This window comes from Kitasatospora sp. NPDC022856 (genome assembly GCF_055561235.1).
In genome coordinates, this window is sequence record NZ_JBVHHE010000008.1 from 57,672 (window position 1) to 111,689 (window position 54,018).

Below are 54,018 nucleotides of genomic sequence, written 5' to 3' on the forward strand. Positions count from 1 at the left end.
CCTGCCCCTGGTCGTGGTCGAGGTGAAGTCCCCCACCGCGAAGTCCGGGTGGATCGATGCCGCGCACGAGATCAACGACGTGTACGCCACCGAGTACCCATGGTTCTTCACCTCCAACGTCTTCTCCGTTGCATCCGACGGGCTGAAGCTGCGGTTCGGTGCCGCCGGCGCGCCCACGAACCTGTGGCAGCCGTTCCGGTCTACTGCCGACGACGAGAACCTGTCCGGGCAGGCGGACGTGCAGCGGTCCGTTGAACTGCTGATGAACCCCGCCACCATCCTGGACATGCTCGCCAACTTCGTCCTCTTCGCCACCTCCGGGGGCGGGGTGGACAAGAAGTTCCTGCCTCGCTACCCGCAGATGGAGGCCGCGCACCTGATCCACGAGCGAGTCCTGGCCGGCGGATCCAAGGGCCTGATCTGGCATCACCAGGGTTCCGGCAAGACACTGCTGATGGTCTTCGCCGCCGCCCTGCTGTTGGCCGACGCCCGCACCGAGTCGCCCACGATCATCCTGCTCTCGGACCGGACCCAGCTCGTCCGCCAGACCGCCAAGGCCTACACCGCCGCGATGGGTGACTCCTACTTCCACCGGCCCGCCACAGGCCAAGCGTTGCGCGCCCTGTTGGCCGACGATGTGCGCGGGGTCATCTCCACGACCGTCCACAAGTTCGCCGATGCCGGCAAGGACCTGTCGACCCGGGACAACATCGTCGTGCTGGTCGACGAGGCGCACCGCACCCAGTCCACCAAAGAGAAGTCCCTGGCCTGGCAGATGCGGGCGGCGCTGCCGAACGCCAAGTTCTTCGGCATGACGGGCACCCCGATCAGGAACCTGGCCACCGACACCTTCGCCCTCTTCGGCGAAGAGACCGACCCGGACATGGTGCTGCACCGGTACTCGGTGTCCCGCTCCCTGTTGGACGAGGCGACCGTCCCGGTCATGCTGGACCCGTACCCGGTCTCCTTCGAGATGAACGACCAGGCGCTGCAAGACGAGTTCGACGAGTTCGCGGACACCTTCGACCTCGACGACCCCGACCGTGAAGCGCTGTCCCGCAAGTTCGGCCGCCTCACCTCGGTCTTTGCCAACCCCGAACGCATCCACACGGTCTGTCAGCACATCGTGGACCACTATCTGGCCAGCGCCTACCGCAACGGCCTCAAGGCCCAGGTCGTCGCCTACAACCGCGAGCTGGCCGTGGCTTACAGGGACAAGATCAACGAGCTGCTGGCCGGCTTCGAGGCGTCCCAGGTGCTTGCCGAGGTCGGGAAGCACACGCGGATCACTGCCGAGGTGAACATCTCCGTCTCGGACGCCAAGGACGAAGACCCCGCCATGCGGCCGTTCCAGCTCTCGGAGGCTCAGGAGGAGGAGCAGAAGCGGAAGTTCCTCACCCCGGACGACCCGCTGTGCTTCCTGGTGGTGACCGCGAAGCTGATGACCGGGTTCGACGCCCCCAACGAGGGAGTCCTCTACCTGGACAAGCCGCTGAAGGCGCACAGCCTGTTCCAGACGATCACCCGTCCGAACCGCACCTGGGTGTCCCCGACCGGGTTCGTGAAGACCTCCGGCGTGGTCGTGGACTACATCAGCCTGGCCGAGGAGGTCCAGCGGGCCGTCGCCGACCCCACGGCTAAGGGCCCAGTCAAGGGCGGCGGGTTCGTCACCGACCTGTCCGACCTGGTCAAGGAGTTCCGTAAGGTCTTTGCCCGGATCGAAGACCTCCTCGCACACGTGGACGGTTTGGACCTCGCGGAGCACGGATACGCGTCCGTGAGGGCGGCCAACAGCTTCCTGGACGCCAGGCCCGATGTTGCTGAGGTGTTCGCCAAGGACTACCGGCTTCTGGCCCGCCTGTACCCGCTCATCATCGCTGACAAGCGGGTCGCCAAGTACCGGGACGGCTTCGCCCTGTTCGGGTCCGTGTACACGACCTTGTTCAAGAAGTCCTCCGACGACGAGCGGAAGGAGCGACTGGCCGAGCTGGGGCCGATGGTCCTGGAGATCATCAACGCCCACGTCCACTCCTTCTCCGTGGTCCGCTCCCAAGAGGAGGCCCTCGTCCTGGACGCCCAGGGCATCGCCATCCTCAAGGAACTGCTCGCTCTCGTCCGCCCCAACCCCGGCAACGACGACAGGGAAGAGGAGAAGCCGCCGTCCGCAGCGGAGATCCTTGACCGCATTAAGGCCGCCCTCGACAAGGGCGTCGAACCGGACTCCGCGAAGTACACCGCCCTTGCTGAGCGGATAAGGCAGCTGCGGGACCGGATCATCCAGAACGCCCAGGACGCGCTGGACTTCCTGGCCGAAGCACTCCGAGTCGCCCGCGCTGTCGTGGACGCGGAGAAGCACCCTAACGAAGCCGTCATCGTGTTGGACGACGACCGCGTGGGTGTGCTGTCGCGGATCATCCACGACCACGCCCCGGCCGGTGTCACGATCACGGAGCGAAACCTGGCCGAGGAGATCGACCAGGTGGTCACCCACACCCTTTCCCGTTCGTGGGACAACGCTGACGCCCGCAACCGAGGCGCCCGCCGCGCCACCGCTGCGGTCTTCCGCCGGTACACGCTGAAGCCGGTGGGGGAGCCATATGACTCCACCGTCGCCTACATCGAAGCCCACTACCTCGTCGACTGACGATTGCACGGAGGCCGGCAACCCAAGACGGTTGCCGGGCCTCGTCGCGCTGCGCGGGCCTGATCCATCCCCTGAGTTGCCCCTTGACGCTCCGCCAGTGTGCCGGGGTTCACGAGTTGGTCCAGCCATGGCCGGAGCACTGACCGAAGATCACATCCCGAGCGACGAGTAGCCCCTTCCTGAAAGCCGAGTTGCCGCTGGCCAGGGCGCCGCGCACCGCCGGAAGTAGAATCAGTCATCGCGAAAAGCAGGGGGGACTTTGTCTAGCAGCAACGATCATGAAGGCCCTTCCGGGCTCGGCCCAGATCAGCCCTTGTCCTTCGATTCAGTCATTGGCGAGGTCATCCAGGGTTGGAGTCCGACTAGGAATGGCCCGGGGCCCTGCTCGGCCACTGCCCCGGACGCCGTACGCCTGATCTGGCTCAAACACATTGGGCGAGACGGGTCAATCGCTGAGCGGGATGAGGATTCCGACTGGCGAAGCGACGTACCGGACCGACCGCGCCTTCAGGTCGGCGACATTCTGCTGTCCCAAATCGTTTCCGGTCGCCCGAAGGCGGCAGCTGTCCGAGAAGCGGACCTTCCTGCAGCTGCTGCGCGTGGCATCATCGTCCTGCGCCCGGCAAGCCCACTGGCACCGGAGCACGAACGTCTGATCCTCGCGTTCCTCCGCTCCGACAAGGTCGGGGCGTTGGCCTACGGCGTGACCCTCCAGCGGATTCAGCTCAAAGACCTGAAGGCATTGGGACTGCCAGCGAACGATGAGGCGCTATCCGCCGCACTGGGTGAGCTGGCAGCTGCCGGCCAGCGGCTGGGAGCGTGGAGTGTCGATGCAGTGGCACTGACCGACACAGTCTTCGACAGAGGTACTGACCTGGTGGAAGCCAGGCGGTCCATCCTCGCCGCCGGCCAGGTCACCCGGCTCAGGGCCGAGGCAGCAGCAGAACTGGACGCCCCGGATTACATTGCCCGCACCCGGCTGCCGTATCCCGTCGCCCTTCGCTGGCGGGAGGCAGAAGTGCGCAAGAGCGCTGGAGACCCGAGGACCGCGTACGGCGCGACTCTCGACGCAGCAGAAGCTCTGCTGGCCTACGCCGCACTTGTCTCGGCCGCGCTCGCCCGAGAAGCCAACATCGACCTTGCCTCCGTCGCGGATGTCCAGCGCAAGCTGGCGAATGCCCCCGGCGGGCCGGGATTCGGCGATTGGGCCAGCATCCTGACGGAGGCTGGAGGAAAGAAGCGCCGCGACCTACGGCCTGACCACCCGCTCCACGAGCTGGGGGCGTTCCTCAAGCACGAAGCCGCGGACAAGGCGCGAGTCCGCCTCGCCGAACGGCGAAACGACAACTCCCACCAACGGCCACCAACTGACCTTGAGCTCCCTGCTGCACTGGATGAAGCGTACGAGGACCTGTCGTTGCTACTCACCCACGCCCGCTTCCTCGCTGACCTCCCCCTGATCCATGTGACGAGCGTGGTCTGGGACGAGATCCGCAACGAGGAGACGGTCAGCTTCCGGCGACTCATGGGTGACCACCCAGTGGTCCCGACCTCCACCGTCCAGTACAAGGGCGGCAACAGGGTGGGGACCGGAAGCCTGTACTTGGCTGACCGGGATCACCGGCTCTACCCGCTGCGGCCATTCCTGACCTGCGAACTGTGCGAAAAATGCCACACCTGGTCGATCTTTCACGCCGACAAGGTCAAGGCATTGGGGCTAGTGCAGAAGAGCCTCGAAAACGGTCACTACTATCCCTACCGCGGCGACGCTCAAGCCCTGAAGGCCGCTGGCCTGCTGTAGTGGAGTGTTCGCCTCCCGGCTTCCCTGGCTGTCGACATCCCGGCGTAGCTGGCGGCTCGCCGTGTTGGAGCCGATCAAAGCGTGAGCTGCGTGAGCAATGCGTGAGCGGATGGGGCAGCACGTGGCGGTTGGAGCCGGATCGTGGATCACGGCGCAGCGCTCTGACCTGCGGGTTCATCGCCAAGTGATCAATGCTGGCAGCAGTCAGCATGATCACTCTCGGGCTCGTAATGCGTAGGTCATGGGTTCGAATCCCATAGGCGGCTCTGTAGAAGCCCCAGGACTCACTCGCCGTGACCTGGGGCTTTTGCGTAGGCGGATGCCCTCGCGTCGGCGGATGCCCGCGATCGGGTGTGCTGTGGTCCGGGGTCGGCGGTGTCGGATGGCGCCCGCCGGGCGTGGGTTCGGATGGCCACGGGTGAACGTTGCGGTGGGGCCCGGTCGCTTGGGGCGACCGGGCCCTTCGCGTTGTCCCGGGGTGGCGGTAGGGGGTGGGTAGGGGTGGGGTGGGGGTGCGAGAGGGGGGACGGGCATCTGGTCGTGGTGGGGCGGCGGGGCTTGAATGGCAGCCAGGGTGGGCCGTCGTGGGTGGCCCCGGGGAGGGGGAGGGGATGGGAATGCCACGGTACGCAGCAGCGCCGGAGCGGAGCAGTCTCTGGATCCGGCGGTTCCAGCCGGCGCCCGCCGCGCCGGCGCAGTTGGTCTGCTTTCCGCACGCCGGGGGGTCGGCGGGGTACTTCCTGCCGGTGGCGCGGGCGATGCCCACCTCGGTGGACGTGCTCGCGGTGCAGTACCCGGGGCGGCAGGACCGGGCCGGGGAGGCCTGTGTCGAGGACGTGCACGCGCTCGCGGACCACGTGGTGCGGGAGTTGCTGGTGTGGGCGGACCGGCCGTTCACGCTGTTCGGGCACAGCCTCGGGGCGTCGGTGGCGTTCGAGGTGGCGGTCCGGATGGAGCGGGCCGGGATGGCGTTGCAGGGGGTGGTGGTCTCCGGGCGGCGGGCGCCGTCGCGGCCGCGGGACACGGCGCAGGACGTGCACCGGTCGGACGACCGGGCGCTGATCCGGTCCCTGGAGCGGTTGAGCGGTACGGATCCGTTGATGCTGCGGGACCCGGAGTTCCTGGAGATGGTGCTGCCGTCGGTCCGCAGCGACTACAAGGCCGCCGAGACGTACCGCAGCCGGCCCGGCCGGGACCGCATCGGGCAGCCCGTCCTGGTGCTGACCGGGGACGCGGATCCGCAGGTCACCGCGGCGGAGGCGGAGGCGTGGGCCGAGCACACCACGGCGGGCTGCTCGGTGCGGACCTTCTCGGGCGGGCACTTCTTCCTCGACGACCACGCGCTGTCGGTGATCTCGGCGATCAGCGGATTCGCCGCCGGTCGGCACCTTCCGGCCCGGCTCGGTTGACCGGGGCCGTGGGCCACTGATCGTCCGCCCGCCCGTCCCTCTCCGGAGGGGCGGGCGGTTCGCATTTCCGGGATCTTTATGACGGGCGGAAGAATCGTTGGGCCATCTATTATCTGACAAACTTCGGCGCTTGTGATTCTTTCCAAAAATGCCTCGCATCACCTTCCGTGCACCGTTAGTATCGGAACGAATGCTTTCGGTGATCGTTCGAGCCGGCTCGCGAAGGGGGTAGCCATGGGTGAGCGGTTGCGCTCCGCGCTGCGTCACGTCGCCTACCCGTTCCTGCTGGTCACGCTAGTGTCGATAGCGGTCGCGGCCCTGCGCTGGCGCTGGGACCTCGGGCGGGTGAGCCAGTTCTTCCTGCTCGGCACGATCGGCTATCTGACGGTTCTGGAATGGCTGATCCCCTACGAACCGGAATGGCGGCCGAGTGTCGGCGAGTGGGGCTGGTACGGCGCCTACTTCGTGCTGACGATGATCGGTGGGGCACTGTCGCAGGTGCCGGTGTCGGCCATGGTCGGGTGGGCGGCGCCGCCGCATCCGGTGCTGCCGCTCTGGGTGGAGATCCCGGCGGCGCTGCTGCTCGGCTCGCTGGCCAACTACCTGATGCACCGCTGGAGCCACACCAATCGCTGGCTCTGGCGCCTGCACGGGGTGCACCACGTGCCCGACAAGGTCAATGTCGCCAACAACGGGGTCAACCACATCGTCGACGTGGTGCTCACCCAGGGCGCCGTGCAGCTCTCGCTCGCGTTGGCGGGGTTCTCGGCCGAATCGGTGTTCGTGGTGGGCCTGTTCGTGGTCGCCCAGGGCTATTTCGTGCACGCGAACGTCGATGTCCGGATCGGTGCGCTCAACCACGTCTTCGCCGGCCCGGAGCAACACCGGCTGCACCACAGCGTCGATCTGGCGGAGGCCGGGCACTACGGGTCCGACCTCTCGATCTGGGACCACGCCTTCGGGAGTTTCACCTGGCAACCGGGCCGCCGGCCGGCCGCGGTGGGGCTGCTGCGCCCGTCCGACTTCCCCCGGACGCGCGAGGTGCTCGCCAGTCATCTCCAGCCCTGGCGAAGGCCGGTGCAGGCCGACGACTTCCCGGCCTGACGCCCCGTCGGCCCGGCCGGTCCGCCCGCCCGGCGCCCCTGTCCGTCCGTTCCGACTTCTCGCCGACCGCTGCCTCCTCTTGTCCGCTGCGATCACGAACCCGTTCCGGTGGCGTTGCCCCGCGACCCCGTAGTCCCTTGCTTCGCGCCCACCGCCCGCCGCCCATTCCCCGCTCGCACTCCTCGCCGGCCTCGGCCTGTCCCCTTCGGCCGGTCCGGTCTCCGGCCTGCCTGGAACCGGTCCGCAGCCGCCGTCCCCACGCCCGTGCGGTGCTCCCACGCCCGTGCCGCGCGCGCGAACGCAGCGACACAAGGACTCGACCATGACGGATTCGTACCTCGCCGCAGTTCCCGATCCCTCTGATTCCCCGACCGCCTCCGACACCCGCTACGCCACCGCCGCCGCTACCGCCGCCTCCGTGCCCGCCGCCGCTTCGGCCACGACCGCCGTCGTGCCCGCTCCCGCCGGGCCCGCCGACGGACCGGAGCGGATCGACGGACCGGAGCGGATCGCGATCATCGGGATCGGCTGCCGGTTCCCGGGCGGTGCCAGTGACCACCGGTCGTTCTGGCAGAACCTGGTCGACGGCAAGGACTGCATCACGCCGACGCCGCGCAGCCGGTACGACGTGGCCACCCTCGGCAGCCGGGACAAGGCCAAGCCGGGGCGGCTGGTCGGCGGCCGGGGAGGCTACATCGACGGCTTCGACGAGTTCGACCCGGCGTTCTTCGGGATCAGCGGCCGGGAGGCCGACCACATGGACCCGCAGCAGCGGAAGCTGCTGGAGGTGGCCTGGGAGGCGCTGGAGGACGGCGGGCAGAAGCCGGGTGAGCTGGCGGGGCGTGACGTCGGGGTCTACGTCGGCGCGTTCACCCTGGACTACAAGATCGTCCAGTTCTCGGACCTCTCCTTCGAGACCCTGGCCGCGCACACCGCCACCGGCACCATGATGACGATGGTGTCGAACCGGATCTCGCACTGCTTCGACTTCCGGGGGCCCAGCGTCTCGCTGGACACCGCCTGCAGTTCCTCGCTGGTCGCCGTCCACCTCGCCGCCCAGAGCCTGCTGCGCGGCGAGACCGACCTCGCGCTGGCCGGCGGCACCCTGCTGCACATCGCGCCGCAGTACACCATCGCCGAGACCAAGGGCGGCTTCCTCTCGCCGGAGGGCCGCTCGCGCACCTTCGACGCCTCGGCGGACGGCTACGTCCGGGCCGAGGGGGTCGCGGTCGTCGCGCTCAAGCGGCTCTCCGACGCCGTGCGCGACGGCGACCCGATCCACGCCGTGATCATCGGCAGCGGGGTCAACCAGGACGGCCGCACCAACGGGATCACGGTGCCCAACCCGGACGCCCAGGTGAGCCTGATCGAGCGGGTCTGCGCCGAAGCCGGCATCACGCCCGGCAGCCTCCAGTACGTCGAGGCGCACGGCACCTCCACCCCTGTCGGCGACCCGATCGAGGCGAACGCCCTGGCGCGGGCGCTGGCGGTCGGCCGCCGCCCCGGCGACAGGTGCTACGTGGGCTCGGTCAAGACCAACATCGGGCACACCGAGTCCGCCTCGGGCCTGGCCGGGCTGATCAAGACGGCGCTGGCGCTGAAGCACCGCCTGATCCCGCCGCACATCAACCTGGAGCGGCTCAACCCGGCGATCGACCCTGCCACCCTGCCGTTCGAGATCCCGTCCGAGCCGACCCCCTGGCCGGACCACCGGGGCCCGGCCAGGGCCGGGGTCAACTCCTTCGGCTTCGGCGGCACCAACGCCCACGTCCTGCTGGAGGCCGCTCCCGAGCCGGCACCGGCCGAGGAGCCGTCCGAGCCGCCGGAGGGCCCGGCCGTCCTCCCGCTCACCGTCCTGCCGCTCACCGCCCGCGACGCCGCCGCACTGCCCGAGCTGGCCGCCGGTATCCAGGGCGAGCTGGCCGGTGCGCGCGGCGGCGCCCCCGCCCGACCGGCCGACCTCGGGCACACCCTGGCCCACCGCCGCCAGCACCTCGACTCCCGGCTCTCCGTGCTCTACGACTCGCGCGAATCGCTGGACGAGGCGCTCACCGCGTACCTGCGGGGCGAACCGCACCCCCGGGTGCTGACCGGCCAGCGGCGCGAGGCTCGGCACCGCCGGCTGGCCTGGGTCTTCACCGGCATGGGTCCGCAGTGGTGGGGGATGGGCCGCCGGCTCTTCGCGACCGAGCCGGTCTACCGCGAGGCCGTCGAGCGCTGCGCCGAGCACCTCGCCGAGCTCACCGGCTGGTCGCTGACCGACGAGCTGGCCGCCGACGAGGCGCACTCCCGGATGGCCGAGACCTGGCTCGCCCAGCCCGCCAACTTCGCCGTCCAGATCGGCCTCGCCGCGCTCTGGCGCAGCCGCGGGGTGCGTCCGGACGCCGTGGTCGGCCACAGCACCGGGGAGGTGGCCGCCTTCCACGAGGCCGGGGTCTACGACCTGGCCGACGCGGTCAGGGTGGTGGTGCACCGCAGCCGGCTCCAGCAGCGGCTGGCCGGTACCGGCGGCATGCTGGCGGTCTCCCTCACCGAGGCCGAGGCGGTCCGCCGGATCCGCCCGTACGGTGACGCGGTGTCGGTGGCCGCGATCAACAGTCCGACCTCGCTCACCCTCGCCGGGGACGAGACGGTGCTCGCCGAGCTGGCCGCCGCGCTCACCGCGGAGCAGGTCTTCGCCCGCCCGCTGACCGTCGAAGTGCCGTACCACAGTGCCCGGATGGAGTTGATCAAGGACGAGCTGCTGGAGTCGCTCGCCGACCTCAAGGCCCGCCCCGCCCAGGTGCCGCTCTACCTCACCGGCCGGGAGGGCACCGCGCACGGCACCGAGCTGGACGCCGGCTACTGGTGGCACAACGTCCGCGACAGTGTCCGCTTCCAGCAGGCCGTGCAGCGGCTCGGGGACGACGGGTACAGCCTCTTCCTGGAGGTCGGACCGCACCCGGTGCTGGGCCGCTCGATCCAGGAGACGCTGGAGGCCCGGCCCGGCGGCGCCGACCACCCCGACGTCCGGACGCTGCCCTCGATCCGCCGCCAGGAGGACGAGCGGACCACGTTCACCGCCTCGCTGGCCGCCCTGCACAACCTCGGGGTCGAGGTCGACTGGTCGGTGCTGCAGCCGACCGGGCGCCCGGTCCCGCTGCCGCGCTACCCGTTCAAGCGGGACCGGCACTGGGTCGAGCCCCGGGCGGTGGAGCAGGTCCGCCGGGGCCGGCAGGACCACCCGCTGCTCGGCCGCCGCCTCGCGGGGGGCGAGCCCGCCTGGGAGGCCCGGCTGGACGCCGAGGTGCTGCCGTACCTGGAGGACCACCGGATCCAGGGCCGGGTGCTCTTCCCTGCCGCGGGGTACCTGGAGATGGCCGTCCAGGCGGTCCGCGCGCTGACCGGCGGGGCGGACGCGGCGCTGGCCGGGATCGAGCTGCGCAAGGCGCTCTTCCTGCCCGACGAGGAGAGCCGCGCCGTCCAGCTCACCCTCTCCGCCGAGAACGGCTCGTTCACGATCACCACCGGCTCGGCCGTCACCACCGGCTCGGCCGTCACCACCGGCTCGGCCGTCACCACCGGCACGGCCGTCACCACCGGCACGGCCGGGACGGACGGCGACGCCGACGGCCCCGGCGGGGCCGGGCCGGACCGCACCGTCCACGCCGTCGGCACCGTCCGCCCCGGCCAGCGCCGGCGGCCCGGCCGCCGGCTGGACGCCGAGCCGATCCGTGAGCGCGCCGCCCGCCACCTGGCCGGCCCCGACTGCTACCGCGAGCTGGCCGGTCTCGGCTACCACTACGGGCCGGCGTTCCAGGCCATCGACGAGGTCTGGATCGGCCCCGGCGAGGCGCTGGCCGTCGTCCGGCCGACGGCGGCGATCGCAGGGCAGGGCGCCGGCCACCAGGTGCACCCGGTGCTGATGGACGCCTTCTTCCAGACCCTGCTGACCCCCCAGCTCCTGGTGGCGGCCGGTCCTACCGGCACCGGCATCAAGCTGCCGCTCGCCATCGACGAGGTCCGGCTGGACCCGGTCGGGGAGCAGCCGCTCTGGGTACACGCCACGGTGACCCGGGACGGCGGCGACGAGCTCGTCGGGGACATCGCCGTCTACGACGGGAGCGGCACCCCGCTCGGCGGGATCACCGGGTTCCGGGCCGCCGACGTGGAGAAGGCCTCCACCGCGGTCGGCCTCGCCACCATCGACGGCTGGCTGGTGGAGCCCTCCTGGTCAGAGCTGCCGGGCGCCTCGGACGCCCCCGACCTGCTGGCCGAGCACCCGGACCACTGGCTGCTGTTCGCCGATGCCGGCGGCGTCGCCGAGGAGCTGGCCGACCGGATCACCGGGCGCGGTGGCAGCTGCCACCTCGTCCGCCCGGGCAGCTGCTACCGGACCGCCGCGGACGGGCGGGAGTCCACCGTGGATCCCGGCTCCGCCGCGGACCTCGGCCGGCTGCTGGCCGACCGGCGGGCCGCCGGGGCCGCCGATCCGGCCGCCGTCGTCCACCTGTGGAACCTCGACCGGCCCGCGCTGGCGGGCGCCGACCACGCCACGGTGGCGGGTCACACCGGCGCCGGCGCCTACAGCCTGGTCACGCTGGCCGCCCTGCTCTCCGCCGAACTGCCCGACTGCAGACTGCACATCGTCACCCGGGCCGCCCAGGCCACCGCCCCCGACGAGCCGGTCGAGCCGCTCGGCGCGCCCGCCTGGGGGATCGGCCGGGTGCTGCGCCACCAGGAGCTGCCCGGCCACCCCGGCAAGCTGATCGACCTCGGTCCGGCCGGCCCGGCCGGAGCGGAGGCGGCCGCGCTGCTGCGCGAGTTCGCGCTGGCCGACGAGGACGAGATCGCGCTGCGCGGCGGGCGCCGGCTGACCAACCGGCTGCGTCCCGCCGAAGGGCTGACCGGTCCGCTGCCGCCCAGCCTGCGCGCGGACGGCAGCTACCTGGTGACCGGAGCGTTCGGCGCCCTCGGCCGGCTGCTCTGCCGCACCCTGGTCCGTCGGGGCGCCCGCCGGCTGATCCTGGTCGGCCGCAGCCCGCTGCCCCCGCGCGAGCGGTGGCGCGGCCTCGACCCGGAGAGCCGGGCCGGTCGCGGTGTCGCCTTCCTGCGCGAGCTGGAGTCGCTCGGCGCCCAGCCCGTTCCGGTGTCGCTGGACATCACCGACGAACGCGCCCTCGCGGACTGGCTCGCGGAGTACCGGGCGCTGGAGTCGCCACCCGTCCGGGGCGTCTTCCACCTGGCCGGACAGGTCCGCGACACCCTGGTGGCGGAGCTGGACCGCGAGGTGTTCGACGCCGTCCACGGCCCCAAGGTGCTGGGCGCCTTCGCCCTGCACCGGCAGCTGGCCGGCGAGCGGCTCGACCACTTCGTGCTGTTCGCCTCGATCGCCTCGTTGCTGACCACCGCCGGCCAGACCAACTACGCGGCCGGGAACGCCTTCCTGGACGCGCTGGCGCACCACCGCCGCGCCCTCGGCCTGCCCGCCCTCAGCCTGGACTGGGGCCCCTGGGCGACCGGCATGATCGAGGAGCTCGGCCTGGTCGAGCACTACCGCAACAGCCGCGGCATGAGCTCCCTCGCGCCCGAGAGCGGGATGGCCGTGCTGGAGCGGGTACTGGGCCAGGACCGCGCCCAGTTGCTGGTCGCCACCGTGATCGACTGGCCGCTCTTCCTGTCCTGGTACCCGGCCCCGCCGCCGCTGGTCGCCGGTCTGGCCGCCGCCGCCCGGGAGAACGCGCCGGCGCCGCGGCGGAGCAGCCTGCTGGAGGTGCTGCGGGCGGCCGGCGAGGAGGAGCGCCGGGGGCTGCTCACCGAGCGCTTCGTCGCGCTCGCCGCGACCGTGCTCCGGGTGCCGGCGGAGCAGATCGAGCCCGGTACCGGCCTGAGCGGGCTCGGACTGGACTCGCTGCTCGCGATGGAGCTGCGGGCCCGGCTCAACACCGAGCTGGGCACCGCCCTCCCGGTGGTGGCGCTGCTCTCCAACGCCCCGGTGACCGAGCTGGTCGCCCAGCTGTACACCGGTCTGGCCGAGCTGATCGAGGACGACGGCACCGGCGCCGGCACGGCCGAGGTCGAGCGGTACGAGGACGAGTCGCAGCACCCGCTGACGCAGAACCAGAAGGCGCTCTGGTTCCTCAAACAGCTCAACCCGGACGGCTTCGCCTACAACATCGGCGGCGCGGTCGAGGTCCGGGTGGAGCTGGAGCCGGAGCTGATGGCCGCCGCCTTCCGGACGATGGTCGGGCGCCACCCCAGCCTGCGGGCCAACTTCGTGCTGGACGGCGGCCACGCCGTGCAGCGGGTCCGCGCCGAGGTCGAGCCGGACTTCGGGGTCCTCGACGTCCAGGGGCGGGAGTGGGCGGAGGTCCACGACCTGATCGTCCGCGAGTACCGCAAGCCGTACGACCTGGAGCGCGATCCGCTCGTGCGGTTCCGGCTGTTCAAGCGCGGGCCGGAGCAGTGGGTGATCATGAAGGCCGTCCACCACATCATCTCGGACGCGATCTCCACCTTCACCTTCATCGAGGAACTGCTCGCCGTCTACGAGGGGCTGCGGCAGGGCCGGGCGCCGGAACTGCCCCCGGTCACCGCCCGCTACCTGGACTTCCTCAACCGGCAGAACGAGTTCCTGGCCGGCCGCGAGGCGCCGCGGATGCTCGACTACTGGCGCTCGCACCTGCCCGCCGAGGTGCCGATCCTCAGCCTGCCCACCGACAAGCCACGCCCGGCGGTGCAGACGCACAACGGCGCCTCCGAGTTCTTCGTGCTGGACGAGCGGCTCAGCGCCCGGGTGCACGCGCTGGCCCGGGAGCACAACGTCACCGTCTTCATGGTGCTGCTCAGCGCCTACTACCTGCTGCTGCACGCCTATTCGGGCCAGGACGACATCATCGTCGGCAGCCCGGTGACCGGCCGCACCGACGAGGAGTTCGGCTCGGTCTACGGCTACTTCGTCAATCCGCTGCCGTTGCACGTCTCGCTGGCCGGGGCGCCGACCGTGGCGGAGCTGCTGGCCCAGGTGCGCACCACCGTGCTGGGCGGGCTGGACAACCAGGAGTACCCGTTCGTGCTGCTGGTGGAGAAGCTCGGACTGCAGCACGACCCGAGCCGCTCGGCCGTCTTCCAGGCGATGTTCATCCTGCTGCACCACAAGGTGGCCACCGAGAAGTACGGCTATCACCTGGAGTACATCGAACTCCCGGAGGAGGAAGGGCAGTTCGACCTCACGCTGTCCGCCTACGAGGACGAGGCGGAACGTCGCTTCCACTGCGTCTTCAAGTACAACACCGACCTCTTCCTGCCGGAGACGATGGCCCGCCTCGCCGGGCACTACACCAACCTGCTGGAGGGGCTGACCAGGGCCGGCGCCGAGCAGCCGGCCACCGGGCTGGAGCTGCTCGGTCCGGTGGAGCGGGCCCGGGTGATCCAGCGGTGGAGCGGTGCCGAGCGGCGGGTGGCCCACGAGGAGCCGGTGCACGAGCTGATCCTCCGGGCGGCCGCCGCCGATCCGGACGCCCCGGCGGTGGCCGCTCCGGCGGAGTCCGGCCCGACCGCCCGGCTGAACTACGGCGAGCTGGCGCGCCGCTCCCGGAGCGCGGCGGCCCGGCTGAGGGCCCTCGGCGCCGGGCCGGGCTCGGTGGTGGCGCTCTGCCTGGACAAGTCGCCGGAGCTGGTCGTCGCCCTGCTGGCGGTGCTCCGCACCGGGGCGGCCTACCTCCCGCTGGATCCGGGGCACCCGGCCGACCGGCTGGCTTACATGATCGAGCACGTCGGCGCCGGGCTGCTGGTCGGTGACCCGGAGCGGCTCGGCGGGCTGCCGGTCCGGATCGTCGCACCGGCGGAGCTCACCGGAGCGGACGAGCCCGGCGGGACCGGCACCACCGCCGGGTCCGAGGCGTCCGAGGCGTCCGAGGCGTCCGCGGGGTCCGAGGGCCCCGCCGGCGGGTTCACCGACGAGCCGGTGGACCTCGACAGCCCCGCGTACGTCATCTACACCTCCGGCTCCACCGGCCGGCCCAAGGCCGTCCGGGTCTCGCACCGCAACCTCGCCTCGGCCTACCAGGCCTGGCGCGCCGAGTACCGGCTGGACACCGACGCCAGGGTCCACCTCCAGATGGCCGGCCCGTCCTTCGACGTCTTCACCGGCGACTACGTCCGCGCGCTCTGCTCGGGGGCCGCCCTGGTGCTGGTCGGCCGGGAGCTGCTGTTCAACACCGCGCGGCTCTACGAGGTGATGCGGACCGAGCGGGTGGACGCCGGGGAGTTCGTGCCCGCGGTGGTCCGGACCGTGATCGGCCACTGCGAGCGGTCCGGCCTGCGGCTGGACTTCATGCGGCTGCTGGTGGTCGGCTCGGACGTCTGGAAGGTCGAGGAGTACGAGCGGCTGCGCGCGCTGTGCGGCTCGCGGACCCGCCTGATCAACTCCTACGGCCTCACCGAGGCCACCATCGACAGCGCCTACTTCGAGGGCCCGGCGGACGGTCTGGAGCCCAGCCGGATGGTCCCGATCGGGCGGCCGTTCCCGAACAGCGCCTTCTACCTGCTGGACGAGCAGGGCCGGCCCGTCCCGCCCGGGGTGCCGGCGGAGCTGTGGATCGGGGGCTCCGGAGTGGTCCTCGGCTACGTCGGCGACGAGGAGCAGACCGCGCGCCGCTTCGCCACCCTGCCGCTCGGCGGCGCCGACGGTACCGAGCCGGTCCGGCTCTACCGCACCGGCGACCTCGCCCGCTGGGACGCCGACGGCGGGGTGCACCTGCTCGGCCGGGCCGACTCGCAGATCAAGGTGCGCGGTCACCGGATCGAGCTGGGCGAGATCGAGACCCAGCTCGCCGAGTGGCCCGAGCTGGCCCAGGCGGTGGTGACCGTCCGGCCGGACCGCAGCGGCGAGAACGTGCTCTGCGCCTACTGCGTCCCCGCCCCCGGGCGGACGGTCGACCGCCGGGAGCTCCGTCGCCACCTGGCGGGCTACCTGCCGACCTTCATGATCCCGACGTACTTCGCCGAGCTGCCCGCGCTGCCGCTCACCGCCAACGGCAAGGTGGACGTCGCCGCCCTGCCCGCGCCCCGGGCGGAGGCCGAGGACCGGGCCGCCGAACCGCCTGTCACCCTCTACGAGGTCCGGATGGCCGAGCACTGGCGGGCGTTGCTCGGCGTCGAGGGGCTCGGCCTGGAGCACGACTTCTTCGAGTGCGGGGGCAGTTCGATCAAGCTGATCGAGCTGATCCACGGGCTGCAGGGCGAGTTCAACATCAGGATCCCGGTCAGCCAGCTGTTCAAGGTCACCACCCTGCACGGGATGGCCAGGACGCTGGAGCACATCATCACCGGCCGGCTGGAGGGCGCCCAGCCCTACCTCTGGTTCAACCAGGAGCAGCAGCAGACCATCTTCTGCTTCCCGCCGGCCGGTGGCCACGGCCTGGTCTACCGGCAGTTCGCGGCGCACCTGCCGGAGTACCGGATGGTCGCGTTCAACTACGTCGCGGGGGACGACAAGGTCACCCGCTACGCCGATCTGATCGACACCATCCAGCCGGACGGGCCGTGCGCGCTGCTCGGCTACTCGCTCGGCGGGAACCTCGCCTTCGAGGTCGCCAAGGAGCTGGAGCGGCGCGGTCGGGCGGTGCCCAATGTGGTGATCATGGACTCGCACCGGATCCCGGAGTCCTTCACCCTCGGCGACGAGCACGTCCAGGCCTTCGAGCAGGAGCTGGCCGAGCACCTGCAGCGGCACACCGGTTCGGAGATCGTCGCCCAGGAGACCCGCGAACAGGCCAGGGACTACCTGCAGTTCTGCAGCCGTACGCCCAACCTGGGGGTGATCGCCGCACCGGTCAGCGTGATCTCCGACGACGTGAAGGTGGCCCTCTACGCGGCCGGCGAGCACGGTGCCTGGCACGGCAGTTCGGCCACCGGTACGGCGGTGTTCCGCGGCTTCGGCACCCACGCCGAGATGCTCGGCCACGAGTACATCGCGCGCAACGCCGGGCTGGCCAGGGAGATCCTCACCGGGGCCACCGCCGATGCGTCCTGAGCCGTGCACCTCCCCGCGGCCCGGGTCCGGCGACCCGGCCCGCCACCCCGGCAGTCCCAGTAGCCCCCATGGCCATGGAAGTCCCTCACGAGAGGTGGACCACCTCATGCTCAGGCAGCAGCCGCCGCTGTCCTACCCGTTCGCGTCGCTCGGCCTCGACCTCCACCCCCGGTACGCCGAGCTGCGCGAGCAGCCGCTGGCCCGGATCCGGCTGCCCTACGGTGACGGCGCCTGGCTGGTCACCCGCTACGAGGACGTCCGGACGGTGCTGGCCGACCCGCGCTTCAGCCTCGCCGAGGCGATGGGCCACGACCAGCCCCGGATGCGTCCGGTCGCCCGCAGCGGCGCCGGGCTGTTCTCCACCGAGCCGCCGGAGCACACCCGGCTGCGCTCGCTGGTGGCCAAGGAGTTCAGCGCCCGACGGGTCGAGCGGCTGCGCGTCCGGGCCAGGGAGCTGGCCGACGAGCTGGTCGACGGTCTGCTCGCGGCGGGTGCGCCGGCCGACCTGGTCGAGGACTTCGCGATCCCGATGCCCACCACCATCATCTGCGAGGTCCTCGGCATCCCCGCCGAGGACCACCGGATGCTCTGGCAGTGGGCGGAGACGGTGCTCTCCGCCGTCACCCCCGGCGAGGTGCTCGCCGTCGAGGGCCAGGCGTTCATCGAGTACATGGCCGGCGTGCTGGACCTGCGCGGCCGCGAACCCGGCGAGGACCTGCTGACCGTCCTGGTCCGGGCCTGCCGCGAGCAGGGGCTGATCAGCGAGGACGAGCTGCTCTCGATCGCCTGTGACCTGCTGATCGCCGGCTTCGTCTCTACCACCAACCAGATCGGCAACTTCTTCCACCAACTCCTGGTCAATCGTGAGGAGTTGCGCCGCCTTAGGGCGAAGCCCGAACTGATCCCGAAGGCCGTCGAGGAGCTGATGCGGTACGTGCCGCTGCTCACCGGCTTCAGCCTGCCGCGCTACGCCACGGCCGACGTCGAGCTGGGCGGGGTGACGATCCGGGCCGGTGACGCGGTGATGATCGCCACCGCCGCGGCCAACCGCGATCCGGAGGTCTTCGAGGAGCCGGAGCGCCTCGTGCTGGACCGCCAGGGCAATCCGCACATCGGCTTCGGCCACGGCGTGCACTACTGCATCGGCGCCCATCTGGCCCGGCTGGAGCTCCAGGTGGCGATCGAGACGGTGCTGGACCGCCTGCCCGGCCTGCGGCTGGCCGTCCCCGAGGACGAACTGCGCTGGAAGGCGGACGCGATGGTGAACGGACTGCAGGCGCTCCCGATCGCCTGGTGACACAGCGCCCGGCACGCAGCGCACAGCGAGCAGCGAACAAGTACGCGGCACACGGCACTCGGCACACGGCACTCGGCACACCGGCATGACCACGAGGAAGGCCAGGGAATTGGCACGGCACAAGGCGCCAGCGCGCAGACGAGAAACGATGATCATCGTGGGCGGAGGCCTCGGCGGCCTCTCCACCGGGTGCTACGCCCAGATGAACGGGTACCGCACCCAGGTCTTCGAGATGCACGAGATCCCCGGCGGCTCCTGCACCGGCTGGGACCGCAGTGACTTCACCTTCGACTGGTGCATCAGCTGGCTGCTCGGCAACGGGCCGGGCAACGAGATGTACCAGATCTGGTTGGAGCTCGGCGCCCTCCAGGGCAAGGAGATGCGGCACTTCGACGTGTTCAACATCGTCCGCGGCCGGGACGGCCGGGCGGTGCACTTCTACTCCGACCCGGACCGGCTGGAGGCCCATCTGCTGGGCATCTCGCCGGCCGACGCGAAGCCGGTCCGGGAGTTCTGCGACGGCATCCGGACGTTCCGCAAGGCGCTGGCGGTCTACCCGTTCCTCAAGCCGGTCGGGCTGATGGGGCGGATCGAGCGCTGGCGGATGCTGGCCTCCTTCCTCCCGTACTTCAACACCATCCGGAAGTCGATCACCGTCCTGATGACCGACTACTCGCAGCGCTTCCAGGACCCGCTGCTGCGCGAGGCGTTCAACTTCATCCTCTACGAGAAGCACCCGGCCTTCCCGGTGCTGCCCTTCTACTTCCAGCTGGCCTCGCACGCCAACCAGGCCGCCGGGGTGCCGGAGGGCGGTTCGCTCGCGCTGGCCCGCTCGATCGAGCAGCGGTACCGGAAGCTCGGCGGCGAGGTGACGTACAACGCCAAGGTCGAGGAGATCCTGGTCGAGGACGACCGGGCGGTGGGCGTCCGGCTGAGCGACGGGCGGGAGTTCCGCTCCGACATCGTGGTCTCCGCCGCCGACGGCCACACCACGGTGATGAAGCTGCTCAAGGGCCGCTATCTGAACGACACCTACCGCAGGCTCTACACCTCGCTGATCGACGAGCCGGGCCAGTTGTCGCCCGGCTACGTCGCGCTCTTCCTGGGCCTGCGCCGGCCCTTCCCGGAGGGCGACCCGTGCACCACCTACCTGCTGGACGAGCAGCGGGCCGCCGAGCTCACCGGCATCCGCTGCCCGAGCATGAACGTGCAGTTCCGCACCCGGCACTACCCGGAGCTGGCGCCACGGGAGTCCACCGTGGTGTTCGCCACCTACTTCTCCGACATCGACCCCTGGCGGGCGCTGCACGACGGTCCGGAGCAGTCCTCCCGGGTGCGGCGCGGCGAGGAGCTGCACACGCTGCCGGTCAAGCACGGCCGGGAGTACATGGCGGCCAAGCGCAAGGTCCGCAACGGCATCGTGGCCTTCCTGGACGAGCGCTTCCCCGGTTTCAAGAGCGCCGTCGCGGTGGCGGACGTCTCGACCCCGCTCACCCAGGTCCGCTACACCGGGGTCTACGACGGGACGTTCCCGGGCTGGAACCCCTTCGTCGAGGGCAGCGAGACGGTGGAGGAGGAGATCAAGAAGAACGGTCCGGTGCTCCCCGGGCTCTCCGACTTCTACCTCTCCGGCGTCTGGGCCACCATCGGCGGCCTGATCCGGGCGGCCGCCGCCGGCCGGCACGTGATGCAGTTCATCTGCCGGGACGACGGGCGGGAGTTCCGCGCCGAGATCGACCTGAGCGCGCCGCCGCCCACCCATCTGATCCTCCCCGTCGGCCGGCCGCCGAAGCAGCAGACCGGGCCGGTCGAGGAGATCCCGTCCACCAGTACCGTTTCGACAGGGGCCCTGGCATGAAGATCGAGAAGTGGGTGGTCCGCGAGCACCTCGACGGGGTGCCGGACGTCAACCGGATCTACCGGAAGGTGGTCGAGGAGGTGGACGTCAGCCTCCGGCCCGACGAGATGCTCTTCCGGACCAGGTACGTCTCGGTCGACCCGTACCAGAACGGCCTCGCGCTGGAGACGCCGATCGGCCACCACATGGGCGCGGACTCGATCATGGAGGTGTTGGAGGCCGGTCCGGAGGCGGCCTTCCAGGTCGGCGACCTCGTCCAGGGCTTCGGCGGCTGGCGCAGCCACGTCGTCCACAACGGCGCCGAGGAGCTGTGGAAGACCGGCGTCTTCCCGATGCTCTTCCCCGCCTACCGCCGGCTCGACCCGGCCCGGTACGACGAGCGGCTGCCGCTCTCCACGGCGCTCGGCGTCATGGGCGCGCCCGGGATGACGGCCTGGGGCACGCTGACGAAGTTCCTGGAGGTGCGGCCGGGCGACACCGTGGTGATCAGCGGTGCCTCCGGCGCGATCGGCACCCTGGTGGGCCAGTTGGCCAGGCGCGCGGGCGCCGGCCGGGTGGTCGGCACCACCGCCTCGGCGGGCAAGGCCGCGTACCTGAAGGAGCTCGGCTTCGACGACGTGGTGCTCTACGACCAGGCGGACGACGCCGAGAAGGTCCGCGCGGCGCTGCTGCTCGCCGCCCCGGACGGGGTCGACCGCTACTTCGACAACCTCGGCGGCAGCGTCACCGACGCGGTGTTCACCATGCTCAACGTGGACAGCCGGGTGGCGGTCTGCTGGCAGTGGGCGACCACGGTGAACGGTGAGCTGACCGGGCCCCGGCTGCTGCCGTACATCATGTTCCCGCGCACCACCATCCGCGGGATCTTCGCCCAGGAGTGGTTCGACGAGCCGCAGTTGGCGGCGATGCACGCGGACCTCGGCGAGCTGGTCCGGCGCGGCGAGATCCGCTACCACGAGACCGTGCACAAGGGCTTCGACGAGATCCCGAAGGCCTACCGGAGCCTCTACGTCGACCGGGAGGCGAACCGGGGCAAGGTGCTGGTCGAGGTGTGAGGGCCCCGGCCGGGTGAGCCCGACCGGGGCTCACCCGGCGATCACTCCGGGGTCACTCGTCGTCGAGGTCCAGGCCGCCCGGGTCGCTGCCGTCCGGGGTGCCGCTGAGCGCGTACCCCTGGCGGCGCGCCTCGTAGCAGGCCACCGTGGCGGCGGCGGAGACGTTGAGCGAGCCGACGCGGCCGAGCTGCGGGACGAACACCACCTGGTCGCAGAGCGCGAGCGCGTCGGGGGTGATGCCGCGGTCCTCGTGGCCCAGCACGAAGGCCACGGCCGGGGTCAGCTCGGCGGCGAACATCGGCACCGCCTCGTCCGCCAGCTCCAGGCCGACCACCTTGAAGCCGTCCGCCTTGGCGGCGGCGACGGCCTCGGCGACGGTGGGGAAGTGCTCCACCTTGAGGTACTTGTCGGTGCCCATCGCGGCCTTCTGGGCGCCGGAGGAGCGGACCGACGGGGTGTCGCCGGTCAGGTACAGCTTCTCCGCGCCCATCGCGGCACCGGTCCGGACGACCGAGCCGACGTTGAACGGCGACTGGAGGTTCTCCAGGATCAGCGCGAGCCGGAACTCGTTGCTGCGCCGCCACTGGCGGTGCAAGCGCTTCAGTTCGGTCCCGCGGAGCTGCTTCACGACGTCGTACCTCGTCCACTCTCGGGGCCCTCGCCCTCCGGGCGGGGCCGCGCTTCCAGAATCCGGAACCCGTTGACCGACGTCACGCGGGTGGTCGGGTAGCCCTGGTCGTTCAGCCACTTCTGCAGCGAGTCCGAGCCCAGGTGCTTCTGGACCACCAGGAACGCCGAGCCGTCCGGGGTGAGCCGGCCGAGCCACTGGTGCAGCAGCCGGCGCAGTTCGCCCTTGCCGACCCGGATCGGCGGGTTGGAGTAGATCGCCGCGAACCGCTGGTCCTCGGGGACGTCCTCCGGCAGCGCGGCCTGCACGTTGCCCAGGCCGAGCGCCTCCGCGTTGAGCCGGACCAGCTCCAGCGCGCGGGTGTTCACGTCCACCGCCCAGACCGGCAGCCGCTTGCGCCTGGTCGCCCAGGTCAGCGCGATCGGGCCGTAGCCGCAGCCGACGTCCAGGATCGGGCCGCGGACCCGGGGCGGCGGCGCGTGCTCCAGCAGGATCCGGGTGCCCGGGTCGAGCCGGCTGCGGGAGAACACACCGGCGTCGGTGGTCAGTTCCAGGGTGACGTCCGGCAGGCTGACCGTGATCGGACGGCGCTCGCTGGCGACCTCGGGTGCACCGGTGAAGTAGTGCGAGCCGGACATGATTTCCCCGTCGTTCGTAAGGGCTTCGGGGCCACCGGGTGGGTGAGGGTAAGCCCTGCTGGTACGGCACTGATCGTACCCCCGGCGGCCGGGCACCCGTTTTGCGCGCCGGTGGCCGGGCAGGCGGGAGGCCGGTCCGCAGGCCGCGGACCGGGACCGGACAACACGCCGAAGGCCCGGTGGCGCATCGCGTCCGGGCGGCCCTCGGCGGATACTTCCAGTACCCCAACGGGCCCCGTGGGAGCCTCCGAGCAGCAAGGACGGACGCCATGCCGCAGAATCACGAGGACTACCTGGACGAGGTCGCCGAGGCGGTCGAGCCGGACGACGAGGCGGACGAGGGCGACGAGTACGACGAGCTGGCCGAGCGGCGGGCGCTCGGCGCCGATCCGGCCACCGAGGTCGCGGACGTCGCCGAGCAGAGCCGGGTCGTCGAGCTCGACGAGGACGAGTACCGGGAGTAGCGGCACCGCGCCCCTGCCGGCGCCACTGCCCCGGCGCCGCAGCGCTCCGCCGCCACAGCGCTCCGCCGCTACGGCGCTTACGGCGCTCCCCGCCGCTACGGCGGCTACAGCGCCCCGCGCCGTTGCAGCCAGGCGAAGGCCGCCCAGCCCGGGAGCACCGGCAGCACCAGGGTGAGCAGGCGGTAGAGCGCGACGGCCGCCAGCGCGCCGCCCTCCTCCATCGAGGCGGTGTGCTCCAGCAGCGTCACCAGCGCGCTGTCCACGGCGCCGGCCCCGCCCGGGGTCGGCGCCGCGTTGCCGACCGCGTTGCCGATCAGGAAGACCACCGCGACCGAGGCGAAGGCCGGCTCCCGGCCGACCGCCCGGACGCAGCAGTACAGGCAGGCGACCAGACAGAGCGAGACCAGGAGCTGCCCGGTCACGCCGACGGCCAGCCGGCCCGGGCTGCGCAGCAGCTCCAGCAGCCGGGGCAGTACCTCGGAGGTCAGCGGCCGCAGCCGGGCGGCCAGCCAGCGGCGGGCCGGCGGCACGGCGGAGACCCCGGCCAGCAGCACCGCCGCGCCGGCCAGGCCGCTCACCACGGCCGGCAGCGCGTCCAGCTCGGAGCCACCGGGCTCCAGGTCCAGCAGGTAGACGAAGGCACCGAGCTGGAGCAGGTGCAGCACCAGGCCGAAGAGCTGGCCGACGCCGACGCTGGACAGCGCCTGGGCGGTCGGGATGCCGGCCCGCTGGAGGAAGCGGGTGTTCAGGGCGACCCCGCCGACGCCGCCCGGCGAGACCAGCTTGACGAAGGAGCCGGCCAGCTGGGCGAGCACGGCGTTGCGGAAGTCCAGCCGCTCGGGGACGAAGCCGACGAAGCCCATCGCGGCGGTGAAGTGGCTGGCGGCCGCGGTCAGCACGGCGAGGGCCAGCCAGAGCGGGTCGGCGTCGCCCAGCGCGGCGATCGGGTTCTGCTCGGAGGCGAAGAGCTGCGGCAGCAGCAGCCAGCCGGCGACCACGCCGCCGCCCACGGCCAGCAGCGTCCGGGGCCGCAGGCGCTCCACCCTCACCGCTCGGACAGGTGCCTGCGGCTGGGTCCGCAGGACTTCGGCGCGGATCGCGTCCAGCAGCTCGCCGGGCGGCGCGGGCGCGGCCGCCCGGCCGGCGGCGGTCGCCCCGGGAGCGCCGGGAGCGCCGGGGGCTGCCGGGGCGAGGGCGGCGCAGTGCGCCCGGGCGGTCTGCTTGAGCGCGGTCCGGGTGGTGCGGGCCAGGGCGATCGGCTGCAGCAGCGGCAGGGCCGCGCCGACGGCGTCCGGCCCGAGCACCGCGACCGCGCTGCGCACCGACCGCTCGGCACCGACCCGCAGGGCGAGCGTGGTGAGCAGCTGGGCGATGTCGCAGCGCAGCACCAGCTCGCTCGCCGCGATGTCGCCGTCCGCGAGGTCCACCAGGTGCACCGCGCCGGCCCGGTCGACCAGGAGCGAGGAGGGGACGAGGGCCCGGTGCGAGATCTCCCGCCGCTGGAGCAGGGCGAGCTGGGACCAGGCGTCGGCGAGCAGCGGGTCGGTCAGCTCGTCGGTGGCGAGCTGGTCCAGGGTGCGGCCGGGCAGGTACTCGTACGCGACCAGGGCGCTGTCCCGGCCGAGCCCGGCAGTGGCGGCGATCCGACGGGTGCGGACGCCGGCGGCGACGGCGGCGTAGGAGACCAGGGCCTCGTGCTCCAGCCCGGTGCGCAGCGAGCGCAGCGCGCGGGGGTGCGGGGCGGTGCGCAGCCGTAGCCGGCGCCAGGCGCGCTGGACCAGGGCGGCGGTGACGGCCTGCCGGTCGAGCAGCTGGACGTCGAGGTCGGGGCGGCCGGCCTCCTGGCGGACCAGGTAGCGGTCCGGCCCGGCGGGGTGGGCGGCGACGGGGCGCAGGCCCGCCTCGCGCAGGCTCTGCAGGAGCTGGGCGGGCCGGGGCCGGGGGTCGGGGTGCCGACGGCGTAGAGGGTGCCGTGCGCGGCCGTCCAGCCGAGCAGCAGGCCGAGCAGCAGGGCGGTCGGCGTGGCGTACCCGGCGGCCAGTCCGGCGAGGGCGGAGACCGACAGGACGATCCGGGGGACCCGGTGCTCGCGGGCGGCCGAGGCGGTCATGAAGGCGAAGACGGGGGCGAGGTAGCCGTAGACCGGTTCGGTGTGGGCGAGGCCGGCGCCGGCCAGCGGCTGGGTGAGGGCGGCGACCAGCGAGGCGGGGGCGAGCTCGTCGAGCCCGAGGTCCATGGCGACGCAGGCGCCGTAGGCGAGGACGGCGGCCAGCAGTCCGTCCGAGAGGTGCTGGAGGATGCGCCGGCGGTCGGGCACCGCCGAGAGCAGCCGGCGGACCGCCGACCAGACCGGTACCAGCAGCAGGGCGGCGGTGGAGAGCCCGCCCGCCAGCGCCGCCAGCGGGCGGGGCACCAGCCGGGCGGCCTGGGCGACGTCGGCGGCGATGCCGCTGGTGGTGGCGCGGGCGTAGTCGGCGAGCAGCAGGGTCAGCGCGATCGTGGCGAGGCCGACGAGCAGCCGGATCAGCGCCACCGGCTGGCGGACCCGGCCGGCGGCGGCGGGGCCGGGCGTGCCGGGCCGGGCCGCCGGTATGTCCGGCGGGAACGCGGGACCGGCGGGGCCGGGCGCGGCGGCCTGCCCGGGTGCGCCGGGGCGTTCGGGGGTGCCGGCGTGGCGGGGGGCGCCGGCCGGGCCGGGCGCGGCGGCCTGCTCGGGGAGAGCGGTCGGTCCGGGGACGGCGGGCTCGGTGACCCCGGCCTGCCCCGGAGCACGGTCCGGCCCCGGCGTACCGGTGGGCCCGGGCGGGCCGCCCGCCCGGGCACCGCCGGTGTCGCTGTTCGTACTCCCCGCCACGATCGCCACGGTTGGCATGCTCCCACGGCGGCCCGCCGCCCGGTGGGGGAACCCGGGCGGGGCCGCCGACGGCTCAGGCCTGCCGGGTCGGCAGGGCGACCAGGTGGCGGAGGTTGACGTGCCGGGGGCGGGTGACGGTGTAGGCGATCAGGTCGGCGATGTCCTCGGAGGTCATCGCCGGGATCGCGGCGAACATCCCGCCCAACTGCTCGCGCAGCGCCGGGTTGTCGATGTGCCCGGCCAGCTCGGTGTCGGTCAGCCCGGGCTCGACGGTGCTGACCCGGACGTCGCGCGGGCCCAGCTCGGTGCGGAGCGCGGCGGAGAGCTGGGTGACGGCGGCCTTGGTGGCCCCGTACACGGCGTAGTCGGGGAAGACGACGTGCGAGGCGATGGAGGAGACGTTGACGAGGTCGGCGGTGCGGCCCTCGCCGGCGGCCGCGGTGAGGTCCGCGGTGAAGGCGCGCAGGATCCGCAGCACACCGGTGAGGTTGGTGTCGATCATGCGGGTCCACTCGTCGAGCCGGCCGTCGGCGACGGGGTTGGGCAGCATCACGCCCGCGTTGTTGACGACCAGGTCGACCGCGCCGTAGGCGTCGTGGACGGCCTTGACGGCGGCGTCCACCGAGGCCTGGTCGGTGAGGTCGGTGGTGACGGCGAGCGCCTGGCCGCCGGCCGAGGCGATCTCGGCGGCGAGCGCGTCCAGCCGCTCCGTGCGGCGGGCCAGCAGGGCGACCCGGGCGCCGCCCGCGGCGAGCAGGCGGGCGGTGGCCTCACCGATGCCGCTGGCGGCTCCGGTGACGACGGCGGTACGGGTGGCCAGGGCGGCGTAGCTCATGAGGTCCTGCCTTCGTGGTCCTTGCGGTCGGGCTGACGGGACCACTCTGCGCGGGCCCGGGCGGGCCATCCAGGGCCACCGATGTCCTGGGAAAGCGCAGCCCGGGGACAGCCCTTCCCGGGACCGCGGTTCCTGGTACCGCCTTTCCTGGGTAAGGCCGTACCACCCTCGCGGCGCGCGTCCGCGGCTACGCTGCGGGCATGGAGAACACCGTCGGGGACTTCCTCCGCTCGCGCCGGGCCCGGATCCAGCCCGAGGAGGTGGGCCTGCCCTCGCACGGCCGCCGCCGGGTGCAGGGCCTGCGCCGCGAGGAGGTCGCGCAGCTCGCCGGGGTCAGCGTCGACTACTACGTCCGGCTGGAGCAGGGCCGGGGCGGCAGCGCCTCCGACGCGGTACTGGCCGCGGTGGCCCGGGTGTTGCGGCTGGACGACGTGGAGGCCGCGCACCTGCGCGCTCTGGCCCGCCCGGCGCGCCCGGCCACGACGGCCGGCGGCGGGCGGGCGGTCCGCGAAGGCACCCGGCTGCTGCTGGACCTGATGGCCGGGGTGCCGGCCTTCGTCCTCGGCCGCCGGATGGACGTGCTCGCCTGGAACGCCCTCGGTGACGCGGTGCAGGGCTACTCGGCCACCCCGCCGGACCGGCGCAACGCCGCCCGGTACGCCTTCCTCGATCCGGCGGCGCGGGAGTTCTACCCGCAGTGGGACGCGGTGGCGGCCGAGACGGTCGCCTATCTGCGGCTGGACGCCGGCCGGCACCCCGAGGACGCCAAGCTGGCCGCACTGGTGGGCGAACTCTCCGTGCGCAGCGAGGATTTCCGTCGGCTCTGGGCGGACCACCTGGTGAAGCAGAAGACCCACGGCGTCAAGGTGATCCACCATCCGCTGGTCGGCGAACTCGACTTCGGCTACGAGACCTTGAGCGTCAACGGCTCGCCCGACCAGCTGCTGGTCGCCTACACCGCCCCGCCCGGCTCGCCGACCGCGCAGAAGCTCGCGATGCTGGCGAGCTGGACGGCCCCGGGGGCGCGGGTCCCCGCGGAGTGAGCCCGCCGTGTGACGCGGGCCCGCGTCACACGGCGTGGCCGCCGCACGGCCGGGCAGCAGACGGCCGGGCTGGAGACGGCTCGGGCTGGAGACGGCTCGGGCTGGAGACGGCCGGGTGCGGCCCGGCTCGGGCGTGTCTTGGGCGCCGGCCCGGGGCTGCCGTCACTACTCTGCGTGCATGAGCTCCTGCGAAGACCTCGCCACGGCACCCCAGGACATCGCACCCCTGCCGCCGCCCGACGGCTGCGCCGACTGCCTGGCCGCGGGCAACCGGGACTGGGTGCACCTGCGGCTCTGCCTGGACTGCGGGCACATCGGCTGCTGCGACTTCTCACCGGGGAAGCACGCCACCGCGCACTTCCACAACAGCTCCCACCCGGTGATCCGCTCGTACGAGCCGGGGGAGGACTGGCGCTGGTGCTTCGTCCACGAGGTCATGGGCTGAGCCCCACCTCCCCCGCCCCGCCCGTACCGGCACCGCTCCGCCGGCACCGGCTCGCACGGACGTCGCCGGCCGTCCGGATGTGTAATCCTGCCCAATCCCGGACATAACGCCCGTGCGGCCCTCCCGGTCGACGCCCCTCGTGGGCCGGTGACCGCCGAAGGGAGGTCGACGATGACCAAGCGAACGCCGAGCGGCACCGACAAGCTCCGCCGGGGCACCCAGGAGCTGCTGGAGCGCCGGGGCATGGCGATGACCCCGAAGCCGCTCCCCCCGAGGCTCGGCACCCGTGCCCCGTCCGCCGCCGGGTCCGGCTCCGACGGGGCCTTCCGGCACGGCGGCCGGGACGTCGGGACGACGGCCATGCACTCCGCCCCCGCGATGCACGCCGAACTCAAGGGCCACCGCCACCGCGGCGCGGAGAAGCACTCCGCGCACTGAGCGGGACGCCTTTCGTCAGGGGGCGGGCGCCGAATGCGGCGACCGCCCCCTGACGTGTGCCCGGGAGCGTCCCCGATCCGTCTCGGGGTCGCCTCCGGGGCAGCTGGGGGCCCGTCCCGGATGGCCGGTGCGCCGCGCTCCCGAAGACTCGTTCCCGGGTGGACCGCCACCCGCCGGGAGAGCGTCACCCGCCGGACGAGCCGCACTTGGAGCGCAAACCGATGAAGACCCCCGTACGCGACCGCCGTTGGAACACCCTCGCCGTCTCCGGCGCGCTGCTGGTGGCCGCCGTCGCGGGCATCGCGACGCCAGCCCTGGCGGCCGACCGTCCGACGGACAGCGCGAGTTCGGCCGCCGCCGTCCGTCTGGCCGGGCCGCCGGACGGCGCGGCACTGGCGCGGACGCTCGCCGACCTGCCGACCGGGGGCGTCACCGGCGCGCTGGTCCGGGTCGGCGGCCGGGGCGGCCAGTGGTCCGGCACGGCGGGGGCCGGGGTGTCGGCGGACGCCCGCTTCCGGATCGGCAGCATCTCCAAGGTCTTCACCGCCACCGTGGTGCTCCAACTCGCCGCCGAGCGGCGGATCGACCTGGACGGCACCGTCCAGCACTACCTGCCGGGGCTGCTGCCGGCCTCCTACCCGCCGCTCACCGTGGGCCAGTTGCTCGACCACACCAGCGGGCTGCCGGGCGGCGGCGGTCTGACCTCGGGGGACGGCACGGAGAGCTGGTTCGCCGCGCACAAGGCCGACTCCTGGACGCCCGCCCAGGTGGTCGCGGACGCCGTCGCGCAGCCGATGGGCTTCGCGCCGGGCACCGCGCAGCAGTACAACGGCATCAACACCTTCATCGCCGGGATGCTGGTCGAGAAGGTCACCGGCCGGACCTTCGCCCGCGAGGTGCAGACCAGGATCGCCCGGCCGCTGGGCCTGCGCGACACCGTCGTCCCGGACCGCGACGACCTCGCGCTGCCCGCCCCGCACGCTCCCGCGTGGGTGGACGTCACCGGCCCGGACGGCGTCCGGCAGCGGGTGGACGTGACCGGGCAGAGTCCCTGGCCGTGGGCGGAGGGCGGCATGGTCTCCTCGGCCGCCGACCTGGACCGCTTCATGACGGCGCTGCTGCGCGGCCGGCTGCTGCCGCCCGCCCAGCAGGCCGAGCTGTTCGACGTGCCGGACGTGCCCAACCACCGGAACAAGAACTGCGAGATCGGTCCGACCGCCGGTCACGCCTGCTTCAGCAAGGGCCTGATGAGCGCCACCCTGCCCAACGGCGTCCAGGTCTGGGGCAAGACCGGCTCCCGGCCCGGGTACACCAGCGGGGTGTTCGCCACCAAGGACCTCGGCCGCAAGGTGGTCTACTCGATCAACCCGACCGGTCTGTCCGGTGCGGAGTTCCCGAAGGTCTGGCAGATCGTGACCACCTCCTTCGACTCGGCCCAGGAGTACCCGAAGGCGGGGTGACCGGAAGGGGGGCGGCCCGGGTTGTCAGTGCCCTGCGGTACGTTCACCGTGATCACTGGCGAGGCGAGGACACGGGGGCGCGCGATGGCCGACCTGATGACGGACGAGCCGGTCGAGCCGGTCGAGCTCCAGCTGGAGCGGTACCGGACGGAGCTGACCGGCTACTGCTACCGCATGCTCGGCTCGGTCTTCGAGGCCGAGGACGCGGTGCAGGAGACGATGGTCCGCGCCTGGCGCGGCCACCGGGGCTTCGAGGGCCGGTCCGCGCTGCGCTCCTGGCTGTACCGGATCGCCACCAACGTCTGCCTGGACGCGCTGAGCGGCCGCAACGGCCGGGCCCGTCCGATGGACCTCACCGGGCCGTCCACCGTGGCCACCGCCACCGAGGCGCAACTGCCCGAGGTGACGTGGATCGGGCCGGCGCCGGACGGCCGGATCCTGCCCGAGACGGGGGACCCGGCCGAGGTGGCCGCCCAGCGCGACTCCGTGCGGCTGGCGTTCGTGTCGGTGCTGCAGCGGCTCGCGCCCCGGCAGCGGGCGGTGCTGATCCTGCGGGAGGTGCTGGGCTGGAAGGCGGCCGAGGTCGCCGAGCTGCTCGGGGTCACCGTCGCCTCGGTCAACAGCGCGCTCCAGCGGGCCCGGGCGGTGCTCGCGGCGGACGCCTCGGCCGCCCGTCCGGCGCCCGCGCTGGACGACGACCACCGCGCGCTGCTGGCCCGCTACGTCAGCGCCTTCGAGGCGTACGACATGGACGGGCTGGCCGCGCTGCTGCACGAGGACGTCACGCTCAACATGCCGCCGTACGAGCTGTGGCTGACCGGGCACGCCGACATCCGCGAGTGGATGCTGGGCCCCGGCCACGGGTGCCGGGGTTCGCGGCTCGTTCCGGTGGAGGCCAACGGCAGTCCGGCGTTCGGCCAGTACCGGCCGAGCCCGGCGGGCGGGCACGAGCCGTGGGCGCTGATCGTGCTGGAGGTGTCAGCGGGCCGGATCACCGGTCTCACCAACTTCCTGGACACCGACACGCTCTTCCCGCTCTTCGGTCTCCCGCCCCGGCTGGACGGGTAGCGCCCCGGCGACCGGCAGGGCGCCGGCCAGGCCGCTGAACGCGAGCAGCTCCCGCAGGGGGCCGCTCGCGTTCAGCAGTACCACCCGCACACCGTGGCGCCCGGCGGCGAGCCGGAGCCGGGCGAGGGCGTCGACCACCGCCAGGTCGGGGGTGGTGAGGGCGCCGACGTCGCAGGTCAGCGTTGGGCGGGTGGGGGGTTCGCGGTGGGTGTGGTGAGGGCTGTTCGGGTGAGTGTCCATGCAGGGCAGACCGTGCGGGCGGTCCCGGCTCATCGGCCTGCGGCGAGGTTCCTGGAGCAGGCGGCGGCGGAGTCTCTCGGAGAAGTTCGGAAAAGTCTCCGGTGGAGCGATGAGTTCCGCGGCCGGCCCCGGTCTACCCCTGTGAAAGCCCCGCACCGCGGAAGCCCCGCACCGCATCGCACCACGACCACGACCACGGAGGACACACCATGAGCGAGAACCTCGGCGAGCTGACCATCACCCGCGAGCTGCCCGCCACCCCGGCGGTGGTCTTCCGGGCGTACACCGAGCCGGAGCGGTTCGTCCGCTTCTGGGGCCCGGTCGGCACCCACGTCCCGCTGGACACCGTGACCATCGAGCCGAAGGTCGGCGGGCGCTACGACAGCACCATGGTCATCGACGCGACCGGGGAGCGCTATCCGCTGCGGGGCGAGATCACCGACATCCGGCCCGGAGAGCTGCTGGCCTTCCAGGAGGAGGGCGTCGGGCTGCGCTCCAGCCTCACCCTCACGGACCTCGGCGACGGCCGGACCGAGGCCGTCCTGCACCAGACCGACGCACCGGACTTCTACTGCGGTCCGGAGGCGCGGGCGGGCCTCAACTCCAGCTTCGACCGCCTGGTCGAGTACCTCCTGGGCCAGGCCTGACCGGCCGGGCGCGGGGAGCGGCAGTGGTGGCAGAGTGGGGCGCAGTGATCCCCGCGCCGTAGGAGGCCCGCTGTGTCGGCTGAGCCCTTGAAGTCCCGCGAAGAGTGGCTGGCGTCGCTGCAGCGGATCTACGCGGCAGCCGGCTGCGTGCTGCGGGACGAGTCCGGCCGGATCCTGATCGTGAAGGCCGGGTACCGGGAGCACTGGCAGTTCCCGGGCGGCACGATCGACCGCGGCGAGGGTCCGGTCGCGTGCGCCGAGCGGGAGCTGACCGAGGAGACCGGGCTGGTCCGCCCGGCCGGCGAGCTGCTCGTCATCTCCTGGACCCACCCCTCCGACGAACTCGACCACCCGGCCGAGCACTTCCTGTTCGACTTCGGCACCGTCCCGGACGGCACCCCCGTGACCGTCCCGGCCGGTGAACTGGACGACCACCGCTGGGCGACCGATCAGGAGGCGCTCGAACTCCTCGGTCCGGCCCGTTCGTTGCGCCTTCGGGCGGCGATGGAGGCGGCTGCCGACGGGCGGGTGCGGATCATCTCCACGCCCATCTCCGGCTTCTGAGCGGTCGGGGGCCCCGGCGGGCCGGAGCCCCCGACGGGCGGGTCACTCCGGCGAGCCGGTGGTCGCCGCGATGAGGGCCGTGACGGCCTCCGAGGTGAAGTTCTCGACCTCGGCCTTGTCCACACCGAGGTCGGCCAGCGGTCCGGTGCCGTCGGCCTGCTCCAGCAGCGCCAGCAGGATGTGTTCCGTGCCGACGTAGTTGTGGCCCAGCTTGAGCGCCTCCCGGAAGGTCAGCTCCAGCACCTTCTTGCCCTCGGTGTCGTAGGGGATGAGCCCGGGCACCTCCTCGACGGCGGCCGGCAGGGCGGCGGTGGAGGCCTCCCGGACGGCTGCCGGGGTGACGCCCTGGGCGGCCAGCGCCTTGACCGCCAGGCCCTCCGGCTCGACCAGCAGGCCGAGCAGCAGGTGCACGGTGCCGATCTCGGCGTTGCCCGCCGTCCGGGCCTCCTCCTGGGAGGCCATCACGACGTGCCGGGCCCGGGGGGTGAAGCGGCTGAAGCCCTGGCTCGGGTCTAGGTCCGAGGGCGCGCCCGGATCCTTGGGGACGAACCGCTTCTGGGCGGCCTGCTTGCTGACGCCCATGCTGCGGCCGATGTCGGTCCAGGACGCGCCGGAGCGGCGGGCCTGGTCGACGAAGTGGCCGATGAGGTGGTCGGCCAGCTCGCCGAGGGCGTCGGCGGCGATGACCGCGTCGGAGAGCTGGTCCAGCGCGTCGGAGTGGACCTTCTTGATCGCGTCGATCAGGTCGTCGAGGCGCATCGGTGTGGTCTTGGGAACAACGGGATTCTCCATGCGTCAACCGTAGGTTGTCGACCCGACGGTCGTCAACCATCGGTTGACGATTGAGTGAGTTGGCCCCGACCGGCCCCGCTCAGCCGGACTTCTCCCAGACGTACGCGGCCGAGACCGGGTGGCTGCGGTACTTCTCCCACTTGGGCTTCAGGGCGATCCACGCGTCGTCGACCACCGCCTCGGCCATCTCGGCCAGCCGCCAGCCGGCCGCCAGGCCGGCGCTCAGGTGGTCGGAGACCAGGTGGACGTGGGTGGTGATGGCGACGTCGGCACCGGCGGCGCTCGTGAAGTGGGTCGGCATGCCGGCCGCCATGATGAAGTACGGGTGCAGGCCGACCAGGACGCAGCGCCCGCCCGGGCGGGCCAGCCGGAAGGCCTCCCGGTAGAGCGGGCCGAGGTCGGCCAGGTGCTCGTCGATCAGCGAGGAGATCACCAGGTCGTAGCCGCCGCCGGGAAGTCCGGTGGCGGCGACGTCGGCCTCGGTCAGGGTGTCGTGGACGGCCTTGCCCTTGGCGACCGCCAGCATCTCGGGGGTGAGGTCCACGCCGTCCAGGACCAGGCCGTCGGCGGCCTTCCCGCGCAGCCAGGCGCCGGTGCGGCCGGTGCCGCAGCCGAGGTCGGCCGCGCGGGTCACCTCCGCCCAGTCGGGGGTCGCGAGCCGCTCCAGCACCGCGAGGTCCATGGCGTCCTCGACCGTTCTCTCGTACGTCTCCACCCACTGGGCGTAGCCCGTACGGACGTCCACGGTCGGGTAGTTGCGGGTGTCGAAGTCGGAGAAGCGCACCATGGCGCGAGTATCTCCGCCCGGGGCGAACGACCGCGAACGATTTTCCGCACCCGGCCCGCGCGCCCCGCTCCGCGCACCCCCCTTCGCGCGCCCCGTGCCCGCGGCCCGCCCGCCCCGTGCGCCCCCGCCCGCCCCGTGCGTTCAGAGGGACAGCTTGAACCCGTCGTGGCTGCGCGCGAAGCCGAGCGAGGCGTAGAAGCGGTGCGCCTCGGTGCGGCGCTTGTGGCTGGTGAGCTGGACCAGCGTGCAGCCGCGCCCGCGCGCCCGCTCGACGGCCCGGGTCAGCAGGTCCCGCCCGAGGCCGCCGCCCCGGCGGTCCGCGCGCACCCGGACGGCCTCGATCAGGGCGCGCTCCTCGCCGCGTCGGCCGAGACCGGGGATGTAGGTGAGCTGGAGGCAGCCGAGCACCGTCCCGTCGCCCTCGTCGAGCACCAGCAACTCGTTGCGGGCGTCCATGTCCACCGCGGCGAACGCGCGGGCGTAGGCTTCGTCGACCTGCACGGTGGCGGGGTCGGTCACCCCGTCCTCGTCGGTGAGCAGCGCGATGACGGCGGGCAGGTCCTGGCGGGTCGCGGTTCGGAGGATCACGCCCGGAGTCTGCCAGAGCGGACGGCGGCGACGACCCTGGGAGGGGCATGCGCATAGTCACGCTTCCGGAGACCGCCGTGCCGGACGAACTCAAGCTCCAGGTGGCCGGGTTGCAGGAGCAGGCCTGGCCAGGGCCGCCGGCGCCGTCCACCGCTCCGGTGCACGACCCGGCGCTGCGCCCGGTGTCGATGCTGCTGCTGGACGGCGGCCGGGTGGTCGCCGCGCTCGACGTGCTCTCCAAGCGGCTGGAGCACGCCGGGCGGACGTACGCGGCGTGCGGGCTGAGCGCCGTGGTCACCGACCGGGTGGAGCGCGGCCGCGGGTACGGGCGCCGGCTGGTCGCGGCCGCCCGCGCCCTCGTCGAGGAGGGCGGCGCGGACCTCGGGCTCTTCACCTGCGACCGGGTGCTCCGGCACTTCTACGAAGGGGCCGGCTGGGAGTTGCTGCCGGGCGCGGTGCTGGTCGGCGGGACGCCCGAACTGCCGTTCCCCAGCGACCGGGAGGGCTTCGACAAGGTGACCATGGCGGGCTTCTTCACGGAGCGCGCCCGCCGGCACCGGGCGGACTTCCCGGGCAGCCGGATCGCCCTCCATCCGGGTGAGATCGACCGGCTCTGGTAGCGGAGCGGACGGAGCGGACGGAGCGTCAGATCGTGCGGTCGGGGCGGGAGTCCCGCAGGCGGGAGCGGACGGCGGCGAGGTCCGCCGGGTCGACGCCGGCGGCCAGCAGGTAGCCGGCCGGGTCGAAGCCGTCCAGGGTGGCGTGGAGGGCGGCCTCGGCGGTGGTGCCGGCCTCGGCGAGCACCGTGTCGATCCGGCGGTACTGGTCCGGCAGGCCGAGCATGCCGTACAGCGGGCGGACGTTGGCCGCGCTGAGCAGGTAGTCGGCGACGATCTCGGACGGCTCGACGCCCGCGAGGGCGAGCAGCAGCAGGGCGGCGAGGCCGGTGCGGTCACGACCGGCGCCGCAGTGCACGACCAGCCCGCCGGGCCGGGCGCCCGCCACGGTGGCGACCAGTTCGGCGGCGGCGCGCGGGCAGTGGTCGAGGTAGGGGCGGAGGGCGAGCGGGGTGCCGTCCAGTCGTCCGTACCGCTCCCACCAGGCGGGGCCGGCGAGTTCGTCCAGTGGGACGCGGACCAGCTGGACGTCCTCGGGGAGCGGGAGGAGCGGGCGGTACTCCTCGATGTTGCGCAGGTCGACGACGGTGCGTATGCCGTGGTCGAGCAGGGTGTCCCAGCCCTCGGCGGTGAGGCGGTCGAGGTTGTCGGCCCGGACGATCGCGCGGTGGGCGGTGCGGGTGCCGTCGCCGGTGCGCAGGCCGCCGAGGTCGCGGACGTTGAGGCAACCGTCCCAGTCGAGCGTGCGGTCCTCGGTGGTGGTCAGCGCGTGCGTCCGGCTCATCAGGATCCCCGTTCCTCGCCGGGGGTCCGTTACCCCCTCGTTATATGGACTCCGGAGCCGTCCCGATGGTTCCTCTGCCGTGCGGCAGGCCGTCGGGGGCGGGCGGGGTGGAGCGGGTCGGACGGGTGGTGCGGGTGCGGTGAATCAGGGAGGTCAACGTGTTTGCGGTGCGCGGCGGTTGGTGGTTCAGAGGCCGGTCGGCTCGGCGGCCTCGGCGCGGACCAGCTTCTCCATCGGGTCGGCGGCACGGTGGCCGAGCACCGAGCCGGCCGCGATCGCGCCGATCAGGAAGGCGGTGGACAGCCAGGCCATGGTCGAGACCGGCAGGGTGAAGGCGCCGACCACCCGGGCCACGCACTCGGTCAGCAGGGCGGTGCCCCAGATGCCGGAGAAGAGCCGCTCGTAGCGGCGGAAGGAGCGCGAGCGGGCCGCCCGGCCGTCGGCCAGCCGCTGCCAGGCGGCGGAGCGGGCCCGGTCGCCCTTGGTCAGGAAGGGCATCAGCATCGGCGACATCATCGGCCGGCCGAGGAAGACGGAGACCAGGATCGCCAGTGCGAGGGAGCCGCTGAGCGCGCCGTCCTTGGCGAGCATCAGCCGCGCGTCGCCGGTCACGGTGGTGAGCGCCAGACCGATCACGTTCACGCCGAGCATCATCGAGGCCCACAGGTTGACCTTCCGCTCGCGGACCAGGCCGACGACCGTCCGGACCGCCGGGACGGCGCCGCTCCAGGCGAGGGCGGCGAACTGGCTCATCCCGAACGCGGAGTGCAGCAGGTAGTAGCCGGCCAGCGGGGTCACGACGTCCAGCGCGAGCGGGCGGAGCGTGGCGGCCAGCGGGTTCGGGGCCTTGGCGGCGGTGGTCCCGGCGGTGGTGGCGGTGGCGGTGGTGGCGGTCTGGCTCATGGTGGGCTCTCCCCTGACTGGTGCTCGGCCTGCGGGCCGGTGCCCGCGTCGTGCCTCCAGTCTCCCGAGCCGACCCTGCGTCAGAGCAGTGTCGTCCGTTGCGGGATCCGCATGACAGTTGTCACGACGCGCACCATGACAGCGCCGTTGACCTGCGCGTTCAGCCGGTGGGCGGGCGATGTGCCAGAGCGGTCGGCCGAGGGTGTCCACGCAGCGCACCGCGCGGAAGCGCTCGTCCCCCGGACCACGCGACCGCGTCCGCCCCGGTCCACGCGCCGGTCAGGACGAGCTCCTCGTCGACCAGCTCGGCGCGCCGGATCCGCGCCACCGAGGCGGCCGGCAGGACGGCGTTGACCTGCTTCAGCCCGGGCGGTGTCCAGAGACAGGTCTCGCCGGTGCCGGTGCGGTCCCGCTCGGCCCGGCGCCGCAGCTCGGGCAGGCCGTAGTGGTCGACGGCGGCGATCGAGTCGTCCAGCGCGACCCGCCGGCGCGGTCCCTTCCGCACCTCCCACCAGACGTCCTCGCCGACCGGCAGCACCTAGCCGATCCGGGCCCGCCAGGTCTCGATGCCGGTCTCCGCCGGGACGTGCCGGAGGGCAGGGGCGGCGTAGACGGTGGCCCGCGAGCGGGGGGAGCGGGAGCGCGGGAGCACGTCGTGGAGGGCCGGGCGGGTCGGACGGGCGGCGCGAATGGCGCATGATGTGGCGGGTGCAGAGTGCAGAGCGCCCCGGAGCGGGCACCGACAACCCCGTCGGCCGGTCCGGACCGGCACCGGTGTCCGGCGGCCCCCCGCCCGGCCCGCCGTCCACCGCGTCCGCGGGGCCGCCCGCGGTCCCGCCCGCCGGGCCGGGCACCGCCGTCGACCTGTCCGAGGCCGTGCGGGCGGCGCAGGACGGGGACGAGGAGGCGTTCCGGCTGCTGTTCCGGAGCGTCCAGCCGGGCCTGCTCCGCTACCTCCGGGTGCTCGTCGGCGGCCGGCCCGAGGACGCGCAGGACGCCGAGGACATCGCCTCCGAGGCCTGGCTGCAGATCGCCCGCGACCTGCGGACCTTCTCCGGCGACGGGGACGGGTTCCGCGGCTGGGCCGCCACCATCGCCCGCAACCGCGCGCTGGACCACCTGCGCGCCCGCCGTCGCCGCCCGGTCGCCGACCTGCCCTTCGAGTACCTGGCCGAGCTGGCCGCCGGGGACGACACAGCGGGGGCGGCGCTGGCCGCCGTCGGCACGGCGGACGCGCTGGCCCTGATCTCCCGGCTGCCGCGCGACCAGGCCGAGGCGGTGCTGCTGCGGGTGGTGATGGAGCTGGACGCGGAGAGCGCCGCCCGGGTGCTCGGCAAGAAGTCCGGCAGCGTCCGGATGGCCGCGCACCGGGGGCTGAAGCGGCTGGCCAAGCTGCTGGAGCAGCCCCTCGCGGCGGGTGTGGGAATTCCGGCGCACCGGCCGGCGACCGGGCCGTCCGGGCAGCCGGCCCGGCCAACGGCAGGGCCGGCCGGACCGGCCGGGGCGGGGGGTGCCGGAAGAGGCGTCGGACAGAGCGCGGAGGACGGCAGGAAAAGAGTTCCTCCGCAGGGTGTGACAGAACGCAGGGCCGCGACGCTGAAGGACATGAGATGAGCACCAACCGATCCCGTCGGATCGACCGTGACACGGCCGAGCAGTTGCTCGGCGGTGCCGTGGGCGGCCCGTCGGCCGGGCAGGACGCCTCGCTCACCGGACCGGATGCCAGTACCGGGCGTACGGGGGTTGCCCACGTGTTGGCCGCCGCCGCCGCCCCAGCGGTGGCGGATGAGCTGGCCGGTGAGGAGGCCGCCCTGGCCGCGTTCCGGGAGGCCCGTCTCGCGCCCGTCCCCGCTGTTCCCGCTCCATCCGCACCCGTCCGGAGACGATCGATGGCAACCGCCGCGCTGGCCAGGGCCTTCAGCACGAAGGCTGTTGCCGTCGTGCTCGGAGCCACTGCGCTCGGCGGTGTGGCGGTCGCGGCCGGGACGGGCAACCTTCCGTCAGCGCTCGGCGGCGGTTCCGAGGAGCCGAGGCCTTCGCTGCTGGCGCCCGCCACGGCCTCCTCCGCCCCGGTCGCCTCGTCCGCCGCGGGCAGCGGTTCGTCCACGCGCCGGCCCTCCACCGGGCCGTCCACCACCGGACCGTCCACCGTCGGGCCGTCCGCCGGGGCGTCCACCGCCGGTCCGTCCACCGGTGCGGCGAAGCCGCCGTCGCCGGGCGTCTCGCCCTCGGCCTCCACGGAGACCAGGGGCCAGCAGGCCAGGGCCGCGCTGGTGGCGCTCTGCCAGGGCTACACCGACCGGAAGGGCAAGGGCGGGCACCCACGCCCGCTGGTCACGGATCCGCAGTTCGCCGCGCTGGTCGCGGCGGCCGGCGGTCCGGACAAGGTGGACGAGTACTGCGGGGAGGTCCTGCGGCACAAGGACGACGACGACCGTCAGGCCGTCCCGTCCCCGTCCCGCCCCGGCAGCACCGACGGCGGCGGCACCGACGGCGGAAGGAAGGACGACGGCAAGACCGCCGACGGGAAGAACGGCTCCGGTGGCGGCGGGAGCGGGCCCGGCCCGCTGCCGACCGCGGTGCCGACGCTCCCCGGCGTCCTGCCGAAGCCCGACCGCTCCGGGCAGTCCGCCGACTCCCCTCCCGGGAGGTAACCCCAGAACTCCGGATGGGCGGCGAGCGAAACCCCCCGGGCCCGTCGCTCATCCGGACCGCTCCACCGCAGGACCGCTCCAACCTCACCACCCGCAGACTCCGGGTGGCCGGTCGGCTCCCCCGTGCCAACCGTCCACCCGGCCGGCTCCGGCCGGACCGGACGGCGCACCCCGGACGCGCCGCCGGCCCGGCCAGGGCCGCACCCCACGGCCCGCCCGCCCCGCAGTCGGGCGGGCCGCAGGGCGCACCCAGCGCACCTGCACTCCGCGAGACCAGACCTGGACCCGACCGTGACCGTCACCTTGTACGACCACGAGCCGGCGGCCGGGGAACCGCTGCCCGGTTCCCCGGCCGCCACCCCTTCCCGGCAGGCCGCCGAGACCACCGCCGCCCCGGTGTTCGTGGACTCCTCCGGCCGCCGCCAGCGGCGGGTCCGCCGACTCGGTCTGCTGCTCGCCGTGCCGGCCGCCGGCTACCTGGTGCTGCTCGCCAGCACGGTGCTCGGCGGCCCCACCGTCAGCGCGCCCTTCCTGCCGCTGCCGGCCCCGCCGAGTGTCGCCCCGCCCGCGCCGGCCGACGAACCGTCGTCCCCGGTGCCGACGATCACCGGCACGGCCGGGCCGGACAGTGTGCAGCCCGCTGCGGCGCGGCCCACGGAGACCGACCACCGGACCACCGCCCCGGTCGCGGCCACCACCACCGCACGACCGTCCGCCCCGGCAGCCGCTCCCACACCGTCGCCCGTGCCCGCCACTCCGAGCGGCAACGGGAACGGCAACGGCGGAGTCACCGCCTCCGCCGCCCCCGGGCACGGCCGGCCCACCGACGCGCCGGGCAACTCCGGCAACGGCGGCGGCAAGCCCGGGAAGGCCTCCCCGACGCCCTGACCCCGGCCGTCCGTCCCCGGCCGTCCGTCCCCGGCCGTCCGTCCCCGGCCCCGTCCCCGTCCCCGCTCCGTCCCGGCGCCGACCGCCCTGCCCCGGCGCCGAACCGCCCTGCCTGGGCCATGTCCCGTACCCACACCCAGGCCCACTCGGCCCGCACCCGGCCCTTTCGAGGCCCGGCCTCCCGAAAGCGCCCTCACGTGAGCACCTCCCGCCGCAAAGCCGCCCGCCCCGGGCCCGTCGCCGCCGCGCCCGGCCGCCGCGGCCGGCGCGGCGTCGTCCGCCAGGGCCCGCTGCGCACCCACTGGCTGCTGCTGACCGCCCTGCTGCTCACCCTGGCCGCCACCCTGCTGATCCAGGGCTACACGCAGCACCTCTACGACGCCCGCCCCGACCAGGCCGCCCGCCCGGTCGGCGCGGCCACCGTTCCCCAGCAGGTCCGCACCGGCGGCCCGGTGATCGACGCGGCCGGCCCGCAACCCCGTAGCGGCGGGCCCGCGCCCGGCACCGTCGCGCTCACCTTCGACGACGGCCCCGACCCGCGCTGGACCCCGGAGGTCCTGGACACCCTGCGCCGCAACGGCGTGCACGCCACCTTCTTCGTGGTCGGGACCCAGGCCGCCGCGCACCCCGACCTGGTTCGCCGGATCGTCGCCGAGGGCCACCAGCTCGGCGTGCACACCTTCACCCACACCGACCTCGGCGCGCAGTCCGAGTGGCGCCGCTCGCTGGAGCTGCGCGAGAGCCAGCTGACCCTGGCCGGCGCCGCCGGGGTGACCAGCTCGCTGCTGCGCCCGCCGTACTCGTCCACCGCCGAGGCGCTGGACGATCCGGGCTGGGCCGCGGTCCAGCAGGCCGGGCGTGAGGGCTACCTCTCCGTGCTCACCACCCTGGACAGCGAGGACTGGCGCCGCCCGGGCGTGGACGACATCGTCGACGCGGCCACTGCCGGGCCCGGCACCGAGGGACAGATCGTGCTGATGCACGACGGCGGCGGCAACCGCTGGCAGACCGTCGCCGCACTGGACTCCCTGCTGCCCCGGCTCAAGGCACGGGGCCTGCGTTTCACCACCATCAGCGAGTCGGTCGGCCTGCCCGACCCGGTCCACCCGGCTTCCGGGGCCGAGCACTGGCAGGGCCTCGCCCTGATCTGGCTCCTGCGGACCGGCGACTGGACGCTCGCCGTGCTGGGCTGGCTGCTCTACGCGGCGGGCGCGGTCAGCGTGCTGCGGGCGATCGCCGTCCTGGTCGCCGCCCGCCGGCACAAGAAGCTCCGCCGCCGCCGGCCCTGGGGCCCGCCGGTCACCGAGCCGGTCAGCGTGATCGTGCCCGCCTACAACGAGTCGGCGGGCATCGAGGCGGCCGTCCGCTCGCTGCTCGCCTCCGACCACCCCGTCGAGATCATCGTGGTCGACGACGGCTCCACCGACGGCACGGCCGATCTGGTGGAGTCGCTCCGGCTGCCCCACGTCCGGGTGATCCGGCAGGAGAACGCGGGCAAGCCGGCCGCGCTCAACACCGGTATCGCCGCCGCCCGGGCCGAGCTGCTGGTGATGGTCGACGGCGACACCGTCTTCGAGCCGGACGCGGTCCGGATGCTGGTGCAGCCCTTCGGCGACCCGTCGGTGGGTGCCGTCTCCGGGAACGCCAAGGTGGTCAACCGGGGCGGTCTGCTCGGCCGCTGGCAGCACATCGAGTACGTGGTCGGCTTCAACCTGGACCGTCGGCTCTTCGACCTCGCCGAGTGCATGCCCACCGTCCCCGGCGCGGTCGGTGCGTTCCGCCGTTCGGCGGTGCTGGACGTCGGCGGCGTCGGCGACGAGACCCTGGCCGAGGACACCGACCTCACCATGGCGCTCTGCCGGGACGGCTGGCGGGTGGTCTACGAGGAGCGGGCCAAGGCCTGGACCGAGGCTCCGGCCTCGCTGGGCGCCCTGTGGCGGCAGCGTTACCGCTGGTGCTACGGCACCCTGCAGGCGATGTGGAAGCACCGGGGCGCGCTGCGCCAGGGCGGACAGGCGGGCAAGCTGGGCCGGCGCGGCCTCGGCTACCTGCTGGTGTTCCAGGTGCTGCTGCCGCTGCTCGCCCCGGTGGTGGACGTCTTCGCGCTGTACGGGCTGGTCTTCCTCGACCCGGTACGGATCGTCGGCCTCTGGCTCGCGTTCCTGCTGGTCCAGCTGCTGATGGGCGTCTACGCCTTCCGGTTGGACCGGGAGCGGCTCGGTCCGCTCTGGAGCCTGCCGTTGCAGCAGTTCGTCTACCGGCAGCTGATGTACCTGGTGGTGATCCAGTCGGTCTTCACCGCGTTGGCGGGCTCCCGGCTGCGCTGGCAGCGGATGCAGCGGTACGGCAGCCTGCGGGTGCCGGTCCGGGAGGCCGCGCGTCACGACGCCCCGGCGTACGGCGACGCCCCGGTGTACGGCGACGCCCCGGGCCACCAGCCTTCCGGGTACCAGGCCCCCGGGTACGACGCCCCCGGGTACGACGCCCCGGGCTACGGGAGCCCGATGCACGCTCCGCCCGGGCACGTTGGCGCCGGGGGCTATCGTGCACACGTGCACGAGGCGGTCCGGGGCCCCGGGCAGGGCACGTGAGGGGAGCGGTTCCAGGTGATCGGACGGGCGCTTAACGGACGGTACGAACTCGTCGAGATACTCGGCGTCGGCGGGATGGCCACCGTCTGGCGGGGCGTGGACCACGTGCTGGGCCGTCAGGTGGCCGTCAAGGTCCTCAACGGAGGCCTCGCCGACGACCCGCGCTTCGCCGAGCGGTTCAGCCGCGAGGCGCAGCACGCGGCGATGCTGGTGCACCCGCGGATCGTCATGGTCTTCGACTCCGGCGTGGACCAAGGCTCGCCGTACATCGTCATGGAGCTGGTGCACGGCCTCTCGCTGACCACCCTGCTCGCCCAGCAGCCCGGGCTCCCGGTGGAACGCGCGGTCGGCATCGCGGCGGCGGTGTGCGAGGCGCTGGAGGTCGCGCACGGCGCGGGCCTGGTGCACCGGGACATCAAGCCCGGCAACATCATGATCACCAACGACGGCGGGGTGAAGGTCGTCGACTTCGGCATCGCCCGGGCCGGGTCGTCCAGCAACCTCACCCAGGCGGCGATGGTGCTCGGCACGGCCGCCTACCTGTCGCCCGAGCAGGCCACCGCCGCCGAGCTGGACGGGCGCACCGACCTGTACGCGGTCGGCTGCGTGCTGACCGAGATGCTCACCGGCGCACCGCCGTTCACCGCCGAGACGCCGGTGGCGATCGCGTTCAAGCACGTCACCGAGCAGCCGCTGCCGCCGTCCGCGCGGCGGGCCGGGGTGCCGCCGGCGCTGGACGCGGCGGTGCTGCGCCTGCTCGCCAAGGACCCGGCCGACCGGCCCGGCACCGGCGCGGCCGCGCGCGCCGAGCTGCTGGCGACGATTCCGGGGCTGGCCTTCTCGGACCCGACCAGTGAGCTGCTCGCCACCGGTGCGGCCGGTCAGGCCACCCAGTTGCTGCCGCCGGTCCCGTTCCGGCCCGCGCCCGCCGCGACCTCGGTGATGGCGCCCGTGCCGGCGATGGCCCCCGTGCCGGACGGCGAGGGGCCCGTCCGGGAGAGCCGCCGCAAGCCGCTGCTGTTCGGCGCGCTGGGCCTGGTGGGGGTCGCGGGCGCCGCGATGCTCGCGATCACCGCCTTCGACGACCCGGCCACGCCCACCGCCGCGCCGCCGCCCAAGCCGACCCGGTCGGTCTCGGCCGCCGCGACGCCCACGCCGACCACGGCCGCGCCCACCACCCCGACGGCGCTCCCGACCCCGTCGGCCACGCCCACCGCCGCCACCACCCCGCCGCGCGGCCAGGCCCCGGCCGTCCAGCTCAACGCCCTTCGCGGGGCGGTGGCGCAGACCCAGATGACCAAGGAGCGCGACCGCCAGCTCGACCTGTTGCACACCCTCGACGACGCCGCCGCGCGCCTCAACCAGGGGAAGGAGGACGACGCCGTGCAGGAGTTGAAGAATGCCCAGAAAACAGTCCGGGACATCGCCAAGAAGCACGCGATCGACGGGCAGACGGCCCAGAACTGGAACTCCCGCCTCAGCACGTTGATCACCTCCCTCAACGCCTCCGCCGACCACGACCAGAGCGACTGATCCGGTGACCGGGGAGCCCCGCGTCCGCGCCGTGACCGCCGAAGCCGGTGCCGAAGCCGGCGCCGGTGCTCGATCGAAGATCGTCGAGAAGTAGGCTCGCTTCGCAACACGACGCGAAGGGGAGCTCAGTGGCGCGGGTTGCAGTGATCGGTGGAGGCATCAGCGGGCTGGGGACGGCGCTGATGCTGGGTCGGCGGGGTCACACGGTCACCTTGTACGAACAGGACGCGCGGGAGGCCGGCGCGGACCTGGAGCAGGACTTCTTCGGGTGGGGCAGGCCGCGGGTCCCACAGGCCGTCCAGCCGCACTCGCTGCTCGCACCGGTGCGCACCGTGCTGCGGGCCGAGGCGCCCGACGTCTACGAGGACCTGTTGGCGCGCGGGGCCCGGGAGTTCCACGATTTCGACTGGTTCGACGAGCACCCGCCGCACCGGGACGGTGACGAGGACCTGGTGACCCTGCGCACCCGCCGGATCGTGCTGGAGGCCGCCCTGACCGCGGCCGTGCGGCGGGAGGCCACCGTGGAGGTGCGGCGGGGGCGCAGGGTGAGCGGCCTCGCCGTCGGGGAGGGGCGGCCCGTCCGGGTCACCGGCGTGCGGGTCGGCGCGCGGACTCTCGGGGCGGACCTCGTCGTCGACGCGGCCGGCCGGCGCTCGCCGGTGCCCGCCTGGCTGGTGGAGGCGGGCTGCCGGCCGCCGGTGGTCGAGAGCCATCGCACCGGGATCGCCTACCTGTGCCGCTGGTACCGCCTGCGGGCGGACGGCCCGCGCGACCCGGGGCGAGGGGTCAAGACCGGCTCGGCCGCGTCGTTCGCGCTGGCCGGGGTCTTCCCCTCCGACAACGACACCTTCGCGGTGAACCTGCTGCTCTCCACGGCGGATCCGACCCGGGGCGCGCTCACCGACCCCGAGGTGTTCGAGGCCGTGGCGCGCCGCTTCCCCGCCTGCGCCGCCTGGCTCGACCTGGACGCCGAGCCGCAGTCGGCCGTGCTGGCGATGGCCGGCCTGGACAACCGCTGGACGGCGCTCGCCGACGCGGAGGGACCGGTCGTCACGGGTCTGGTCAACGCGGGGGACAGCCTCATCCACACCAACCCCACCTCGGGCCACGGGGTGTCCCTGGGCCTGCGTGCCGCCCAGTACCTCGCCGGACACGTCGACGAGGTCGTCGCGGACCCCGCCGGCTACCACGCGTGGACGGTGGAGGCCCTCCGCCCGTGGTTCGACGCGCAGGTGGCGTCCGACCGCGCCAACGAGCAGCGGCTCGCCGAGAGCGCGCCGCCCCCGGAGCGGCGGGCGGCGGCCGTGGCCACCTGCGCCTTCGAGGACCCGGTCGTCATGCGGGCCCGCGCCAAGGTGCGGCACCTGGTCTCGCGACCGGACGAGGCCTACACCACCGAGGAGGTGGACCGCCACGTCACCGCCTGGCTGGCCGCCCGCCCCGACTTCGAGCCGGAACACGACGGCCCGACCCGCGACCAGTGGGACGCGCTCATAGCGGGCTGAGCGCGGGGCCGGGCGCCCCGTACGGCTGCCGGTCGGGGTCACGGGCCGAGCGGCACCGGGTTGTCCGGCCCGTCCAGCCACACGGTGTGGCCGGACGGGGTCACCATGAGCCCGAAGCGGTCGAAGCCCGGTCGGCCCTGGTCGCGCCACCACTGCCAGGCCGCTGCCACCTCGTCCCAAAGCCGCCGGGGCCCGGACTGCACGACCTCGTACGCGGCGCGGCCGGGCTCCCAGTCGGCGGTCGCCCACGAGGTGACGGCGGCGTCGTGCAGCCACAGCGTGTACGTGCCGTCGTCGTAGCGCTCGGTCAGCGGGAACACCCCGGGCAGTTGGACGCCGATGGCGAACATCTCCAGCCAGCCGCCGATCGCCTCGGGGGACAGGCCGGTGGTGGACGCGGTGCCGTCCGCGGGCCAGGGGCCGGAGAGGTAGGCCAGGCTGTCCGGCCGGGCGCTCCGCTGCCGGCGCAGCCGCATGAAGGCCGACGAGCCGACGAACCGGCCGCTCGCCGTGCCGTCGGCGGCGGCGGTGAGGCGTACGAGCGCCTCACCGCCGTACTCCGGCCCCCACGGCGCGACGATCACCGCGCCGGGCCGGGCCTGTGCCACCCACGGGTACGGCACCCGGCCGACCGAGCAGGTGGCGATCACCCGGTCGTACGGCGCCGCCTCCGGGTGGCCTTCGGCGCCGTCCCCGACGACGAGGCGCGGGGTGTACCCGGCGCGGCCGAGACGGCGTTCGGCGGCGGCCGCGCTGACCCGGTCCACTTCGACGCTGACGACGTTCCCGGAGCCGACCCGGTGGGCCAGCAGGGCGGCGTTCCACCCGGTGCCGGTGCCGATCTCCAGGATCCGGTGGCCGTCCTCGACGTCCAGGGCGGCGAGCATCGAGAAGACCATGGTGGGCATGGAGTTGGACGACGTGGGCATGGTGCCCACGTCGTCCCCGGTGTGCTCGCCGTCGTCCCACTGGGTGGTGAGCGGCACGTCCGAGTGGACGGCCTCCCACCAGGCCGCCGGGTCGGTGTCCCGGTGGACGGCCCGGCCCTGGCGGACGCCGTCGGCCCGACCGGGCCAGATCGTGTCCGGGACGAAGAGGTGACGGGGAACGGCGTCGTACGACGCCAGCCAGTCCGTGGTGAGCGACCCGTTCGCGATGAGCGCGGAGGCCGGCCGGGCCCGACCGGCGTCCGCTTCGTGCTTCCCGGTCACCGGCTACTTACCGTCCGCCGGGCCCTTGCCGTCCGAGGAGTTCCCACCCTCGGACGACCCGCCACCGCCGTGCTTGTTGCCGCTGTTGGAGTCGTCCTGCTGACCGCCGCCCTTGCCGTCACCGGTCCCGCCGCCGTGCTTGCCGTCGAACGTGGGAATGGCCACCTGCTGCCCCTCCGTCGTCACCTCGGGCCAGGGGGGAGCCCCCGACCCGGCCTGCGTCTTGTTCGCCCCCGTCCCGGTCGCACCGGGACGGGGGCGAACAAGGGGCGTCAATGATCGACGCCAATGACAAGCACGCTAGGTGCACGAAAGCCGCTGGTGGGTGGGTGATTCTCGAATATTCCAGGCACGGTGGCCGAGGTTCGCGCGGATTCCTCAGATGGCTCCGAGGGCCCTGCGGCACCGGGTGATGACCCGGTGGGCGCCCGATTCGTACACGGCTGCGCCAGCCAGGGTCTCCCATACACGCGAGTAGAGAGCTACGTTGTTCGGCTGGTCCAGCCACAGTTCCGCGTGCCAGTCCTCAACGATGACGAGCCGTTCGTCGTAGATCCAGAACCCATTGGCAGGGGGAAGCTTGACCGGAGCTTCGAACGGTATGACACCCAGCGACACCGTATCCAGCCCGATCACACCGCTGAGTCGGTCGAGTTGTGCGGCCATCACGGCTGATGGAGCGACCATGGAGCGCAGCGCGGCCTCCCACATGACGATGCGGAAGTGCTTGCCCGGCCGGTACAGGCTCTCCTGCCGCTGAACCCGGGCCCGTACCGCGTCTTCGACATCACGTGGTGACTGGTGAAGGTCGACGTACGCATTGAACACGTGCCGGGCGTAGTCGGCAGTTTGGAGCATTCCGACGATCATGGAGCTTTCCCAGGCGCGCAAGACCGTCGAGCGCTCGTACTCGACGGTCAGCGTGTCCTGTACCGACCGGTGTCCTGCGGCGAGCTGCCGCCGCCAGGAGCGGGAGTGCGACTCGAAGACCCGTAGTCGAGCGGCCAGCTCCGACGCCACCTGAGGTTGGCCGATGCCTTCGGCCCAGGCCTTGAGGTCGTCGTGGGTGGCCGTCTGTCGACCGGTTTCCAGCTTGCTGACCTTGGACTGCGGCCAGCTCAGGCGGTCGGCCAACTGCCGACCCGTGAGACCGCCCTCGGTCCGCAGCTCACGGAGCCGCAGACCTAGGGCGATTCGAGCCTGTTGAAAGTCGGTGCTCACCCGCCGGACGGTACCCCAGCGCTGAACTCGCGGTGCGGAGTGGCGAAGTGCCAGGCGGCGTCCCGGACCTGACAGGCGCGGGCCACCTGCACCGGGTCGGTGATCAGTTCGACGCCGATGAGGTCGTCATCGGCGTCGAAACGCAGCAGGGCGATCACACGGGAGTCGAACAGCCACGTGTCCTCGTTCGGAAGACTCAGGCGGTCGGCATCGGCCCGCCAGAGGTAGCGGATGTCCTCGCCGGCAGCACCGTTCCGTTGGGCGTTGTCGAGGAGGTACCGCTGCCCGGGCGTGGGAGGGCTGTCCATGATCCTCACTCGCTCGAAACGCTTGGCCAGAGCCACCTGTTCGCGGCGCGAACGGCACCAGGGGTCATCCAGGTCCCAGCCGGGCGCCTGTCCGGCGGCGAAACGCCGGTAGGTCTCGGTCTGCTCGTCCGAGCGGTACCGGCGGCGGGTCTCCAGCCGGAAGGCGGTGTGTTGAAAGCTCTCAAACATGCTGTCGAACTCTTCGAAGCTGATCAGCACGGGTTCGCGGTCCACGTCACGCGGAGAGAAGTCGGCGAGCAGCACGCGCGGCACGATCACGAATCCCTCGCCTGGCTTGACGTTGCGGAGTTGGGCCACTTCGTCGGGGTCGGTCACCGTGTTGCCCTGCACCAACACGTCCCCGGTCTCCACGTCTTCGTAGAGTGTCGGGCATCCGTTGTTCCCTGAGTTGCTCCCGATGTACCGCAGTCGTCGACTCACAACATGCTCCCCTCGGTGTTGATCAGGCTGAACCAGGATGCCTGCGAATCGCCCTGCATGGGGCCTTGATTCTCGAATATTCTCCGGGGCAACTGAGATTCCCCTGTCGGACCTGGTGAGAGGTCCCGTATGGTCGATGCGCAGTGATCAACAGCGATGCCTGCAGAACGTCGATCCGACCGATTTCGAAGGGCGGCGGCCCTCGCTCGGTTGAGCGAGGGCCGCCGATTGGGTCAGGTCGTGGGGTCGGTGAGGTGGTCGAACTCGCCGGCCTTGATGCCCTGGAGGAACTTGGCGAACTTGAGGGGGGTGGTGCGGACGATGACGGCGCCCGTGTCGGACTCGCGGAGTTCGACCAGTCCGTCCAGGGCACGCACTTCGACGCATTCATCGTTTGCGCTTGAGTAGCTGGACTTCTGCCACACGGTACTAGCCACGCTTGCTTTCCATTTCCTTCTTGATGGATCGCACGAAGTCTCGGGATTCCTCTTCGGAGAGGGCAGCCGACGCGATCTGGGCGAGCAGGGATCGGAACCTTGCCATGTGGGCCGGGGCATCGAAGAGTCGACAACCAAGACCCGTGTCAGTCTGCGCTCCGTCGAGCTCGGGAATCGGACCCTCGGCGTAGGTGAAGTTGTCACTGGAGCTGGGCATGGCAGCGATGTCGAACGGCACTACTCGCACCGAGATGCTCGGTTGCTCGGAGTCCTCGATGAGGGCGCCGAGCTGTTCGGCAAGGACAATCGGCCCGCTGAACTGCATACGCAGTGCGGCTTCGTGGACGAATGCGGAGTAGGGCACGGCGCCGGATCGGATGGCGCGTTGGCGCTGCATGCGGAAGGCTGTCCGGAGATCGACCTCATGGCGAGGAAGCGGCGGAAAGGTCTGCGCGAAGACGGCGGAGGCGTATGAGCCGGTTTGAAGTAGTCCAGGGATGAACGTCATCGTGTAGGTGGACAGCTTCGTTGCCTGGCTTTCGAACTCCGCGACGTCAAGGAAGTCCGCGGCCAGAGTGCCTCTGTACTCTTCCCACCAACCGACCTTTGCGCGTTCCGTGATCATGTCGGCGAGGGCATCGATCAGTGAATCGTTGATGCACATGCACGTTGCAGCGATGGTGCGCAGCCGGTCCACGCTGATGCCGATCTTCCCGGCCTCCATCTGCGTGACCTGCGCTGGGCTCATTCCGACGGCGCGGCCGAGCTGGCTGCCGCCAAACCCGGCTTGCTCTCGCATCCGTCGCAGCTCTGCGCCCAGGCGTCGCTGGCGGAGCGTGGGGTTCGTGCGTGCAGCCATGACGTCCTTTCGGGCGGGATCGTTCCAAGTTTGCCGCGCCGCTTGCTGGTCGGTCCATCTGGGCAGCGGTCAGGCGGTTGTTAACACGGTAGAGGGAACATCTTGATTCTGGGTAAAAGTTGACCCAGTGATGCGCTACGGTCGTCTCACATCGACCCGATGGATCGTCAGTAACGCCCGTTCCCAGGGCAGTAGGCGCCTGCTGCCCGCGCACCGCAGAGCAGCCGTACGCGGCACTCCCAGTCCCGTCCCGGCCTGGCTCACGGCGACGTATCCGCCGGTTCCACCGCACCCACTTCACTCCGCCTCTCTTCGGAGGTCCCTCATGTGTGCCTTCACCCTGCCCGAACCGCCCGACTGGTCCGCCGCCCGCGAGGAGCTGCGCGAGGCCCTCGACCTCGCCGGCTGGCCCGACGACCTCATCCACGACGCCGAACTCGCCCTCTGCGAGCTCTACATCAACGCCTGGCGCCACGGCGGCAGCCCCGCCCCGCTCGTCGTCGTCCTGCTCCGCGACCACACCCTGCGCGTCTCCGTCGCCGACGACAACCCCCACCTCCCCGAACCCCGCACCCCCGCCGACCCCTACGCCCTCTCCGGCCGGGGCCTGCACCTCGTCCGCTCCCTTACCCACCGCTTCGGCACCGACCCCCGCAAGCACGGCAAACGCGTCTGGTTCGAACTGGACGCCGCCGCGTGAGCACCACCCCCGAACCCGATCCCCCGCACCCCCTCCACGACACCGGAAGGAACCAGCCGTGGGAGTCCTGATCCCCCTCGTCACCGAAGCGATCCACACCGAGCGCACCACCGTCGCCTACCTCACCGTCGAACACGCCTCCGACGCCACCGTCCAGCTCCGCCTCGCCGTCGACCTCGACATCCACACCGGCCCCGGCGAACACCTCGCCCTCCCCCTCACCCACGACCAGGCCCACGACCTCCTCCACGACCTCGCCGCCCACCTCGGCCACCGCGTCCTGCGGATCCGCCGATGAGAACCGGCACCGCCAACTTCCTCGTCGGCGCGGCCCTCCTCACCCTCCTCGCCCTCGCCCTCACCACCGTCGCCCTCGGCGTCCTCACCACCCTCAAGATCAACCACCACCCCCCACCACCGCCCCCACCCATCACCCCCCACGGTCGCTGGGAACTCCGCACCCGCCCCGACGGCACCCACGAATACGCCTGGATCGCCCGCCAGGCCGGCCACTACGGCCCCGAAACCCACCACCGCACCCCCCAGAAGAAACCCGCACACCACGCCACACCGCACTGACCGGACGCCCGTACCGGGGTGATGGGCCATCCGCCCGTCACCCCGGGCGACCCGGCCGGAATTCCCGGTGCCCATCGCCCGTGACCGGGCAGAATCGGGCCCATGTTGACCATCGGATCCATCGTGTTGGGTGTCGCGGACGTGCGGCGGGCCGTCGACTTCTGGACGGAGGCGCTGGGCTACGCGGCCCGCGACGAGGTCGAGGACGACTGGGCCGTCCTGGAACCCGCCGAGGGGCCGGGCGTGCAACTGGCACTCGGCCTCAGCGAATCGCCCCTCCAGGAGCACCCCCGCGTCCACCTCGACCTGTACACGGCGGACGCCGCCGAGCAGGCGGCCGAGATCGAGCGGCTGCTCGCCCTCGGAGCCAGCTCGGTCGACTGGGACAGCTACCCCGAGGACCCGGACTTCGTCGTCCTCGCAGACCCCGACGGCAACCGGTTCTGCGTGATCGACACCACCCACGGCTGACGGCCGGCCGGGCTCCGTCAGTCGCCCTGCTCGTCGTGTTCGTCCTGCTCCACCGCCCGGTGACGGCGGCGGGGGAGGCCGTGCCGGTGCTCCACGCCCTGCGCCCGGGGGATCCGGCTCTCCAATCCGGTGCGGAGCCGCTGCGTCAGTGTCCCGGCGGCGGTCGCGAGGAAGACGAAGTTGTAGACGATCTGCAGGATCACCACCAGCCGGGGCCCCTGCCCGGCCGCCGTGATGTCGCCGTAGCCGACGGTGGCCATCGTGACGACGGTGAAGTAGAGCGCGTCGAGCCGGGTGTGCAGGCCGTCGAACTCGCCCACCGAGGCGGCCAGCACGTAGTACGTGCCCGCGAAGACGTTCATCGACAGGCAGATCAGCACGACCAGCCACAGCCCCGGCCGTCGGCCCGTCCCGCGCAGCAGGTCGAGGACCCGGCCCAGCAGCAGGCCGCTCAGCAGGGTCAGGACACCGGCGAACACGAGCCAGCTGAGGACCGGGCGGCGTTCGCCGAAGTAGCGCAGCGGCAGCGTGAAGTACGCGAGCATCAGCACGGCGAACGAGCCGAGCAGCAGGAACCAGGCCCGCACGTCGACGCGGTGCTCCTGGGCGAGGGGGGTCGGGGTCGCGGACATCCCGCTCAGCCTGTCGCAGTGTCACCGGTCCCGCCCGCCGGGCTGCTCCGAACGGACCGGTCGGCCACGGCGGGGCCCGGACACGACGAAGCCCCCACCGTTGCGGGTGGGGGCTCGGTCGGAGAAACCTCAGGCCGTGGTCGTGGTCCGGGGGGTCTCGGTGGCCTTGGTCACATTGGTCGGCGCGACCACCTGCGGGGCCACGGGCTGCTGCGGCGCGGTCTGCGCCTGCGGAGCAGCGGTGCTCTGCGCCGTACCCGGCGCGGCGGCGGCAGCGGCGTCCGCGGCCGGAGCCTCGTCCTCGCGCAGCGCCTTGGTCTCCGCCTTCAGGATGCGCATCGACTTGCCGAGGCCACGGGCCATCTCCGGCAACTTCTTCGATCCGAACAGCAGGATTACGACAGCCAGCACCACCAGGAGGTGCCAGGGCTCAAGACCGTTCCGCAGCATCCCCGGCCACCGGTCCCTTCTTGTCTAGAGTCACGGGTGGGCAAAGCGCCCGACCTGGCCAGTATGCATGGCCGCGGAGGCGAACGTATACACCGGTCGGGAAACGCTGGTCAAAAACCAGGTGTTGACCAGGCGGATGGCGATTAGTCGCAGGCCCCGTGATGAATTCCGGCCACCGGGTCAATTGCCGTATCCGATGATGAGACCGCAGAACACCGCCGCCACCAGCGCCACCCCGACCGACAGCACCAGCAGGACCCGGGTGCCCGGCAGTGGCGCCCCGGCGCGGATCGCCGCCTCGACCCGGATCCACCGCCGGTACGCGGTGGCACCGAGCACCGCCCCGCCGAGGGCGCAGATCACGGCCAGGGCGATCCGCAGCGGCGCGGGGGCGACGTCGGGGGTCAGCTGGTCGACGGCGATGCCGCCCGCGAGCAGGCCGAGCGCCGTCCGGATCCAGGCCAGGAAGGTCCGCTCGTTGGCCAGCGAGAACCGGTAGTCCGGCTCGCCACCGCCCGGCGACCGCGCGCCGTCCGCCTCCGGCCCCGGCCCCGGCCCCG

The 54,018-nt window shown here is 72.8% G+C and carries 48 protein-coding genes (1 of these 48 cut by a window edge); 27 read left to right on the forward strand and 21 right to left on the reverse strand.

The annotated features are described in order from the left end of the window. From ACZ34W_RS11945 to ACZ34W_RS11980, 8 genes are all read left to right on the forward strand, one after another. A protein-coding gene (locus ACZ34W_RS11945; RefSeq protein ID WP_465603423.1) for a type I restriction endonuclease subunit R crosses the window boundary here: on the forward strand, window positions 1-2,644 show its 3' portion. The gene continues 434 nt to the left of window position 1, outside the view; 2,644 of the gene's 3,078 nt are visible here — the last part of the coding sequence; the start codon falls outside the window, past its left edge; it ends in the stop codon at window positions 2,642-2,644. Window positions 2,645-2,903: 259 nt separating this feature from the next. Next, window positions 2,904-4,445: a restriction endonuclease subunit S domain-containing protein gene (locus ACZ34W_RS11950; RefSeq protein WP_465603426.1), complete on the forward strand. Its 1,542-nt coding sequence runs from the start codon at window positions 2,904-2,906 to the stop codon at window positions 4,443-4,445. 617 nt (window positions 4,446-5,062) lie between these two features. Further along, a complete protein-coding gene (locus tag ACZ34W_RS11955) occupies window positions 5,063-5,854 on the forward strand; it encodes a thioesterase II family protein (RefSeq protein ID WP_329488487.1) in 792 nt (263 codons plus the stop codon). A 234-nt stretch (window positions 5,855-6,088) separates the two neighbouring features. After that, window positions 6,089-6,958: a sterol desaturase family protein gene (locus ACZ34W_RS11960; protein WP_465603428.1), complete on the forward strand. Its 870-nt coding sequence runs from the start codon at window positions 6,089-6,091 to the stop codon at window positions 6,956-6,958. Window positions 6,959-7,280: 322 nt separating this feature from the next. Beyond that, window positions 7,281-16,973 (forward strand): non-ribosomal peptide synthetase/type I polyketide synthase, encoded by a 9,693-nt coding sequence (locus tag ACZ34W_RS11965; RefSeq protein WP_465603430.1) that lies wholly within the window; start codon window positions 7,281-7,283, stop codon window positions 16,971-16,973. Window positions 16,974-17,079: 106 nt separating this feature from the next. Next, window positions 17,080-18,270 (forward strand): cytochrome P450, encoded by a 1,191-nt coding sequence (locus ACZ34W_RS11970; protein WP_465603432.1) that lies wholly within the window; start codon window positions 17,080-17,082, stop codon window positions 18,268-18,270. 148 nt (window positions 18,271-18,418) lie between these two features. Then, on the forward strand, window positions 18,419-20,128 hold the full coding sequence (locus tag ACZ34W_RS11975; protein ID WP_329488482.1) for a phytoene desaturase family protein: 1,710 nt from the start codon (window positions 18,419-18,421) through the stop codon (window positions 20,126-20,128). After that, window positions 20,125-21,183, forward strand: coding sequence for an MDR family NADP-dependent oxidoreductase (locus ACZ34W_RS11980; RefSeq protein ID WP_380384106.1), 1,059 nt, complete (start codon window positions 20,125-20,127; stop codon window positions 21,181-21,183). Before ACZ34W_RS11975 ends, ACZ34W_RS11980 begins: the two co-directional genes overlap by 4 nt. 52 nt (window positions 21,184-21,235) lie before the next feature. On the opposite strand, the gene ACZ34W_RS11985 is transcribed toward ACZ34W_RS11980, so the two are convergent. Then, window positions 21,236-21,811, reverse strand: a complete 576-nt coding sequence (locus ACZ34W_RS11985; protein ID WP_329488480.1) for a TrmH family RNA methyltransferase — start codon at window positions 21,809-21,811, stop codon at window positions 21,236-21,238. After that, entirely contained in the window at window positions 21,808-22,449 is a 642-nt protein-coding gene (locus tag ACZ34W_RS11990; RefSeq protein ID WP_329488478.1) for a class I SAM-dependent methyltransferase, read from the reverse strand. The genes ACZ34W_RS11985 and ACZ34W_RS11990 overlap by 4 nt, the downstream gene beginning before the upstream one ends. Before the next feature lie 269 nt (window positions 22,450-22,718). On the opposite strand from ACZ34W_RS11990, the gene ACZ34W_RS11995 reads away from it, so the two are divergent. Continuing rightward, the gene (locus tag ACZ34W_RS11995; RefSeq protein WP_329488477.1) at window positions 22,719-22,913 is read left to right on the forward strand and encodes a hypothetical protein; all 195 of its coding nucleotides are present in this window, start codon (window positions 22,719-22,721) and stop codon (window positions 22,911-22,913) included. Between the two features lie 104 nt (window positions 22,914-23,017). Here ACZ34W_RS11995 and ACZ34W_RS12000 read toward each other — a convergent pair whose 3' ends face one another. From ACZ34W_RS12000 to ACZ34W_RS12010, 3 genes are all read right to left on the reverse strand, one after another. After that, complete coding sequence (locus tag ACZ34W_RS12000; protein ID WP_465603436.1) at window positions 23,018-24,340, reverse strand: lysylphosphatidylglycerol synthase transmembrane domain-containing protein; 1,323 nt, start codon at window positions 24,338-24,340, stop codon at window positions 23,018-23,020. A gap of 119 nt (window positions 24,341-24,459) precedes the next feature. Continuing rightward, window positions 24,460-25,776 (reverse strand): hypothetical protein, encoded by a 1,317-nt coding sequence (locus tag ACZ34W_RS12005; RefSeq protein ID WP_465603438.1) that lies wholly within the window; start codon window positions 25,774-25,776, stop codon window positions 24,460-24,462. 64 nt (window positions 25,777-25,840) lie between these two features. After that, window positions 25,841-26,602 carry an SDR family oxidoreductase gene (locus tag ACZ34W_RS12010; protein WP_329488474.1) on the reverse strand — a complete coding sequence of 254 codons (762 nt, stop codon included), beginning with the start codon at window positions 26,600-26,602 and terminating at the stop codon, window positions 25,841-25,843. A gap of 200 nt (window positions 26,603-26,802) precedes the next feature. On the opposite strand from ACZ34W_RS12010, the gene ACZ34W_RS12015 reads away from it, so the two are divergent. The 5 genes from ACZ34W_RS12015 to ACZ34W_RS12035 all read left to right on the forward strand — a co-directional run bounded on the left by ACZ34W_RS12015 (window position 26,803) and on the right by ACZ34W_RS12035 (window position 31,056). Next, the gene (locus ACZ34W_RS12015) at window positions 26,803-27,645 is read left to right on the forward strand and encodes a helix-turn-helix transcriptional regulator (protein WP_465603441.1); all 843 of its coding nucleotides are present in this window, start codon (window positions 26,803-26,805) and stop codon (window positions 27,643-27,645) included. Window positions 27,646-27,823: 178 nt separating this feature from the next. Beyond that, window positions 27,824-28,090, forward strand: coding sequence for a UBP-type zinc finger domain-containing protein (locus ACZ34W_RS12020; RefSeq protein ID WP_329488471.1), 267 nt, complete (start codon window positions 27,824-27,826; stop codon window positions 28,088-28,090). A 171-nt stretch (window positions 28,091-28,261) separates the two neighbouring features. Next, window positions 28,262-28,528 (forward strand): hypothetical protein, encoded by a 267-nt coding sequence (locus ACZ34W_RS12025; RefSeq protein WP_329488470.1) that lies wholly within the window; start codon window positions 28,262-28,264, stop codon window positions 28,526-28,528. 221 nt (window positions 28,529-28,749) lie between these two features. Continuing rightward, on the forward strand, window positions 28,750-29,988 hold the full coding sequence (locus ACZ34W_RS12030) for a serine hydrolase domain-containing protein (RefSeq protein WP_465603444.1): 1,239 nt from the start codon (window positions 28,750-28,752) through the stop codon (window positions 29,986-29,988). An 84-nt stretch (window positions 29,989-30,072) separates the two neighbouring features. Then, window positions 30,073-31,056, forward strand: coding sequence for a sigma-70 family RNA polymerase sigma factor (locus ACZ34W_RS12035; RefSeq protein ID WP_465603446.1), 984 nt, complete (start codon window positions 30,073-30,075; stop codon window positions 31,054-31,056). Here the strand turns inward: ACZ34W_RS12035 and ACZ34W_RS12040 are convergent. After that, entirely contained in the window at window positions 30,967-31,473 is a 507-nt protein-coding gene (locus tag ACZ34W_RS12040) for an STAS domain-containing protein (protein WP_465603448.1), read from the reverse strand. The two genes, ACZ34W_RS12035 and ACZ34W_RS12040, sit on opposite strands and share 90 nt — an antisense overlap. A 32-nt stretch (window positions 31,474-31,505) precedes the next feature. Between ACZ34W_RS12040 and ACZ34W_RS12045 the strand changes: the two genes are divergently transcribed. Both ACZ34W_RS12045 and ACZ34W_RS12050 read left to right on the forward strand, forming a co-directional pair. Continuing rightward, complete coding sequence (locus ACZ34W_RS12045; protein WP_329488467.1) at window positions 31,506-31,943, forward strand: SRPBCC family protein; 438 nt, start codon at window positions 31,506-31,508, stop codon at window positions 31,941-31,943. Window positions 31,944-32,030: 87 nt separating this feature from the next. Beyond that, complete coding sequence (locus ACZ34W_RS12050; protein ID WP_465603449.1) at window positions 32,031-32,507, forward strand: NUDIX domain-containing protein; 477 nt, start codon at window positions 32,031-32,033, stop codon at window positions 32,505-32,507. Between the two features lie 42 nt (window positions 32,508-32,549). Here ACZ34W_RS12050 and ACZ34W_RS12055 read toward each other — a convergent pair whose 3' ends face one another. The 3 genes from ACZ34W_RS12055 to ACZ34W_RS12065 form a co-directional block, all read right to left on the reverse strand. Continuing rightward, a complete protein-coding gene (locus ACZ34W_RS12055) occupies window positions 32,550-33,299 on the reverse strand; it encodes a Clp protease N-terminal domain-containing protein (RefSeq protein WP_329488464.1) in 750 nt (249 codons plus the stop codon). Between the two features lie 79 nt (window positions 33,300-33,378). Next, a complete protein-coding gene (locus ACZ34W_RS12060) occupies window positions 33,379-34,086 on the reverse strand; it encodes a class I SAM-dependent DNA methyltransferase (protein WP_329488463.1) in 708 nt (235 codons plus the stop codon). 141 nt (window positions 34,087-34,227) lie between these two features. After that, window positions 34,228-34,674: a GNAT family N-acetyltransferase gene (locus ACZ34W_RS12065; protein WP_329488462.1), complete on the reverse strand. Its 447-nt coding sequence runs from the start codon at window positions 34,672-34,674 to the stop codon at window positions 34,228-34,230. A gap of 47 nt (window positions 34,675-34,721) precedes the next feature. Here ACZ34W_RS12065 and ACZ34W_RS12070 point away from each other — a divergent pair, with 47 nt between their 5' ends. Continuing rightward, entirely contained in the window at window positions 34,722-35,294 is a 573-nt protein-coding gene (locus tag ACZ34W_RS12070; RefSeq protein ID WP_329488461.1) for a GNAT family N-acetyltransferase, read from the forward strand. A 25-nt stretch (window positions 35,295-35,319) separates the two neighbouring features. Here ACZ34W_RS12070 and ACZ34W_RS12075 read toward each other — a convergent pair whose 3' ends face one another. The 3 genes from ACZ34W_RS12075 to ACZ34W_RS12085 form a co-directional block, all read right to left on the reverse strand. After that, the gene (locus tag ACZ34W_RS12075) at window positions 35,320-36,075 is read right to left on the reverse strand and encodes a tyrosine-protein phosphatase (protein WP_465603453.1); all 756 of its coding nucleotides are present in this window, start codon (window positions 36,073-36,075) and stop codon (window positions 35,320-35,322) included. A gap of 186 nt (window positions 36,076-36,261) precedes the next feature. Continuing rightward, on the reverse strand, window positions 36,262-36,978 hold the full coding sequence (locus ACZ34W_RS12080) for a VC0807 family protein (RefSeq protein WP_465603455.1): 717 nt from the start codon (window positions 36,976-36,978) through the stop codon (window positions 36,262-36,264). Window positions 36,979-37,138: 160 nt separating this feature from the next. After that, window positions 37,139-37,516, reverse strand: coding sequence for a hypothetical protein (locus ACZ34W_RS12085; RefSeq protein ID WP_465603457.1), 378 nt, complete (start codon window positions 37,514-37,516; stop codon window positions 37,139-37,141). Window positions 37,517-37,842: 326 nt separating this feature from the next. On the opposite strand from ACZ34W_RS12085, the gene ACZ34W_RS12090 reads away from it, so the two are divergent. The 6 genes from ACZ34W_RS12090 (at window position 37,843) to ACZ34W_RS12115 (ending at window position 46,149) form a co-directional block, all read left to right on the forward strand. Beyond that, window positions 37,843-38,592, forward strand: coding sequence for an RNA polymerase sigma factor (locus tag ACZ34W_RS12090; RefSeq protein WP_465603643.1), 750 nt, complete (start codon window positions 37,843-37,845; stop codon window positions 38,590-38,592). Next, complete coding sequence (locus tag ACZ34W_RS12095; protein ID WP_465603459.1) at window positions 38,589-39,632, forward strand: hypothetical protein; 1,044 nt, start codon at window positions 38,589-38,591, stop codon at window positions 39,630-39,632. The genes ACZ34W_RS12090 and ACZ34W_RS12095 overlap by 4 nt, the downstream gene beginning before the upstream one ends. A 291-nt stretch (window positions 39,633-39,923) precedes the next feature. Beyond that, on the forward strand, window positions 39,924-40,520 hold the full coding sequence (locus tag ACZ34W_RS12100; RefSeq protein WP_465603461.1) for a hypothetical protein: 597 nt from the start codon (window positions 39,924-39,926) through the stop codon (window positions 40,518-40,520). A gap of 197 nt (window positions 40,521-40,717) precedes the next feature. After that, entirely contained in the window at window positions 40,718-43,111 is a 2,394-nt protein-coding gene (locus tag ACZ34W_RS12105) for a bifunctional polysaccharide deacetylase/glycosyltransferase family 2 protein (RefSeq protein WP_465603463.1), read from the forward strand. Window positions 43,112-43,126: 15 nt separating this feature from the next. Then, window positions 43,127-44,644, forward strand: coding sequence for a protein kinase domain-containing protein (locus ACZ34W_RS12110; RefSeq protein ID WP_465603465.1), 1,518 nt, complete (start codon window positions 43,127-43,129; stop codon window positions 44,642-44,644). Between the two features lie 128 nt (window positions 44,645-44,772). Continuing rightward, the gene (locus ACZ34W_RS12115) at window positions 44,773-46,149 is read left to right on the forward strand and encodes an FAD-dependent oxidoreductase (protein ID WP_465603467.1); all 1,377 of its coding nucleotides are present in this window, start codon (window positions 44,773-44,775) and stop codon (window positions 46,147-46,149) included. 38 nt (window positions 46,150-46,187) lie between these two features. Here the strand turns inward: ACZ34W_RS12115 and ACZ34W_RS12120 are convergent, their stop codons facing one another. The 6 genes from ACZ34W_RS12120 to ACZ34W_RS12145 all read right to left on the reverse strand — a co-directional run bounded on the left by ACZ34W_RS12120 (window position 46,188) and on the right by ACZ34W_RS12145 (window position 50,626). Then, window positions 46,188-47,360 carry a methyltransferase domain-containing protein gene (locus tag ACZ34W_RS12120; RefSeq protein WP_465603469.1) on the reverse strand — a complete coding sequence of 391 codons (1,173 nt, stop codon included), beginning with the start codon at window positions 47,358-47,360 and terminating at the stop codon, window positions 46,188-46,190. Between the two features lie 3 nt (window positions 47,361-47,363). Further along, complete coding sequence (locus ACZ34W_RS12125) at window positions 47,364-47,525, reverse strand: hypothetical protein (protein ID WP_329488453.1); 162 nt, start codon at window positions 47,523-47,525, stop codon at window positions 47,364-47,366. A 213-nt stretch (window positions 47,526-47,738) separates the two neighbouring features. Then, complete coding sequence (locus ACZ34W_RS12130; protein ID WP_396485904.1) at window positions 47,739-48,581, reverse strand: helix-turn-helix domain-containing protein; 843 nt, start codon at window positions 48,579-48,581, stop codon at window positions 47,739-47,741. Beyond that, window positions 48,578-49,261, reverse strand: coding sequence for a DUF6879 family protein (locus ACZ34W_RS12135; RefSeq protein WP_465603472.1), 684 nt, complete (start codon window positions 49,259-49,261; stop codon window positions 48,578-48,580). The genes ACZ34W_RS12130 and ACZ34W_RS12135 overlap by 4 nt, the downstream gene beginning before the upstream one ends. Before the next feature lie 302 nt (window positions 49,262-49,563). After that, window positions 49,564-49,767: a DUF397 domain-containing protein gene (locus tag ACZ34W_RS12140; protein WP_465603474.1), complete on the reverse strand. Its 204-nt coding sequence runs from the start codon at window positions 49,765-49,767 to the stop codon at window positions 49,564-49,566. Further along, on the reverse strand, window positions 49,760-50,626 hold the full coding sequence (locus ACZ34W_RS12145) for a helix-turn-helix domain-containing protein (RefSeq protein ID WP_329488448.1): 867 nt from the start codon (window positions 50,624-50,626) through the stop codon (window positions 49,760-49,762). Before ACZ34W_RS12145 ends, ACZ34W_RS12140 begins: the two co-directional genes overlap by 8 nt. Window positions 50,627-50,951: 325 nt before the next feature. Between ACZ34W_RS12145 and ACZ34W_RS12150 the strand changes: the two genes are divergently transcribed. From ACZ34W_RS12150 to ACZ34W_RS12165, 4 genes are all read left to right on the forward strand, one after another. Next, window positions 50,952-51,326: an ATP-binding protein gene (locus tag ACZ34W_RS12150; protein ID WP_359834087.1), complete on the forward strand. Its 375-nt coding sequence runs from the start codon at window positions 50,952-50,954 to the stop codon at window positions 51,324-51,326. 58 nt (window positions 51,327-51,384) lie between these two features. Beyond that, window positions 51,385-51,624 (forward strand): hypothetical protein, encoded by a 240-nt coding sequence (locus ACZ34W_RS12155; RefSeq protein ID WP_465603476.1) that lies wholly within the window; start codon window positions 51,385-51,387, stop codon window positions 51,622-51,624. Next, complete coding sequence (locus ACZ34W_RS12160; RefSeq protein WP_465603650.1) at window positions 51,621-51,905, forward strand: hypothetical protein; 285 nt, start codon at window positions 51,621-51,623, stop codon at window positions 51,903-51,905. The genes ACZ34W_RS12155 and ACZ34W_RS12160 overlap by 4 nt, the downstream gene beginning before the upstream one ends. A 102-nt stretch (window positions 51,906-52,007) precedes the next feature. After that, window positions 52,008-52,376, forward strand: a complete 369-nt coding sequence (locus ACZ34W_RS12165) for a VOC family protein (protein WP_465603478.1) — start codon at window positions 52,008-52,010, stop codon at window positions 52,374-52,376. Window positions 52,377-52,393: 17 nt separating this feature from the next. Here the strand turns inward: ACZ34W_RS12165 and ACZ34W_RS12170 are convergent, their stop codons facing one another. The 3 genes from ACZ34W_RS12170 to ACZ34W_RS12180 all read right to left on the reverse strand — a co-directional run. Continuing rightward, window positions 52,394-53,008 carry a potassium channel family protein gene (locus ACZ34W_RS12170; RefSeq protein WP_465603480.1) on the reverse strand — a complete coding sequence of 205 codons (615 nt, stop codon included), beginning with the start codon at window positions 53,006-53,008 and terminating at the stop codon, window positions 52,394-52,396. A 129-nt stretch (window positions 53,009-53,137) separates the two neighbouring features. Continuing rightward, complete coding sequence (tatA, locus tag ACZ34W_RS12175) at window positions 53,138-53,458, reverse strand: Sec-independent protein translocase subunit TatA (protein ID WP_329488441.1); 321 nt, start codon at window positions 53,456-53,458, stop codon at window positions 53,138-53,140. Window positions 53,459-53,638: 180 nt separating this feature from the next. Continuing rightward, a partial coding sequence (locus tag ACZ34W_RS12180) for a YidH family protein (protein WP_465603483.1) occupies window positions 53,639-54,018 on the reverse strand: 380 nt, incomplete at its 5' end.

What these genes read in the sequence shown, in the direction of transcription:
- ACZ34W_RS11970 (WP_465603432.1), top strand. Translation starts at nt 17,080, where the DNA reads ATGCTCAGGCAGCAGCCGCCGCTGTCCTACCCGTTCGCGTCGCTCGGC.
- ACZ34W_RS12170 (WP_465603480.1), bottom strand. Translation starts at nt 53,008, where the DNA reads ATGTCCGCGACCCCGACCCCCCTCGCCCAGGAGCACCGCGTCGACGTG.
- ACZ34W_RS12075 (WP_465603453.1), bottom strand. Translation starts at nt 36,075, where the DNA reads ATGAGCCGGACGCACGCGCTGACCACCACCGAGGACCGCACGCTCGAC.
- ACZ34W_RS12055 (WP_329488464.1), bottom strand. Translation starts at nt 33,299, where the DNA reads ATGGAGAATCCCGTTGTTCCCAAGACCACACCGATGCGCCTCGACGAC.
- ACZ34W_RS12035 (WP_465603446.1), top strand. Translation starts at nt 30,073, where the DNA reads ATGGCCGACCTGATGACGGACGAGCCGGTCGAGCCGGTCGAGCTCCAG.
- ACZ34W_RS12070 (WP_329488461.1), top strand. Translation starts at nt 34,722, where the DNA reads ATGCGCATAGTCACGCTTCCGGAGACCGCCGTGCCGGACGAACTCAAG.
- ACZ34W_RS12165 (WP_465603478.1), top strand. Translation starts at nt 52,008, where the DNA reads ATGTTGACCATCGGATCCATCGTGTTGGGTGTCGCGGACGTGCGGCGG.
- ACZ34W_RS12145 (WP_329488448.1), bottom strand. Translation starts at nt 50,626, where the DNA reads ATGGCTGCACGCACGAACCCCACGCTCCGCCAGCGACGCCTGGGCGCA.
- ACZ34W_RS12150 (WP_359834087.1), top strand. Translation starts at nt 50,952, where the DNA reads ATGTGTGCCTTCACCCTGCCCGAACCGCCCGACTGGTCCGCCGCCCGC.
- ACZ34W_RS12045 (WP_329488467.1), top strand. Translation starts at nt 31,506, where the DNA reads ATGAGCGAGAACCTCGGCGAGCTGACCATCACCCGCGAGCTGCCCGCC.
- ACZ34W_RS12080 (WP_465603455.1), bottom strand. Translation starts at nt 36,978, where the DNA reads ATGAGCCAGACCGCCACCACCGCCACCGCCACCACCGCCGGGACCACC.
- ACZ34W_RS12010 (WP_329488474.1), bottom strand. Translation starts at nt 26,602, where the DNA reads ATGAGCTACGCCGCCCTGGCCACCCGTACCGCCGTCGTCACCGGAGCC.
- ACZ34W_RS12025 (WP_329488470.1), top strand. Translation starts at nt 28,262, where the DNA reads ATGACCAAGCGAACGCCGAGCGGCACCGACAAGCTCCGCCGGGGCACC.
- ACZ34W_RS12160 (WP_465603650.1), top strand. Translation starts at nt 51,621, where the DNA reads ATGAGAACCGGCACCGCCAACTTCCTCGTCGGCGCGGCCCTCCTCACC.
- ACZ34W_RS11980 (WP_380384106.1), top strand. Translation starts at nt 20,125, where the DNA reads ATGAAGATCGAGAAGTGGGTGGTCCGCGAGCACCTCGACGGGGTGCCG.
- tatA (WP_329488441.1), bottom strand. Translation starts at nt 53,458, where the DNA reads ATGCTGCGGAACGGTCTTGAGCCCTGGCACCTCCTGGTGGTGCTGGCT.
- ACZ34W_RS11960 (WP_465603428.1), top strand. Translation starts at nt 6,089, where the DNA reads ATGGGTGAGCGGTTGCGCTCCGCGCTGCGTCACGTCGCCTACCCGTTC.
- ACZ34W_RS12040 (WP_465603448.1), bottom strand. Translation starts at nt 31,473, where the DNA reads ATGCGGTGCGGGGCTTCCGCGGTGCGGGGCTTTCACAGGGGTAGACCG.
- ACZ34W_RS12020 (WP_329488471.1), top strand. Translation starts at nt 27,824, where the DNA reads ATGAGCTCCTGCGAAGACCTCGCCACGGCACCCCAGGACATCGCACCC.
- ACZ34W_RS11955 (WP_329488487.1), top strand. Translation starts at nt 5,063, where the DNA reads ATGCCACGGTACGCAGCAGCGCCGGAGCGGAGCAGTCTCTGGATCCGG.
- ACZ34W_RS12095 (WP_465603459.1), top strand. Translation starts at nt 38,589, where the DNA reads ATGAGCACCAACCGATCCCGTCGGATCGACCGTGACACGGCCGAGCAG.
- ACZ34W_RS12030 (WP_465603444.1), top strand. Translation starts at nt 28,750, where the DNA reads ATGAAGACCCCCGTACGCGACCGCCGTTGGAACACCCTCGCCGTCTCC.
- ACZ34W_RS12015 (WP_465603441.1), top strand. Translation starts at nt 26,803, where the DNA reads ATGGAGAACACCGTCGGGGACTTCCTCCGCTCGCGCCGGGCCCGGATC.
- ACZ34W_RS11995 (WP_329488477.1), top strand. Translation starts at nt 22,719, where the DNA reads ATGCCGCAGAATCACGAGGACTACCTGGACGAGGTCGCCGAGGCGGTC.
- ACZ34W_RS11965 (WP_465603430.1), top strand. Translation starts at nt 7,281, where the DNA reads ATGACGGATTCGTACCTCGCCGCAGTTCCCGATCCCTCTGATTCCCCG.
- ACZ34W_RS11990 (WP_329488478.1), bottom strand. Translation starts at nt 22,449, where the DNA reads ATGTCCGGCTCGCACTACTTCACCGGTGCACCCGAGGTCGCCAGCGAG.
- ACZ34W_RS12060 (WP_329488463.1), bottom strand. Translation starts at nt 34,086, where the DNA reads ATGGTGCGCTTCTCCGACTTCGACACCCGCAACTACCCGACCGTGGAC.
- ACZ34W_RS11975 (WP_329488482.1), top strand. Translation starts at nt 18,419, where the DNA reads ATGATCATCGTGGGCGGAGGCCTCGGCGGCCTCTCCACCGGGTGCTAC.